This is a genomic window from Coprococcus sp. AF38-1 (genome assembly GCF_003603945.1).
Taxonomy (GTDB): domain Bacteria; phylum Bacillota; class Clostridia; order Lachnospirales; family Lachnospiraceae; genus Coprococcus; species Coprococcus aceti.
The window spans coordinates 230,396-288,066 of the sequence record NZ_QVGO01000002.1; the positions used below are offsets into that span (position 1 = coordinate 230,396).

Consider the following 57,671-nt stretch of genomic DNA (forward strand, 5'->3'; position numbering starts at 1 on the left):
GTTGAACCGGTCAAGATAATCTCCCGATATCATCTCACAGTGTACCCCATACTTGTCAAACCACGCCTTGAGCAAATCGCTGTAATATCTTCTCTCCCGCATTATTTTCTCATTCCGGGTCCCATCCTGGACAAAATCCGTTCCATCAAGATCAAGGAACAACACAAGATCCCACTTATTTGTTGCATTTATCGCGCCCGCCATATCTGTAAGCCTGCGTTTTTGTTCATCATCATCCATGAGCAGATCACAATAAAATCCCGTAGTCAGTGCATCGGTATCCACAAACAACAGTCTGTTGCTATGCCTGGCTGCCCTGCGTACCTCGTCCTTCTGTCTGATGAAGTTCTCCACCAGATCATCTTCAACCATGAAATTCTCGCCACCCGCGTACTCACAGGTGTCACGTCCTATCTCCCGTACAAAATTCGTGTTATATGCCAGCGCAAGATTCTCAACCAGTGTGGATTTTCCTGTGGATTCACCGCCGACAACCAGAATCTTTCTGACGTAGTGATCCCTGCACACCTCTGGAATATACTCCCAATGCGCCGTCGCCCACTCACGGATCTCTGTCGAGGATACCGGAACCTCCGCCCTGTCAAAGTACACGACCTCACTCTCCGGACAGTACAGGCTCTCAAACCTGCCGGTTCCAAGATAATCCGAACCACAGAACACTGCATCTATAGGCTTTCCTATCGTGTCCTTGATATCCTGTGCTCCCTTTTCCCAATAATAATCCGTATTATATTCTTCTTTTGAGACCGCCTTATCCTCTATCATGATTATCTTCACATTTGGCAGATGTCTTGTACTGTTAAGTATCCAGCGATATCTCAGTTCCTTTGAGGCAGACTCTCTGCCCTCACACCAGCTTATCATCACATACAGTTCCTCACACATCGCCGCAGCACGTATGATGTCGTGGATGTGTCCTATGTGAAGCGGATCAAACGAACCCCCATACATTCCTACCTTATATCTATACATAACTTGTCAGCCTCCCTTACTCTGTTGCCGTGCAGTCTTCGAAAACGTGTACTTCGTCCAGGCGATTTCTTCTGACCTCGCGTTCCCATCTGACACACATAATAACGGCATTTCCAAGGTATACTATCCACATGAGCAGCGTTGCTATGTTGTCATTGCCACTCACAAAGTTTTGTGCCCACATATATATTGTAAACACATCTACCGCAATCCATATCCACCACTGCTCCGCGAACATTCTTACAGATACAACCATCGCCACAACCGATGAAACCGTTGTAAACGCATCCACAAATGGCATGGCATCCCCGAGTCTCTTTAACAGCAGCCCATACAGAAATGTGCCAAGTGCCACCGCCAGCACCATGAATATCCTTCCCACCGCCTTCATGTGTTTCTTTCTGACCTCATGCGTCTCATCATTCATATGCCTTGACCACACATAGAATCCAACAAACTGCATAGGCACATAATATAGCGCATTGAGCATCGTCTCTCCGTACAGTGCAGCCTTATACGATATAACCGCGTAAAGCACAGTATTCACAAGACCGAATATGTACGCTGACAACTTCCCTTTTCCCGTGCACACTACACAGACCACGCCTGTGGTGGACGATATGATCCCCATAACCGTATCATCCCAATATATGGACAGCCCCACGATGACTGCACATGCGATAAGCAGCCAGGTGACCTCCAGCTTCTTCCAGCCCTCTATCTCATTTTTTATAAATTTCTTAAATGTCATCTATTCATTCCTCCCTTTTAAACATCAATCCACTACACTATAGTCTCTACTTCCTTGCATCATTCCTTCGCGTGAACAGTTTGGCAGGTCTGTATCTCTCACCGGACTGATATGCATCAGTCTCCTCAACATATTCCACAATCTTTCTTCTGAAGTTAGGTGTGGTAAGTTCCATGTCCCATATCTGTTCATATACATTCTGAAGCTCAGTGAGTGTAAATCTATCCGGCAGCAGGTCAAATGCCAGCTTCATATCTCTCCTGACATCCTCCCGCAGTCCTAGCACCGCCTCTGTTATGATTCTTGCGTGGTCAAATGCCAGTCCTTCACATTCCTCTATGTCGTAGCTGTCCGAGCTTCGTCCGCATGAGCTCATATCTGTTTTTCGCAGCACTGCCGTAAGTTTTATATCAGAGTCTGCATTCTTGAGAACCAGCCTGTATCTTTTCCCGTTTTGGACTTTATATGAAGCTTCAACTTCATTTTTCGCAATTTCTTCGCCTGTGCCTGACACCTCTGTCAGTTCAACCGTAAACCATCTTGCATCCTGTGCATCATCTCCTGCCTTAAGGCTACAGGCTCCGGCGTTCATAAGTGCCATATAAGTTGATGATATGACCCAGCCTCTCGGGTCTCTGCCCGGCTCGCCATACACTCCAACAAGCTTTACATATGCATCTCCTATACCAGTCTCTTCGCAAAGCTCTCTTCTGGCCGAATCTATGACATCCTCACCTTTTCTGCAGAACCCACCGGGCATAGCCCAGCTTCCTTTATATGGGAATCCACCTCTTCTTATCAGTAGTATCTTGAGCTTCTTCTCCTGAAGTCTTCTTACATCCTCGCACTCGTCATCCTTCATAACTGAAAATACAACCACATCCGCGGCAACAGATGGCCTGTCATATTTTGTCAGGTCATATCCGGCAAGGAATTCCTTCTCTTCGTCACTCATCTCATATGTCTTCATACGTATGCTTCATCCTCCTTTATATTTCCGCCGTTATCTGATTATGTCCACCTGACACATCGACATGGTGGCGAGCGCAGCCTCATGGCTCTCCGGCGTCACTCCTGCACAGCACCTCGCATCAACCTTGACATTTATCTCAGGGTACAGAGCCTTGATGATCAGAGCATTCGACACGACACATATATCCGTACAAAGACCTACCATCTCAACATCCTGAAGATCGAAGTCTCCCCATCCTGTATATCCAAAGCTGGTCTTGTTGATGTATATAGCGCCCGGGACTTCAAGACCTGCTGCGATCTCCCAGCCCTCAGTTTCCTCTATACAATGCGGAACCGGGAGATGACGACCTTCGTTTGTCTCCATGTAATCCTCATAATGCGTATCCCTTGTGAAGATAATCTCATCCCCGCGGTCAGCATACTCCTTTATCTTCTTTTTCACATTCTCCACGATGGCTGCAGCCTCCTTTGTTCCGAGAGCCCCATCAATGAAATCATTCTGCATGTCAACCACTATAAGCGTCTTTTTCCTGTTATCGTCCATAATTCTTCTCCTCCTGCATCTGCATGCGTTCCAACTTATTATCTTTTTGATAATATCTCCCGGTTATTTGTATGATATTATCATTTTGATAATATGTCAACCCATTATTTGAAACTTACTAAAAAACGGCAGTCCTGACATGCCATGTTCCAAGCCGAACCCGCATGCCAGCACTGCCGCGCTATTATATTTCAATTACATTTAATTATATGCAAATACTCTGTCAGTTCACACTCTGTCTCAATTTTCTTAGAAGTACAAATGCAAAGAACAGCACCGATATAACCGCGAACACCGCACCTACAAAACCGATATATGATATCGCGCTCTTGTCGCACACAATTCCGCCGATCCAGCTTCCACCTCCGATACCGAGGTTGAAAAGTCCTGAATATATGGCAGTCGCCACTGCGGAGCTCTTCTCATCAACACTTCTGATGACCTCCGACTGCGTGGTCACATTGAACGCCATGGCTGTTATTCCCCAGAATGCACATAGGAGTACCATGGTCGCCAACGTCTTTGACGCCGGAAGCAGAAGCAGCAGCCACACAAGAAGAGTTGCCATGACTGTACCGATAAATGCAAATCTGTGCTTGTCATAAAGCTTTGAGAACAGATAGCTTCCGAGAAGTCCCATCGCTCCAAATATCAGGAGCACTACAGTGATGACATTGTTCTGGAGCTTTGCAACCTGCTGCATGAACGGCTCTATATAACTGTACACCGTGTAGTATCCAAGCACGAACAGTATCGTCTGAATATACAGGCAGATGAGCACCGGATTCTTCAGAAGAGCAGGGAGATCCTTCACATGGAACTGCTCTCCGCTTGCGATCTTAGGGAATACAAATGCCATGTACACCAGAACCGCAAATGCTATGATTCCAACGATGAGGAATGTAACTCTCCATCCCATATACTGTCCAACAAGTCTTCCAAGCGGAAGTCCGGCTATAGTAGCTATGGACGTTCCAGTCACGACCATGCTCAGTGCAAATGATCTGTGTTCTTCATTTACAAGTCTTATGGCAACCGGTGAAGCTATCGACCAGAATATCGCATGGGTACACGCAACGCCTATACGCGATGCCATGAGCACTCCGTATGTCGGCGCGATCACGGACATGATCTGGCATATTCCAAACAGTGCGATCGTTCCCATGAACAGCTTCCTGAAATCTATCTTCGACACAAGAAGTATGAGCGGCAGGGACAACAGCATGACTATCCACGAATACACTGTGATAAGCATTCCCGCCTTCGACTCCGATATGCTGAACGACTTTGCAATGTCTGTCAGCAAGCCAATTGGCATAAATTCCGATGTGTTGAATATGAACGCCGAGACGGTCATTCCCACAAGCGGAAGCATTTCTTTTCTCGTCAATCTACTCTTCATATTTATTCCTCTTCCTAATAATATGTGGTATATATGATTATTTTTTTGTTCACCAGCCACATATTATAGGAAATGGAATTATGAGTCAATGCACTTTTGAATGGTTATACTGTCCAAATGTTAGATTGTACAAAAAAGAAGGCCGGAAACTCTCCGGCCTTCAGGGTTAAGGGAAAATTTTATGTGAAAAATTGTAGTACACTTACTTTACTGCGAGTCTCTCAAATGTCTCGCTCTCTTCAGGAATCGATCTGAGTCCTCCGCGCTTCTCGACACACAGGCTCGCAACCGCATTTCCGTATCTTGCACACTCTGCAAGCTCATCTATACTGAACTCCTCCAGTCTCTTATCCGCTCTGACAAGCTGTGATACAAATGCTCCCCAGAATGAATCTCCAGCCCCCGTCGTATCTACCACATGGCTGACGAAGCCGGGAACCTTCCGGCTTCCATCCCTGCTGCATATCAGCACACCCTCACTTCCCAGGGTGACCGCAACAAGTCTGACGCCGCTTCCCAGAAGATACTCTGCTGCCTCTTCCGGATTGGAAAATGGTGTGAGTAGCGCTGTTTCCTCGTCCGAAAGCTTCATTATATCTACAAATGGAAGAATACTCTTCATCCTCTCCATCGCATTTTCTCTGCTGTCCCACAGCGGTGCTCTGTAGTTCGGATCATACGATATCACCGCGCCGTATTTCTTTGCCTCCTTCACCGCCTGAAACGTGGTGGTTCTGGCCGGTTCATCCGTGAGAGACAGCGAACCTATATGGAACACCTTTGTGTCTCTTAACAGGTCGGCATCCACTTCCTTGTAACAGAGCATTGTATCCGCTCCCGGCTTTCTGGCAAATGAGAATTCACGCTCTCCGTTCTCATCCAGAGTGACAAATGCCAAAGTGGTAAATACCGTATTGTCAACCACTATACCTCTGGTATCTATCCCTGCCTGCTTTGCCGTCTCAACAAGGAAATTGCCGTGCATGTCATCTCCAACCTTACCAATGAAGGCAGTTTTAAGCCCGGCTTTACCGACTGCCGTGAGCATGTTCACCGGAGCCCCTCCGGGATTCTGCTCGAAGAGCTTCATCCCGGAATCAGTGCTTCCGGCAGGAGTAAAATCTATCAGGAACTCACCAAGAGCCACAACATCATATTTCTTTTCCATGTTGAATCCTCCTTGTGAATTTTACTTTCCTGTGATCTCTATGTCATAGAATTCTACTCTTGCATCCTGTGCCAGAAGTCCCGTCTCAAACTCAGGCTTCGCATATATTCTGTATGTAAACGCCACCTGTTCTCCGACAAATACCTCCACCATATCATGGTCAACGATGATCTTCACATCTATCTCGCTGCCCTCTGTTATGTCAAATGTCTTCTCGCACACTCTGACACCATCAGGGCCCGGCTCCGTTGCAGGAGGCACAGCCTGACAGGACTGAACCCAGAACGGGTCAACTCCCATAGGAAGATTTACCAGTGACACTCTCTGCATGGCCACATCGAACTCAAGGAGAAGGCATCCGCTTGCTTCCTTGTCTGACTTGAGCAGTATACCGAAATGGTCATACACCTCTCTAGGCATGATCTTGCACTTCAGCATGTAGCTCTCCTCGTTGTGTCCAAGGAATCCGTATGTACATGTGCTTACTGAATCCATCTCAACCAGTCTGTCTCCGTGAAGCTCTGCATTTCCAAGTACAGGGATGTAATCCCATGCCACAGGCTTCTCAAATACATGCTCATATTCCTTTGGAAGCTTTACGTCAAGTCCTCCATCCGCTGTGGCAACTACCTCATGCGGCACGCAGAAGGTTCCGCCCCAGTACCATTCACCTCTGTCGCTTCTGTCTGCTCTGTCGTGAGCCCAACCGAAGTAGAAGCGTCTGCCGTCATCATCCTGCATGGACTTGGCTGCGTAGAATCTTCTTCCGCCTATGCCATCCTTCTTTGGCTTTCTCCATGGGCCAAATGGTGACTTTGCAACTCTGTATATTGTATTTACATATTCTGAGAATCTTGAGTATGAGAGATACCAATTATCTCCCATCTTGTACATCTCAGGGCACTCAGGACAGTTGGTGTGTCCCGGCGAATATATCGGTCCGTAATATTCCCAGTTGACAAGATCCTTTGATCTGTAGAGAACTATACAGCCCCTTCTGGTTATCGGCATATCCAACCTTCTCGCTGATATGAGGATCCAGTAACATTTGTCCTCCTCATTGTAGAATACATATGGATCTCTCCAGTCAAGCTTCTCGTAAAGCTCTATCATAGGTGTGATGACCGGATTGGCTGCATCCTTCACCCACGTGATTCCATCGTCGCTTGTAGCGTGGCATATGGTCTGCTGATACTCTGCGGTGAGGCAGTAGCCTGTATAGAATGCATGGTATTTGCCCTCGCCATATATAACTGAGCCTGTCCACACTCCTGATGCATCCGGCTCGTCGCCCTCGCCCGGATAGAGCGCTGTAGGAAGCTCCTCCCAGTGCACCAGATCATCTGATACACTGTGGCTCCATGTTGTTCTGAGTCTTGCCGGGTACACTGTTGTTCCCGGAGGGGAAGTCAGTGAGAATATATGATATTTGCCCTCGTGGTAGAAAGGTATTGCATCTCCCGTGGAATCCGCGAAGGACATCTTTCTAAAAATCTCCATATTATCAGTCCTCTCTTTCTACTAGTTTGCTGCCAGTTTCTTCTTCTTGAGAAGCTCAAGCTTGCCCTTCTGTCCATCAAGGAGTACCGCACATGCGATGATAAGACCCTTGATGATGAGCTGCCAGTATGATGACACTCCGATAAGGTTAAGACCATTTGAGATGATTCCGATGACCATGGCACCAAATACGGTTCCACTGATCCTTCCTTTACCTCCTGTCATGGATGTTCCGCCAAGTACGCAGGCTGCGATGGCATCAAGTTCGTATCCGCTTCCTACTGAAGGCTGGCCTGAGTACATTCTTGAACAAAGTACAAGTCCTGCAAATGCTGAGAGAAGTCCAGATATTGTAAATACTATGATCTCTATCTTCTTGATAGGTACACCTGAGAGTCTTGCAGCCTCGCGGTTACCACCTATCGCATATATATATGTTCCAAACTTTGTCTTACTGAGGATGAAGCTGAACAGTATGATGAGCACTACCATGTACACTACAGGGAGTGGGATCACATTGAACAGGTATCCTGTTCCGATCTCGATGAAGAGCTTGTTGGTGATACGTGTTGACTGTCCACCTGTGTAGACATAAGCTATACCACTTGCTATGTTCATCATGGCCATTGTGATGATGAATGCAGGCACCTTGAAGTTAGCAACTATAAAACCACTTATAAAGCCCGCTGCTGTACCAACCAGAAGTCCTGCTACTATTGCAACGCCGAGAGGGAGTCCCTGGTTAACTATAAATCCTACGGTCAGGGTTCCCGACATGGCTACTATCGATCCAACTGACAAGTCAATGTGTCCAAGTATTATTATCAGTGTCATTCCAAGTGCTATGTATGTGTTGATCGATATCTGTCTAAGCACTGATATGATGTTGTTGGTCGTGAGGAACTTGTCCGTGGCAAGTGCTACCGCCACACACATGATTATCAGAACCACTATGATTCCTATGTTGCCCTTGACTATGGATGTCAGGGGATTGTTCTTTAATATAGAAGTTGCTTTTGAATTCTTCTTTGTCTCGCCCATATTATTCGATACCTCCTGCAGCGTATTTCATTATCTCTTCCTGTGAGAGCTCGTCCTTTGACAGCTTCTTCACGAGTCTTCCGGCTCTGACCACACATACGTTGTCGCACATGTTGATGATCTCAGGAAGCTCACTGGATACCATGATTATCGCTATGCCTTCCTTTGCCAGTTCATTGATTACTGTGTATATCTCAAATTTTGCATTTACATCCACGCCTCTGGTCGGCTCATCCAGAATAAGTACATCCGGCTTGGTCGCAAGCCATTTGCCCAGAACCACCTTCTGCTGGTTTCCACCTGACAGGCTGCCCGCCTCAATCTCTGGCGATGCCGCCTTTATCCTAAGTCTCTGTGAATAATGGTCTATTACCTCGCCGCGCTTCTTCTCGCTTATTGCGATTCCATTCATATAGAATCTGAGGGATGAGAGTGTGAGGTTGAATGCCACGCTGTTGCCGAGTACCAGTCCCTGTTTCTTTCTGTCCTCCGGAACCAGTGCTATGCCTGCCTTGATAGCCTGCATTGGATTCTTGAAGTGAACCGGCTTTCCTCCGAGTATCACCTCTCCCGATGTAAGCCGTGTCGCGCCAAATACCGCCTCCATGATCTCACTTCGTCCGGCACCGACCAGACCTGAGAAGCCCAGGATCTCGCCCTTGTGTACCGAAAAACTTATATCTTCAAAGACACCTGTCTGGGAAAGATTCTTTACCTCCAGAGCAACCTCTGCCTTGTCCATGTCGCAGTAATCTCTTGCATAGAAGCTCTCCAGATCTCTTCCTACCATCATCGCAACCAGCTCATTCGGGCTTGTCTCTGATGTCTTTTTTGTTCCTACGTATGCACCATCCCTGATGACGGTAACTCTGTCAGATATCCTGAAGAGCTCCTCCATTCTATGGGAGATGTAGATTATACTTACCTGTTTCTTTCTGAGATTCTCAATGATCTCAAATAACTGCTCCACCTCTTCATTTGAAAGTGATGAGGTAGGCTCATCCATAACTATGATCTTACCGTTGAATGAGACCGCCTTGACGATCTCCACCATCTGCTGCTGTGCGATGGTCAGATTTTCTACTATAGTGTCTGCTTTTATATTCACACCGAGGGATGATATCATCTCCTCTGCTCTTCTGTTCATCTCTGCAAAGTCCAGCGTTCCGAGCTTTGTCCTTATCTCTCTGCCGAGAAACAGATTCTGTGCCACCGAAAGATATGGAACAAGTACGATTTCCTGATGTATTATTCCTATACCATTTTCTCTGGCAGCCGGAACTCCGTTGATCTTGACCTCCTTGCCATTTACCTTGATGATTCCGCTGTCGGGCTGGTAAATTCCGCCGAGGACCTTGATCAGTGTGGACTTTCCTGCACCATTCTCACCGAGCAGTGCATGTACCTCTCCCAGCTCAAGGGAAAAGTCGATGCCACTTAAAGCATATATTCCGGAGAAGCTTTTCTTTATCCCTATCATTTCCAGAACTGTCTGTCCCATATTAAACCTCCAAGTTTCTAAAATAGATCTTTTGTTATCCTGCTTTTTCGGGATCTCGGCCGGAGATCTAAGATCCCCGGTCTCTCCCGTGTTATATACACCTACGTTGTGTCATGTATGTCCAGCCGGGGGCAGCCCCGTGCTGTTACTGCCGGCTTCGATCCGGCCTTACTGCCAATCGTTAACTGTCTGCTCAGCCTCATCCTTGAGTACGAGGTGTGAGTCAAGATATACCTTCTTCTCGTCGATGGTTGTATCTCCGCCCACATACTTCTGTGCTGCGTTGAATGCGTACTCAGCAATCTGTACAGGAACCTGACATGCAACTGCTGTGAACTCACCGTCAAGGAGTGCCTGCTTGCCATCTGGTGAAGCATCGATACTGTACACGCCGATCTTGCCAGTCTTATTTGCTGCCTTAACCGCTGCTGCAGCGCCAAGTGCTGAAGGATCATTGATACAGAAGAATGCCTGAAGATCTGTGTTTGCTGTGATGATATCCTCTGCAAGGCTCATTGATGCATCAAGTGCTGCCTCGCCATCCTGCTGTGCTACGATGTTGAACTTATCCTTGTTATCACCGAGTCCGTCAAGGAAACCATTTACACGGTCTACACAACTCTCATTTGATGGGAAGTCAAGGATCGCAATGTCTGCTCCGTCCGGATAATCCTTAGCCATCTGCTCACCGACAAGCTGTCCTGCCATGTAAGCATTTGTTCCAACGAACTGTGTTACGAAGTTCTCTATGTCATCCTCGATAACTGCTGTATCTACATTGAAGATTGGGATTCCTGCATCCTTGATCTCTGCAAGACCTGATGTGATACCTGCTGAATCAACCGGGATGATGAACACTGCGTCGTATCCACTATTTGCCACGTCTGATAACTGGCTGAGCTGTGTGTTCAGATCGTAATCAGGGTCAAGACAAGTGTATGAAATTCCATTTGCATCGCAGAGCTCCTTGAGCTTTGCATCGATCGAACTCTGGAATGTGTTGTTGAGTGTGTTTGTACAGAATGCAAATGACAGGTCAGATGACTTTGTGCTCTCCTGTTTTGTACCTGATTCAGATGAACCGTTGCCCGAAGCGTTCCCTGAACCTGATCCACAACCTGCCAGTAAACTGAGTGACATGCACAGGCATGCTCCAACTGCTAATAACTTTTTAAATTTTCTCATAATTTTTACCTCCAATATCATGCGTTTTATTTTGCTAACTCGTTGTCGAAAAACTGTTTACAACCGGTTTAATTTACGTAAATTTTAAACTGTTTTTCGTCCCTTGCATGTTTTGATGATATAGCCTTTGTCGGTTATTGTCAATATCAAGTGTTTTATTTATTGTTTATTCGTCATTATGTACAAATAACACCCGATTGCATTATAGGGTTCGCAGGTCTTTTATTATTTTTTACGTAAATATTTTACGATATGTCATATTTATGGGATTTGTAGTGTATGATTGACACCCGTTACTTGTCACCTTGTATCTTGTAATCTTGTCCTTTGTCTCCGGTACCACTTCCCCGGGAATTTTCTCTTTTGGGTGTGGTTACAGCAACTTGGACACAAAATTGTATCCTTTGGAACTTCTCAGGCGAAAAAGATACAATATTCCGAAGTCTTGTATCTAAACACAAAAAATCCGCCAGAGAGATATTTTTCTCTCTGACGGATGTCATATCACCTTAGTCTGTCCGGCATGGACTCATGAAAGATTTCCTTCCATGCAAGCCTGAGCTGTTTCGGCTCGACCTGATACGGCTGAACTCCCACATACTTTGGAAGCTGTTCTTCACTTACCAGGGACTTGGCAACGACTGCCGCGGCCGCCCTTCCCTGCTCGTATGGTCTCTGTGTGCTGAGTCCTTTGACTATTCCTTCCTCCATGCACCGGGCTATACCATGGTCAAGATCAGTTGTGAACACCGCCACATCCTCCCTGCCAAGCTCCTTGAGTGCCTTTATAGCCAGAAGTGCCGGGCGATCCCAGCTCACATACATTGCCTCAATTTCAGGATTGGCAGTTATCACGTCCTTGGCTACCTGATATGCATTGGATATCTCTCCAAAACTCCTGATCGTAACTATGTCAATATCAGGATAACTGTCCTTGATTATCCTCTCAGCGGCGGTATCCCTGACTCTTGTTCCGTAGAATGCCGCACCATGAATAATGAAGCCTGCCTTTTTTTTCTTATTCTCCTTGCAGTATTCCCCCAGCATTCTTCCAGTGTTCGTTCCGTTCTCCGACTCATTTACTGATACACAGGACACATAGCTGTTCTTGGACATGCCATCCGGAACATTGCTTATGAACACCAGCTTTGACACCTTGGAAAGCTCCTGAAACTTCTCTCTGGTACGACTGTCATCCGCCGGAATAGCTATAACTGCGTCCGGCTTCTGAAGCCTTATTCCATCGAGCTGTGCATTCTGAAGTTCAGAGTCAAAGTGTGCATCCATAACCGACACCACATCTATTCCGAACTGCTCCAGCTCCTCACGTATACCCTTCTCATGAAGCTCCGCCCAGGACGTACCGGTATAATGAAATGATATGGCCACTCTGAAATGTCCTGCCTTCAGCCTCTGTTTTTCCTCCTTCGTCAGCACCACGGAATCCGGGGCAGCTGCCTTATCTCCAAATGGTCCATTATCCAGCATCTTGGTGGATTTCCTGACAACCAGTTCCACATCGGCATAGCAGTCATGGGATATGGCCGCACCTGTGTTGATCTTCTCAAAAAGCATTCCAACTGCCTTGGCGCTTAAGCCCTTCACATCTCTTCTGATTATGGTAAGCGGAGGATATGTAAGTTCCGACCAGCTCTCATCACCAAACCCAACCACAGATATCTCTCCCGGACAGTCGATTCCCATATCTCTCAGCGTCTTCATGAGATAGAGCGTTATTCTGTTGCCTCCCGCAAGGACCGCGGTCGGCCTGTACCTGCGGAGCGCCTTCTGGATGACGAGCATACAGTCATCCTCGCCATTTTCCAGGGTCACATCCACTATATTTGCATCATTTGTATTGATGTTGTACTTCTCCAGCGCATTTAAAAAGCCCCTGGTCCTCTCGTCCTTCGTCGTGCTGTCCGTGCTCTCCCGGAAGAACAATACATTCTTGTGTCCGCTGGACAACAGATAATCCGCCCCTTTGAATATCGCCTCACGATCCCTGAACTCAACGGAATCTATTCCCTCACCGAGTATATTTCTCTCCACACAGACAAATGGAACACCCGACTGTATGAGCTTTGTATAGTTAGATGCCACATCGCTCACCGGCGCATGTATGATACCCGCAACCTTCTTGTTCACCAGAAGTCCGGCAAGCACCTGCGCCTCCTCCTTGAGATCATTATCTGTTATCGCCACAAGGAACTGATATCCTTGTACACTGACAAGCTGCTTCACATAAGCTACCACATCTCTGTATATCGTACTTTCAATGTTTGGAATGACTGCAACTATCGTGGACTCCCGGCCAACCAGCAGTTTTCTCTCCTTATCTGCTATCTTATTCTGATATCCGGTCTCTACTATGATCTTCTCTATCTTATCCACAAGCTCAGGTCTTACATACCTTGTCCTGTTTATAACATGTGATACAGTGGCTATGGACACCCCGGCCATATCCGCTATTTCTTTTATCGTAACCTTGCTTTTACTCATACAGCATCCTTTCTCCCTTGTAAGCCATATACATCAGTTCTGCCAATTGATATTCTCCCCCTGGATAAGCGGATATCTGGCAAGCGAACTGCTATCCAGATCCTCTCTGTTCATATCCACTGCATTTATCTGATGACCCTCGTAGGTATTGTAATAGTATATTCCCTTGTCAGCATTGCAGCAGGACGTGTATATGGTGATCTCATATTTGTCCGCTGCCACCTCGCAGCAGCCCCTCTGCTGATCCACAGAGCCAAGTATGTGGAAGAACTGGCTTACACTCTCAGCCTCTGAATCTGCGGACATACTGTTCTGTTTTACAAATGCCACCCGGGCAAATCTCGACGTGGATGACAGGTCTCCCGGAAGTCCTATGGCCCCCATGCCACGGCTGTAAGTGACAAGTCCCACCTCTGGTGCAAACGTGTTCACCGGCTGCTTTGGTGACAGCCCCATATACTGATTGAGCAGGAACATCTGCTGAGGAAATGGCGGGTTGTTCGTGAGAACCCCAACCGGATTCTCATACACATGCAGCCCATCTGCCATACACTCCACTGTTATTGCACCATTTCTGTCTGCAATGATCCAGTGGAGCTGCGCTGTAGGAAGCTGCTCAGAAAATGGTGTGCCGGTCAGGTTCATCCTGTCCAGAGCTACCCTTGCCTCACCCACGCTGGCGCAGCTTCCGAGTATCCACGGGATGAACTCGTACTGGGCTACATTGTCCCTCTCACCACTCTCATCCGCTTCCTGATACACTGCATTTCCGACAAAATTCAGGCCTGCCATTCCAAGCCCCTTCTCATTTATAGCATCGTAGTAGAGAGGATATCCCCCCGCCACATGCGCCATGCCTATCATTGCATAGTGACTGTTTTTCCTTCCCATATATCTGAATTCAAACGGATAATTTCTCGGAGTCACGGTAATCTCATCGCCGTACGAGAATTCATAATCCAGCGTTCTTCCAAAATAGAAATCCTTTGTCTTATATGTCGCTGCTGTACACATATTTTGTCTCCTTTCAAATCTCTGCAGATAATCATATCGTCAGTTCAAAGCCATAACAGCTCTTTTCAAATCCATAGTGTTCATAGAAGCCATGTGCCCCTGTCCGCGGAAGACCGGAATCAAGGGTGATGGCCTTACAGCCCCTCTGCTTTGCAAGCTCCTTTGCATGATCCAGGAGTGCCACACCATATCCCTTGCCGCGGTCCTCCTCTCTTGTTATGAGGCTTGACACATAGCATGTGAGTCCCGACATCCAGAATGTATTGAAATAGTCTCCATGGCACATGCCCCTGCAAATGCCTTCATCCCATAATAAAAACGCAAAGCTGCGTTCGTCATCTATAACGTCCATATATACTTTGCGTATTTCTTCCCTGTCATATGTATTATATGTCCATAATTTTTCTATAAAATCAAATACAATATCAAAATCCTCTGCTGCCGCTTTTCTGATCTCTATAATGACATTCTCCTTTCCATTGAACACCAGCCATGCAAAATTTGCCTTCGGCAAATGGCTGGCGCTACATGTCAAGTTTTCATAGAAAACTTGACACATCCATTGAACACCAGCCATGCAAAATTTGCCTTCGGCAAATGGCTGGCTTAAACTGACTTTGCACCGTCAACTAAATTACAGCCAATGCTTACATTATAGAATATCAAAGTGATTATTAACAGACCACCACTCATAAATTTATTATAAAATATCCCGGTAAAAAGTGAGGAGGCAGATACGCACAACACTGTATCTGCCTCCTCACTTTTATATCTTTGTCTCCACATCCGGGAATTCAAGTACTATCTCGAATCCATTCTGCCACTTTGAATTTGCCGTCACTGTGATACCCAGATCATGCGCCATCTCACTGACAAGATACAGTCCCATGCCCGTTGCATGCTTCCTGTTCTCACCCGAATCACCCGTGACACCCTTCTCGAATATGTATGGCATGTCACAGCTCTTTACACCTATGCCATTGTCACTCACGGACAGCAGCTTTTTGTTGCCCGCCGTCCAGAAGTCAAATGATATCTCCGGCTGTTCATTTGTGTATTTCATGGAATTGCTCACAAGCTGACCGAGTATAAACTGCAATCCCCTGCGGTCACTGTACACTGCTCCGTTCTCAAGACATTTTCTGACCCGTATGCCCCTCTCCTCAAGCAGTGATCTGTAGTCAGCTATCACCTCATCCACGCATTCTTCCACATCTATGCTCTCCATGAAATAATCCTTGGAATCGCTTTTCAGTCTGGCGTAGTAGAGCATCTGATCCACATAGTTCTGCATCTGGCTGGTCACATTGTCCATCTTCGTCACAACATTATGAGGCAGCTCATCTCTCCTGTTGTCCACCACAAATGTCAGCAGAGAGATGGGGGTCTTGATCTCATGTGCCCAGTTCTCCACATACTCCTGATAGTCCCTGAGCTGTCTGCCACTCTGCATCACTGAATCTCTCAGATCGTGAAGCTCCTCCGACAGCACGCTCACATATTCCTGTTCAGAAGCCCCGCACAGGCTCCTCATTTCTATCTCGCCCTGTTCATCCGGGGCAGCGACAAATCTCCTGAACGCCTCAATTTTCTTCCTGTCCTTTATACACAGCACCGAGCACACCGCCGCGAACAGTATCACAGTGAACACGCCAACCAGCACCCCTATTCTGACAAATGCCTCTGGTGCCACAAGCCACATGAAGAAGCAGAACGCCACGTCTGTCAGAAGCAGCAGACCAAGCCAGACAATATTCTGTTTTATAACAAGTCCAAATCTTTTCATATTCTCTCAATTACTCAAGCTTGTATCCAACGCCTCTTACAGCTATGATCTTTGCCTTTATATCCAGTCCCGCCATTGTCTTTTTGAGTCTTGTAAGATTCACCTGCAGGGCATTTTCATCTATATACTCCGATGTGCCCCACACTGCCTCACAAAGCTTCTCCTTAGACACGACATCTCCTCCGTTTGTCATAAGTGTTTCAAATATACGTCCCTGATTCTGTGGAAGCACCGCAGATCTCCCATCTATATACAGAGTGTATGTCTGAGTGTCCAGAAGAAACCCTTCTCCTTCGATCAGGTTCTGTCTGCCCTCGTACCTCTTGAGCACATTTGCCACCCGGGCCAGAAGCCGCTCACGGCGACATGGCTTCGTGAGGAATTCATCAGCGCCCAGCTCCAGCGCATGGAGCTCGTCCTTTAGCTGGTCCCTCGATGTGAGAACCAGCACAGGGACAGAGCTCCGCCTCTTGATCTCCCGGCATATGTCAAAGCCGCTCCTGCCAGGAAGATTGATATCCAGCAGAAGAATATCCGGAGCCATGTCCAGTATCTGTTCTATTATGTTGTCAAATCCATCTGGCTTAACTGCCCTGTATCCTGCCTTTGTCAGCATATCCAGAAGTTCATCGCACATGAGGACATCGTCCTCAACCACCATCACACACTTCACCGTTTACTCAACCCTTTCCGGTGTCATCATCGCCATGAGATATCTGTTGCTTGAGCGTTTCACCGCTGTCATATAGATATATTCTACCACACACAACAGGATTATCATAACCGCAGCTATGATAAGTATCTGTTTCACTCTGCCGCGCATGAATTCTGACAGGATTCCCGTGAGCAGAGCACGCACACCGAATATACTGCTGACCGCCGCCACGGCAACCGGGATTCCAAAATACCAGCCCACCTGTCTGTTTGCTGAGCTGCAGAGCATTTCGTATGTCGCGCCAAGCTTCACAAGGGTTCTGTACCTTCTGCCGGACTTTCTCTGTCCCATCAGGAACTGAACACCGATTATGGTATTTGCAATTATGAGGAACACCACCGCCAGATAAAGCGTTATATATCCTGCAGCCACCGTGTAGAACATATTTCTTCCTATGTTCTGCAGATAACTCTCGCAATCAGCGTTTATGCTCTCAAAATCTATGCCGTCAAGCTTCTCATTTTCATCCATTATGGCTTTCATGAGGCCCTTACCGTCCACGATATCCTTTTTGAGAATGGCATTTACATATAACTCGTAATTGTCATTTGTCAATCTGGCAAATGTATCATCGTCCACGATAAGTCCGAACGACAGGGTTATCGATGAATCTGTCACGATCTTCGTGGTCTGGACCTCTCCGATCAGATGATACTCATCTCCTCTTACATCCACCTCCGGACTCTCTGCCAATACCTCATTCAGTAAACCCCTGCGGTAATCAGTAAAGAAATCCGTATAGAGTGCCAGTTCATTTTCTCCGAGCTCCAAAGGCTCCTTTCCCGCAGCCTCAAGCACCTTGTTGTACGCACTCTCCTGGATCAGGTAAGGGTATGTCATGTAAGACATGTTATTTATAAGCACATCCCTGTCCTCTGAAACTTTGAGTTTTTCAAGCTCAGATATGACATTCCCCACGTTCACAGCATCATCATGGGACTCATTTTCACCCATCTTTATATAACCAAGCTTCATATCGAATACGTCCGAGAAATCCTCCAACACGCCGGCTTCCTCCAGCTTCGCGCGGATATTCCTGCTGTCCGCCTCAGCGTCATCCCCATATGAGGCAAATGTATAATCGAGCACATGATACGTATTCTGTCTGGATATACATATGCCAACGCCCGAACCGCAGCAGCACAGAGCGCCGAGTATGAGTATCGAGCTTATTGCAAGCGTTCCAGATTTTGTTACCACATTTTCGTGTATCTGCCTGAAACCGAACACAGCAAGTGGTTTTGAGCCATTTGCACGTCTGGCCAGTGCATCAACAAAGAGCCTGAGACCGAAAAACAGCAGGAACATGCCAACAAATCCCAGTGTTATGGTGACCGCCATATATTTTACGCTGATCCACGAATAGCCGCCTATTCCCTGACAGTATGCAATGACCAGCGCAACAAGACCGAAGACTGCACTCACACCATACACAGGAGCCGGAAGCTGTTTCTTCTCTGTCTCCGGTGTATCTACAAGGAGATCGCCTATCTGCTTTCTTGCAAGCTTACCGCTCAGTATGAGAAATGCTGCAAGCTTTATCGCTACAAATCCAACAGTTGTCAGTATGACTGCCTGCAGTGAAAATGATACGTGATGACCTATAACGCCAAGACCTACCAGTCTGGCTGTGAGAAGGCTGACCACCTCAGACACCAGGATCGCTATAGGAAGTCCGATGAGCAGAGCCACTACGCTGCTGCCCAGATCCTCCGCCATCAGCAGGGCAAAAAGCTTTGATCTTCTCATCCCCATCATTATATACATTCCAAGTTCGTGCCTCCGTCGTTCGAGCTGGTATTTGCTTGCATAGTATATAAGAAAGAACAACATGACCAGTGAAAATACATAGAACACCGCCGCTATCTGAAGAAGACTGTTCACCGCATCGCTTTCAAGACTTCTCAGGAATATCATCACATCCTGATGGGACAGCGCCAATATGATATAAAATGCCACTATGGACACAACCAGCGAAGCGAAGAACAGACCATTCTCTTTCCTGCTTCTCCTGCTGTTCCTCATTGCGAGTTTAAAGAACATTTGCGCTGCCTCCTCCCATCTGCGCCATCAGCTTGAGTATCCTCTCATAAAACTCCTGCTGCGACTCTCTCTCCATATCTCTTCTGAGCTCATGGAATATCCTGCCATCCTGTATGAAGAGTATCCTCTTGCAGAAGCTGGCCGCATTTGAGTCGTGGGTCACCATAAGTATGGTAGTGTTGTCATCCCTGTTCAGTCCCAACAGCTTCTCCATGAGTGACTTTGCATTTCTTGAGTCGAGTGCTCCGGTCGGCTCGTCCGCAAGAATGATCCCCGGATTAAGTATGAGCGCTCTGGCGGCCGCAACCCTCTGTCTCTGACCACCAGACATCTGCGACGGGAATTTGTCAAGCACGTTATCTATCTCCAGATATGATGAAAGCTTTTCCAGTCTGCTTCTGCTCTCATCCTCGGATACACCGTGTATTGACAACGGAACCATAATGTTCTCTCTGCCTGTTAGATTGTCCAGAAGTTCAAAGTTCTGGAACAGATAACCTATCTCCCTGCCTCTGTACTGCGCAAGCTTCGCACCTTTAAGCACCTGTATCTCTTTGCCCTGGAGCTCTATGGTTCCGCTGTCAGGCTTTATGACCGTTGCGATACAGTTCAGCAGTGTGGACTTTCCCGATCCACTGCTACCCATGATGCCAAGGAACTCCCCCGGCATGATCTGAAATGATATGCCGTCCAGAGCCTTAGTCTGGTTTGGCTTTTTGCCATAGTATTTCTTCAGTGATTCTATCTTTAATAAACTATCCATATTGTTCACCTTTCTTATTTTCATGGGGTCGGAGTGCTATCACGGACTTTTGCTCGTTGCCCACGTTAATACAAAAGCAGCGCCGCTCTGATATCATAATATCAGAACGACGCTGTGATTAACACTTACACCTCTTGTAAGTTTTCCTCTCGGATAATCTGTATGTTTTATTGGACCTACTCTGCATCCTCAGTCTTTGGGGTCTCGTGGACATCCATGTTCTTAGGAAGCACAAGATTCAGAATGATGGCAACTATGAATACAACAGCCACACAGTTCTCAGCAAATACCGTCTGCACAATCTTAGGGAAGATCTGGATAAGGGAGCCTATTCCTGCAATTATCATCGCGCTCCGAATTTGCTGTTTTAGCTTGTTCTTTACTCATTTTCTTTCCTGTATTTTTTTGTCCATTTCAACAGAAATGATTATACCATAGTTCGTGCAATATAGACATGTTTTTTTGTCGCTTTTTCCTAATTTTTTTAGTATAATGTAAATGCTAATTTTAAAAAATGGAGGGATAACTATGGCATGGTATGATGAGGCAGTATTTTATCACATTTATCCATTGGGACTTGCAGGAGCCCCTAAACAGAACGACTACGGTGAGCCTGTTCACCGCTTAAACACCCTGCTTCCATGGGTGGATCATATAAAGGAGATCGGCGGTTCAGCACTGTACATCGGACCACTCTTTGAGTCAGTCGGACACGGCTACGAGACTACAGATTACAAGAAGCTCGACTCCCGTCTCGGAACAAATGAGGACCTGACAGCATTTGTGGCTTACTGCCATGAACAGGGAATAAAGGTCATCTTCGACGGAGTGTTCAACCACACAGGCCGTGACTTCTTCGCATTCAAGGACATCCAGGCAAACAGAGAGAATTCACAGTACAAAGACTGGTACTGCAACGTGAATTTCTGGGGCAACAACGAGTACAACGACGGTTTCTCTTACGACAACTGGGGAGGCTATAACCTTCTCGTCAAGCTGAATCAGAAGAATCCGGCTGTCGTTGACTATATATGCGATGTGATTCGTTTCTGGGTGAGTGAGTTCGATGTGGACGGAATCAGACTTGACGCTGCGGACGTCCTTGATTTTGATTTCATGAAGGCACTGCGCCGCACAGCAAATGAAGTGAAGCCGGATTTCTGGCTCATGGGTGAGGTCATCCACGGCGACTACAGCCGCTGGGTAAACGGCGAGACTCTTCACAGTGTCACCAACTACACACTTCACAAGGCTCTGTACAGCGGCCACAATGACCACAACTATTTTGAAATCGCGCACACTGTAAGACGTCTCCAGAACATGGGAACATTAAAGCTCTACAACTTCGTAGACAACCATGATGTGGAGCGTATCTATACAAAGCTTACCAATAAGGCTCATTTTGCACCTGTACATGTATTGCTCTACACTCTTCCGGGTGTGCCTAGCATATACTACGGTTCAGAATTTGGTATTGAGGGACGCAAGGAATATGGCTCGGACGATTCCTTAAGACCAGCTCTCAATATAGAAGATTACAAAGATTCAGTAAAAACTAACCCTTGCACGGCACTCATTGCCGCACTCGGCAAGGTACGTCAGGCTGTTCCTGCACTGTCATATGGCAGCTACGATGAGCTGATGCTCACCAACAGACAGTTCGCATACGCAAGAGATCTTGACGGAACACGTGTCATCGTGTCAGTGAACAATGACGATGCACCGGCCGGAATGCACCTTGCAGCAGGGAACTGCACAGCATACATCGGCGCCCTGTCAGGCGAAAAGGTATCTGTACAGGATGGTCATATCAACATAACCCAGCCTGCAAACAGTGGTGAGATCTGGGTGCCTGAGGTAACAGACCTGGATGTAAAGCCGGTTAAGGTTGTGACGAAGACTGATAGCGAAGCTAAGACCAACACAGAAGATAAAGCAGCATCTGAAACAGCTACCGATGCAAAAGGCAATAAGGAAGCTGAACCAAAGATAGAATCCAAAGAATCCAAAGACATTGTGACTGCTACAGAATCTGCAGATGCTAAGAAAAACACTACTGATATTGAGAAGAATACTACTGCCGCCAACGAGGTAAAAGATTCAGCCAAGGACGCTTCTGCCCAAGCTGCCGCCGACACCCCGGTTGATCCAGAAACCATCACAGTTGACTGGAGCAAGTCTCCGGAATCCATGACAGTTCCAGAGCTTCAGGCTGCAGTCCTTGCAAAGCTTGCCGGAAACGGACCTGTTGACGCACAGATGAAAAAGACAGTCGTAGATAATATCTGGCACGACTCTCTCGTCAATTGGCTGAAGAGTTTCAGATAAAATTACGTAGAAACAGCCAGGTACATATTCTCCAAATTGGAGAACATACACCTGGCTATTTTTTCACCTAAAAATCAACAAATTGCAGCCTGCGGCCATCAAACCTGATATAACCATCAAAAAAACTGCTGACCATATCGCCTGACTGCTGAATATACCACTGTTTTCCAGATAAAATTCGTACGGATTTTCTGGATTGATATAAAGATATACCACATCGCCTTTACTTATATTCAGTCCATATACATATGTCTGCTCATACACTTTATACTGCTTATCCCTGTATGTAAATTCAAATACTCCCGCCTCCGGATATCTTCTGCCGGCTCTCATATCCTGTCTCATATCTGCACGTACATCATGGCATACAGCTTTCACAGTAAATGAACATCTTCGCTCAAGCGCTTTTCTCTTACATATCACAGAGAGCAGTGTTATTGCACTGACCACAAAGAATGCACAGACAAATATCTCTGCATAAAATGCTCCAACATTGCAATTTTCTCTCCCCAATATCCGTTCCGGGAGCAATACTATCTTATCCGCGAAAGAGCCATCTTTCACAGCACACGCCGCCCATATCAGCGCCGATGCAGCACCGGCAAACACAGATATGAACACTATACCGATGATGCTCCCCCGCTTTCGCTTCTTAATCATCGGAATAAGAGTCTTTAGAATTATGACAAGAACTATCCCGGCAAAAAACTGCCCCACAACAAGCATAACAGCATCCGTTCCGATCTCACTTGCAACAAATCCGGCTATAATACTGGCAACAAACCATATGCCAAATATTACGCCTCCAATTTTCTCAGGCATAGAAACATTTTTTTCTTCTAAATTGTTATTTCCCATATACCCCACCTCTCAGCAAATATCCCACAGCGATCCTACTGCTCCCTGAACTTTATCTCGCCCGTAGCAGCGTCCATGCTGTCCACTATCGCAAGCGACTCAAGATGATATCCGAGATTCCTGATGACCTGACCACCTGTCTGGAAGCCCTTCTCAACTGCGATTCCGATTCCCTCTACGCTGGCGCCTGCTGACTTGACTATGGAGATGAGTCCCTGAAGCGCACATCCATTTGCAAGGAAATCATCTATGATAAGAATCTTGTCCTCCGGATTTATAAATTTTTTGGATACGATAACCTGATTCTTACACTTGTGTGTAAATGACTCAACCTCTGCCACATACACATCGCCCTCTATATTAATGCTCTTTGACTTCTTCGCAAATACAACAGGCACGTCAAAATGTCTGGCAACAACACAGGCAATGCCTATTCCGGATGCCTCTATAGTAAGGATCTTGTTGATCTCTGTTCCCTCAAATCTCTTCTTGAACTCCTCACCGATCTGATCAAACAGACGTATATCCATCTGGTGGTTCAGGAAACTATCCACCTTGAGAACATTGCCCTCCTTTACTATTCCATCCTTAGTTATTCTCTCTTCCAAAAAATTCACGTCGTAATTCCTCCTTGAATACCTGTCAAATACGAATCCGTCCGTACTCGCTCATTCTCTAAGTTCCAAACGCCATCTTCACCAACACTTTTATGCCATACGGAAATTATCCTCATCTCAATCTGACGTTACTGATTCGTATGTAATCATAATTATAGACATAATACAACAACAATCTAAGTTTTTCCACCCTAATTATATACATTCATATACAACTTTTACATGCGGTGTATTCAAGTAAATCACCACCGAACACAAATCTCACAATCACTAGATAAGTCCCCTGTTAGATGCCTCCCTGACCGCCCCGGCCTTATCAGTCACCCCGAGTTTCCTGTACACCTGGTTCAGATGATACTTTACATTCGCCTCCGACATGTTGAGTCTGTCCGCTATCTTCTGTCTGGACAAGCCCTCTGCCTGCAATTTAAGTATGGCTGTAGCCGTCTCACTGAGTTGAACATCATCCACTCCCGCTTTCATATATCCGGGGTAGTATCTCGTCATACTCTCAGTCTCCTTCTGCAGTTGTCTGAAATATGCCCTTCTTGCGGCTATCTCCTTATCGTCAGCACCATCTTTCTCGACTTTCCATCCACAGGTATTTATAAGAGTATTCACCGCCGCACCTTCTCTGGATATAATCCTTGTGAAGCTATATTCCATCGCAGTATCCATAGCATGGCACATTGCCTTTTTCCAGTCATCATTTTTCAATCGCTGCAAAGCTACAGCCATCAGCACACTACATTCTATCCCTATATACGTACGGGACATCATCTCAGCATAATATCTCAGCTTTGTCAGCAGCGAATATGCCTGTTCATTCCGTCCGCTTTGAAGGTATACTCTCACTTTGGTTAGATAGATAAACCTGTCATATATCCTGAATTCAACATTTTCATCCGGAGCATTTTCCATCCAACCTGTAACACAGGCTCTATCTCCTCTGTACAGGCTGCATCTGGTCTCAAATGCATATATATTGGGAAGGAGATTTTGTCCTTCCTCTTTTTCAGCCTTTCCCTCTATTCCATTCAAAACCTCAAGAGCCTCCTGTGGCTTTCCGTTCTGCAAATGCAGCCACGCCAATATACCATCAGCAACAAAGCACTGCTCGATTTTTCCTCCTGCTTCCGCCTGCATTCTGCCCTTTGCCGCAAGCGTTGCCACCTCGTAATTATCTCCGCTCTTTTCAAGAAAACTCTCCGCCAAAGCAAGATTTACAAGACCTTTTCCGTATTTTCCAAGCACAAACTCCACTATCCTGCCAACCTTCGATGCCAGCTCTCTGTCTCTCTTGCTCCACTCACAGAAATCTTTTCCACCGTTCATCATTGAAGGCAGATTGGATGTAACCGACCATTCCTGTATTCTTACCTCCTTATTAAAGACCATTGTGTATGCTGACTTCAAAAGCTTTAATACATCAACACTTCCTCTGTGCGGCAGACCAATATCCAGATACAGCAAAAGCCCCTTTGCATTTTTCCTGGCACTTCCCTGGTTTTCATCTGCATATAATTTTAGTCTGTCGTACCATCTTTCACTCTCATCAGGATTTAGAAGGAGTGACTGCAGCATGCTCATACCACACATAAGCTCAGGACTTTTCTCGATGACATGATCCGGAAGTTCCAGGTAATATTTTTTCAGATCATAGTAATAACCACTGTTCGCCGCATGTCTGGCATTATCGACAAGTATTGAAACTATTCGCTCTGTAACTCCTGCATTTTCATACATCTCTAGAGCTTTCCTTATATCTCCGTTAAGTCTGTAAAACAGTCCGGCATTCTCATACAGGCCTCTTATACGCTCTTTCTCGTACTTCCGCTTAAGACGTCTGCGCATAGAGACCCTCATGTGAAACTGCAGTTGATATTGTGTATTGCCATCCTTATCCATCCGGCTGGTCATAAAGTTTCCAAGCCACTTTGCCCTCTCGATCAAAAGCTCACTGTCACTTCTTCCGGTTATCATCTCAGCCTGTTTTGTTGTAAACTCATCCACCACGGATATTTCCATGAGAAATTCCTGCATTTCCACATCCCAGTTATCATACACATGATACTCAAGGTAATTACACATCTCATCCACAACGCGTCTCGAAAAATCACAATACATATCATCTGTCATCTTGCTTGTATATGCCATTTCCATGTATTTGATGTGGCACATCTCCACAGCCAGCGGAAGTCCTGTAGTCTCATAGTACATTCTCTGCACTTGTGCCTCATTGATACTAAATCCAGCGTATTCAGCATACTTCTTTATATCCTCCAGACTGAACATAAGCAGCTTGCTGTCCACCACATAAAATCCTTCTTGAAATCTTACAGCAGAAAGCCATGGGGGAACCGGACACCGGCCAACGAGTATAACCCATACGTCTTCTCTTCTAATGAGTTCTATGATCTGCTCCCTCACTGTGTCCACATCCCCCCATGAGAGCTCGTGCAGATTATCTATGACAATTATTTTTCTTGCGTTGCTGCTTTCTACCACAAGGTCATCCGGTCTGATACCGCCGGCATCCACCACCATGTACTTACGTGTTCCAAGATATCTGCTGACAAGAGTCGTCTTTCCCGAACCACTGACCCCATAGATATACGATGTTACATTCTCATCATCCGCCGTTCTGAGAAGTCTCCATGCTTTTTTCGGTTTTATAAAACAGCCTTTATTACCCGAAGCCGTATTCCCCATATGTACAAATCTCCTTTTCTCACTTTTTAATCCCGGTATAGATAATCAACACCCTGTATATATCAGCAAAGGTGCCTGTATCCAGCCCCAACGGGCCGGATATCAAGCACCTCATGCAGCTACTATTTTTATTTTACTATAATCTGCACAGCCTGTGTAGTGCCATTTACAGCAATTACATAGACCGTACACTTTCCTGCGGCCTTTGCCTTTATTCTTCCTTTGGCATCAACTGTGGCAACATTTTTATTTGTACATGCATACAAATACCTTGCACCATGTGTGCCATCAAGCACCATCTTGCTGGCGTCCGCCTTGGTAAATCCAGGTTTAAGCTGAATCGTCTGCTTAACTCCCAACACATAGCTCTTCCGTGGAAGCAGAACCTTCTTGATGTTGGTATATTTGCCGCTATTGGTAACTATATGAAGCATGACACTATTGTCTATATACTTCTTCTTACCATTTACCAGCTTATATGCCTTTACTCTCAGCTTGATCATATCTAACTTAGCAAGTGATTTGCCATTAATGCCGGATATTGTAACTCGGGTTGCCGATGCGCCCTTTACCGATTTAATAAGACTTTTCGAGTCAAAGTTTACATAGCACTTCTGTGCATATATATCATATCCGTCAGCCCTGTTAACCTTACCCCACACAACTGTCACTTTGTTTCCAGATACTACTGCATGGATATTCTTATTGATACCAGCTGTATTTTGTGCCGGTATTTTTGCTACAAACCTGGCATTGATTTTCATATTCTTATTTGCAGCAACCTTTACCGAAGTTTTTGTACTCTTGAAGCTTCCTGTCCAGCTTCCAAGTTTACAGTTTTTTGCCGCCTTTGCTGTGCAGATAAGAACCGTTCCCTCGATCACTGATGCACCATTCTTAACTGTTTTGCCTTCCGCAGTCTTGATTGTGATCGATCCGTTTTCAGTCTTTCCAATAGCTACCTTCACATACCTGAACTTGAATGCCGCGCTTATATTCATGTTCTTTGTCACCGTAAGTTTCACTGTAGTACCAGTCTTGCCTTTGGCATCTCCGCCCCAGGCTGACAGATCACAATGCTTTGCAGGAATTGCCTTGCAGATGATATCTGTGCCTTCCTGAACCAGCTGTCCGTTAGATATCTTCTTACCGTCAGCTGTTGTGACAGTTACCGTACCATTCTTCACTGTGGCAATACTTACCTTTGCATATCTTGCCTTGAAGGCTGCTCCCACTGTGATACTTCCGTCAAGGGCTTTTTCAAATGTGCTCTCAGCCTGATCTGCCGCATCCTCTGTCCATGCGTCAAAGTCATAGTACATATCCGGTGTTGCTGTGTATGTAAGAACAGTTTTCTCGTCAATCATTTCACCGTTCTCCACCTCTGTGCCATCTGGCTTTGTCACCTTTATGTTTCCATGCTCCGTATCTGCTATTGTTACAGAGTAAAGCTTAACTGCATCAACCTTAAACTCCATATTCTTTGTGACGTTTACATCACTTACAAGATATGCTCCTGTCTCAGTTCCATCCTCTGCAAGCACTGGCTGGACTGACATGATATTCTCTGACTCCTCTGAATTTTCAGCGTTCTCTGGTTCATCAATGATTATATCTCTGATTCTCCAGCCCTCAGCAGGTGTAATAACAACACTCGCATCTCCGTTCTCTCTTACCATATTATCAAGAACTACGCCATTGTCATTCTTGAATACCACATTGTCTGGTATCTTTGTAAGGTCTGTTATAGTGTAGGCTGTCTCCGGTGTGCTTTCACCACCTGCAGTCTCTATCAGATTATTATCTCTGTCATAATTTCCCTCTACAGGAATGGCATATCCAACTCTGTCAACAAGCTCTGCACTTACCTCTATGCTGTTTGTAACATCATTTAAAAGTATCTCGTTGGTAAATCCAAAGTCAGCGCCAGACTCTTCCTTGACAACCTTTCCGCCTCTGATGTACTTGACTGTCCATGCCTGGATCATATAATCATCAGAAGGTGTTATGGCAAATCTTACATCCTTGCCAGAACCTATTCTCACTAAGTTATTCTCAGCATTTATTGGCTTAAGTCCGCTTATATCTCCATCCTCGCCGGCATAACCTGTACTGATGTCTATATTGTCATATTTCTTAACTTCATCCTCATTCTTGAATATTACATTTACAAGAAGTGATGGTGCGATATATGCATATATCTCTGCATCCTTTGTTATGTCTGTCAGCTTGTATGTGAGTTCATCTGAATCAACATCTACTCCGTCAACTGTCCAGTGCTCAACTGTGTTGTATTCATCCTTAGGGGTAACTGTGATCGTCAGGTCCTTATGTCTCTTGAGCTTAACCTCTCCTGATACGATCTCAAGTTCCTCGCCGTCAGAAGATGCTGTGATCTTCGCCGATCCGGTTCCTGTTGTACCTACCTTAACTGTATACTCTGGAATCTCCACAAACTTAACATATACTGCCACATCTGTGTAGATAGTCTTCACCTCATAGGTAGTCTGCTCCAGTTCAGTGCCTTCTATAGCCTGTGTACACTCAGGATCAAGATACCAGCCCTCGATCATCTGGCCATCTGCAGGAGCTGCCGTAAATACTGCATCTCCGCCGGATACCTGGCTATCGCCACTTGTGATCTCAGCCTTCTCGTCCAGTCCATATACCGCTGTCACAGTTCCAAGAGCAGCATCATTTGCCTCAAAGGTTATAACTGACTTCAGCTCCTGCTTAGCAAAGTGAGCAACAACATCTATGTCAGATGCCACCTTGTCAACCACAAATACGTTGCTGCCAAGCTCCTCTGCTGTGTAATCCTTTGTTCCCTCTGCTGTCTTTACTGTGTATCCCGTACACTCCATATACTGATCCGGAATAGCCGTAAACTTAAGCATTCTGTCGCCTCTGATATCCGCAGACTCTCCATCAAGTGTTTCTCCTGATGTCACGTTCTCTGCCTCTATCTGTCCGGCTCCGTCCGCCGACCATGTTATCTTATACACAGGTCTGTCAAACACCGCCCTCACATCAACTCTCGTATCCTTTGGCACTTTGTATGCAAATATCTTCTCTGCCACACCCTGGCTGATTCCATTTACAAGCCAGTCTGCAACTTCATATCCTTCTGCAGCCGTCGCTGTGAATTCCACATATGAAGCAGCACCTATCATATCTCCTGATTCGAGCACCAGCTTTGTAGATGTGATCATGGCGCTCACCTCACCTGTTCCCTCTGTCTCAGGACCAAATGTGAGTACATCACCAACCAGCTCAAGACCAGCCATAACTGTCACATCAGATGAATCTCCGTCAACCGTGATCTTAAGGGTATCATTTACTTTCTTGTCTGAATATAACTTTATATTCTCTGTCTCGCTTGTCAGCTTATGTCCATTTATAATCCATTCTTTTACATTGTATCCATCATCAGGCACAACCTTGAATGTGATGACAGAATCTCTGTATATGTCTGTGATCTGCGCAGATTTGCTCTCCGTCGCATCACTTATGGTATCTCCTATCTGTATGTATGAAGGGAGATTTTTTCTTGACACATCTGCACTTATAGAGCCGTGTGTCTTTCCTGACGCTTCTCCAGCAGAAGCCTTCTCTATCACTTTCAGAGAATACTCAGCCTTCACGGATGGTGTGATCTTTCTGTATGTGACATTTACTGTCACATCACCTGTAAATCCATCTGCCGGAGCACTCCACGTAAATGTGTATCTCTCTGTTCCGGACTCAGCATCCGCAGTCTCAGCCAGCTTTCCTTCTCCGCTGTTCTCCGCAAGACTGAATACATCCTCTCCTGCGTAATTTACCTTTATGTCAGCTATCTCATAATTTCTCTTCACCGCAAATGTGAATTTCAGATCATCCTTACTTGCATATGCGATACATCCGCCATTTGCCAGATCAGAATCTCCTGACTTTGCAGTCATCTCTGTGTCATTTCCTGATGTCCACGACACAACCGGCTGTTTGTAGAAGTATACGACAACCTTTGTATCCTTGCCGAGATATTCTAGTTCATACCTCTGGGCATCAGCACCTTCTGCCTCAGCATCAACCTTCTCGCCATTTACCTCCCAGTATGCTATCTCATAGCCTTCATTTGGAGTTGCTGTAAATACTATGTCACTTCCCTGAAGCTGCTTGTCACCGGATACAAGTGCGTCTGCACTTCCTGCAGCCACAGCATCTACCACACCAGCTGCATCATCATCCGCACCATATGTCACCTTGTATCTGTTCGGCGCAGTGTACTTAACTGTATAATCGAGGTCTGAAGCTATATCATACACTGTCATCGTCCTGAGATCCGCTGATACAGTTCCAAGTTCCTGTCCATCTGCTGCTGACCATCCGTCGAGAAGAAGTCCTGACGGAACTGTAACCTGAATGGTTACGTTGTCGCCTCGGCTGACTTCATATATACCGTCTTCACCGCTCTCTATAATCACTGTGCCGTCAACTCGCTGAGCCTTGACTGTGACATCCACACCTGTTGTCACTGTAGTCTTTCCATCGCTTCCAACAGTTACAGGTGCGACTGATATTTTGAAATTCTGTGCCTCTGCAAAATATGCCGTGATAAGTGTATCCTCGCTGATCTCCTCTGCATCATATGTGAGAGATGTGTTATTTGTCACTCCATCTTCCGCGAGAACGGTCTCTGGAACTCCATCTTCTCCCGTAACAGTCCAATGATCCAGAACATATCCTGCTGCCGGAACCGCAGTGAGTCTCACCTTCTGTTCTATATGAATGTTTGCACCTGAACCGAACGATTTTCCAATTGTTCCATCCGTCACATAGTTTGCCTTGAGTGTTCCATGAGCCTCATTGTCAGGCTTGTATGTCAGCTTGTGATATACAGGCTCAAAGTTTACTGCTACATTCATGTTTGCTTTCAACTTATCCATCTGGATCTGGTCATCGCTGCACGCCTTGCCACCAGATGTTCCACACTGTGGATCCGTAACTGTCTTTCCATTTAACGACCAGCTCTTAACCTTATATCCCTTATGAGGAGTAGCAGCTAAAGTGATCGTTGAGTTCTCAGGGAGTCTTGTTCCACTGTCAACTGTGAGTCCGTCACTGTTTTCATTTCCAGGCTGCTGGTACTTGATTGAAACTGTACCATGTGTATTTGCCGGTCTGGCAGTAACGGTGTACACGTTTCCTGTCAGTGTGTATGATGCTTTAACCAGGTTTATTATATAGTTCTTCTCAAGTTCATTCATAACCTGTGAATGCTGATCGCCCACCTTGACGTATGCAACATCTATATCATATATACCCGGCAACAGCCCACTTACTCCATCTGATCCGAGCTCGTAATCCCTGTCTCTCTGAGGCATTATGTCGGTATCCCATGCCTTGAGACCTGTTATCACCGCATCCTCGCACTCTCTTACAGAATCATTTACACTTTTCTCTGTATCCTGGGCAGCTATCTCAAGCTGTGCCCTTCCAACATTTATATTCTTCTGGGTCTTGTCTCCGCCATTTGATGCCGTTATCTGGAACATTCCAATAGACTTCGGTATAAACACACCGTTTGCAAGTTCGTATTTGTCTGTGTCCTCAAATTTTCCTGTCTTATTATTCTTTATCTTAACTGTGTATTCTGAATCGTCCGTGATATCCTGAAGCTTTCCTGTATTGTCGTATGACACTCTCTCCAGAGACATCTTCACTGAATCTCCATATCTTACATTATCCTGCATGGTCAGATTCATGTTCGTCTTTCCCTCAAATGAGGTATATATAGCCATCGAGTCAGATATACTGTCGTTGTACTGTTTGTTTCCTGCAAAGTATACATATACGTTGTATATTCCCTGTCCGGATGGCTCCCACTGTGCAGTATAGCAGCCATTTGCTCTGTCGTACTTACCAGCTATGCGCCTGCTCTCAGGCCCTGTGATGACAAATTCCACATCTCCCTGTACATTCTCACCTGACAGTGATTTTGGCTGACAGCTGAGTGTGATCTTGTCTCCTGTATATGTGACCTCTGCTCCTGTGGTCTCAGATCTCACCGTCTTGGTCTGATATACTGATTTGAGATCAGTCTGGACCACCTTGACAGTATCTGACACATTCAGAGTCTTCTTTGAAGTCATCGTAAAACTTCCGCTTTCACTATCTGCCACATAATAGTACACCGTACTGTCTTCACTTCCCGATGTGTTTCCGAGGAGATAGAAGTTCTTGCTGCCATCCTCTGATACCCATTTTGCGAGTATCCTGTCATATGTAACATCATCAGATGCATATGACACCTTTTCACCTGCATAGTCATCTGCATTTACGCTGGTCAGCTTATAAGTATTGCCATCAATATCTGCGATGAAATCTGATTCACTCACACCATATGCCGCGCCGCCCACATCAGATGCTTTAAATGTCTGTGATTCATCCACGTAACCATCGCTGTCCTTTTTGACGCTTACGCTGCATGGATAGTAATTCTCGTCACTATCTTTCCACATATAGTTTGTTCCGTCGCTGACAAGAATATATTCCCTGACTCCGGATGTTACTGTTATAAGATTTCTCTCCTTAGTCACGTTCTCCACCTTTGTAGTCTCTGAGCCCGATGCCCTGACTACGCTGCCATCCGACAGATCTTTATTCTCGGTATCGTTGTGCGCCAGAAGCATGACCTTGCTGTCTGCCTTATTTACAGTGAGTGTCGCAGTCTTGGTGTAGAGTGTGATGTCGTTGTAATAAACTCTGCATCGATATTCGTTTCCATCCATTTCATCACTTACATCAGTAAGTCTGAGCGTAGGATTGCTGCCTCCTGTCGATACGCTTCTCCATCCATTATCTGTATTAACCTGCCAGTTGTATCCAACGCTCTGGTTTACTCCATCCCCATCATAATAAACCGCATTTGCCGCAAATTCTGCATTTCCACCCGCAAACGTATTTGTATCATCAGGGTTCTTTGTTATATGGAAATTAGAACTGTCCTGAAGTGTCGTCGCGGTTGCCGGACGGCTGAACAGACTCTTTGAACCATTTGCCTGAAGAGCCCTCACTGCAAATGTGTAAGTCCTGTTGGAATATAGTCCCTTCACTTCATAGTCAGTAACTGTATATGGCACAACTGCCTTGCTGTTGTAATTACCCCCTGCATCAACGATACAGACCTCATAGTAATCTGCATCATTGGACGGTGACCACTCAAGACTGACACTTTTTCTCGTTGTGTCGACAACAGAAAGTCCCATCGGCATACGCGCCGGACGAACAACATTCTTAACATCATAGCCAATGACGAACACTGAATCACTGTCGCTGTTCAGCTTTGCAGTGTTCACTCGCAGCTGCCAGTCAAATGAGAAGCCTGTGCAGTCTGCCGGAACATTGTCCACCGTTCCACTGTATGTAACACCATTCGAGCTTACACGGGTGTGACCAAGACCCGCATGCTGGCTTGATGTTACACCGACGATGACCTTATTACCGAGTCCTCCGCCTCCAGCACCAAGCTTTTCGTTCGCCTCAAGGAACACTTCAGTTGAATACTCATTCTCATCAGTCACAGATATCGTCTGAGTCTGATCTGCACCAGAGCTGGCATTTACAGAAGAATAATTGTTATTTCCACCTGACTGATAGGCGTACTTTAATTTACCTCCAAGAGTCTGGTATGTAGCAGGGTCTCCCGCTGTGTTATTCAGAATATTATTATATATCTCGTTGAGCCCCTTGCTCCTTCTTGCAACCTTGTCGTAATCTGCCACATCTATGATTGAAGTTGAAGGTCCGAGACATACCGGCATAACCACCGGCTCCCATTTTCTCGCAATCGGATCATATATGGAGTATTCGTAATACATATATTTCAAACAGTACAGAACAACCTGATCAGAACCTCCACCTGCGGCATTATATGTTATCTCATATTCCGTTGTCTGTGTATTTGCATATTCAAAGCTTGCTCCATACGAAAGTTCAACCTCTACCTCACCTGCTCCGATGAGCTGGATCTCCGACGACACATACGCGCCAACTGATATTGACAAGTTAGCTGATACCGTGTTCGATGAACCTTTGCTTGTTGAATATGATGTTCCACCGTTATTTACATATTCATATACTTCCTGAACATCATCAAAATACGGACTTGCCTGAAGGATTGCATAGACCTCTGGATTTGTGTATACCGGATACTCTCCCTCGTACTTTAACCGCACACTGTCATTATCAATATCCGGAAGACACAGTGAAACAAATGTTCCATACATATCCTGTCTGCTGTTCGACTGGCATACTACACCCTCCTGACTGCTGTATGGGCTGCCGCCATCCATAGAAAATGTCGCTATGTCCAGCCAGTAATAATCATCTTTATCATTGAGTTTCTTCTCTCTGTGCACTCCCACAACGCATACAAAACTCTGTCTGTAATTGTTCCCCTTGGCATCCTTATCGACACAGCCAACCCTGACATCGCCGATCCACACCTGATCTTTTTTCTTCTTGTCGTTGCCCTGATTGCGCTGGTCGGTACATATACTCATGCTTCCTATCTCCGAACCTGTTATTCCGCCATCTTCCAGTGAGAAAGCATATACCTCTGCGCCAAAAAGCACACTGTCATTTTCATTATTGCCGTTCATACCCTTAAGGTCTGCACACGCAAGCGCCATAGGTGCATTCACAGGTCTGTAATATTCATTATCTTTAACCTTGTGATATTTCACGATTTCTTTACTCTTAGTCCCCAGGCTTCTCGTATGATAATCTGACAACACATAATTATCCGTCAGACTATCGTAGTATACGTATCTGTATGCAGCCTGCGTGGCTTCATATTCCATCTGCGAATATTGAGAATTGCTCGAATAATATCCTCCAACTATAAGTCCTGTGACCATGGCTCCTGATCCAGGATACTTAAACCGGCCAAATGCACAGTTTGCAGCATACATTCCGTAGTTCTGTTTTTTGTCATCTGTGTCTCCAAGTGACACTTCATTCAGACCTTCTATAGGGACAAGTCTGCCGTCTTTATATGTATAGACGGTCATATGACCTGCCTTTGCCATGTTGTAATTCAGAACTGATCCAGATACGGCAACCGCGGCCTCATCCCGGCCGTCCTGCTCCAGATCACCGCCGGCCAGAGTTACCACAGGAGCTCTTCCTATTCCATAATCACACCACGATCCATCCGTTCCACTTTCATAATTAGATGCAAGCCCGCCCGGTATGCTTATATTATTTCCCTTTGTGAACCTGCCGTTTCCCTTGCCATAATATACATCGACTATGGCATAGCGTATGTTCTGATCGTTTATATTTCTATCCTCGTAAGTTCCACAGTATACGAGAAGATCTTCAAAGCCATCTCCATTCAGATCGGCCTTTTCGATCTCAAACATCGCATCCAGCTCCTGCTGGTATCTTCTGATAAAATACAAAAGTCCATCGCTATATGTAGAATTCTTGTTTAAAGTAGGGGTAAGCGTAGCAATTGAATATCTTGTACCATCAGCTGCTATCTTGAAAATATTCACATCTATCTTTCCGCGGTACTCCTTGCCGTCTATGACAGTTTTAATACTTTTCCATCCAGCTGGACCGAATACTTTATCTCCATGTACTCTTAGCTCCGCAACGTAGTTGGTTTTTCCGTCGCCTCCATCAAATGCAACGCTTGTCGCATACAGGCCGTCAAAACCATTACTGTCCTTTTTTAGAACATTTCCCATGTTGCTGCTTATGTTACTGTCTCCCGATCCGCCGTGTTCCACTTTCACATTATCTTCGCCAAGATCATAGAAACCATACGCTCCGTACAGATTGCCAAGGCTGCTGTTTACCTTTGTAGTCCTGTCCTTGAAATCTCCAATCCTGTCAAATCCGTCTCGCACAGTGTACTTGTTTCTGTAATTGCCGTTTGCCGCAACGTATACCTCATTCACCTCTGCAAATGTAGATATATTATCCTTGTCATACGGCACCGCAGCTTTGCTTTTGTCTATATCGGTGCTGAGACCCAGAGCTTTGTATGTACTCTCGTCAATCTCTGTCTCGACCACCGTCTTGCCTGTTTTCTTCGAGCTGTCCGCCGCGTATGCTTTTTGTCCGGGAATAAATCCGGACAGCATAGATAGCACCATACTGGCCGTCAGCGCCCAGCTTATCGCCCTCTTTCTCATAATTTCTTCCTCCCTTTCACTTAAAAAACTAACCATGAGCACCAGCCGTTTTAAGCTGCCACATTCTGATATCAATAATATATTTACAATTATAATTGCTGTGTTTTTCAATGTACACTAACCAAAAGGCTAGTAACAGGCGGTGAAAACAACTTTTTTATAAAAAAATCCACAGAACGTACCGTCTATACTGTACGCCCTGTGGATCGTAATAAGCATCTTGGCTATTCTGATACATGCCATATATAAAAGGATCACTCCACCGACTTAAGCGACTCCGCCATATTTATCTTATCAAGCTTGACTGACATGACTCTGTTGACAAGGAAATTGAACACAAATGTCAGAACGATACTGTACACATAGCTCATCGGCGCTATATACGTATCAAATGCAACCATATCCACCTTGATCTGGCCTATGACAAATGCATGTAAAAAAACTCCAAGCACAAGTCCCACAGCGATTCCGAATGTCGTCAGGACTCTGTTCTCCCTGAACACATAAGCTGAAGTCTCGTTTTTGAAAAATCCCAGAACCTTTATGGTTGCAATCTCCCTGAGGCGCTCTGTGATATTGATATTTGTCAGGTTGTAGAGAACGATAAATGCAAGTGCACCAGCCGAGAGTATGACTACAATTACTATATAATTCAGACTCTCCATCATCTTAGATATTCTGTTCTTCATATCCTTGTTGATAGTCACTGACGCTGTTGCTGCATCACCCATAAGATCGGCAGATATCTCATGCGAATCTGCGCCTTCCTCAAGATTGAAGTACACCGATTTGTACTGAGGTGCTTCCCCCATCTGATCCTCATATGTTTCAGGTGATATATACACATAGTTGTATACATGATTCCTGAATATGCCTGATACGGAAACTCTTATCTCTTTCATCTCGCTGTCTCTGACCGTTATTACATCGCCTGTTTTGATGTCGTACTGTTCTGCCAGCGCAGTATTGATCACAGCTTCCCCTTTGCCCGGATATTCTATCTTCGCACCATCTTTATCAGCAAACTTCATATACCTGTCAACGTGCTCAGGTTCTTCCATGATGACCATGTTCACGGACTTTACGCCACCATCATGAACCAGATCCCAGGTAGATTCACTGACGAGATCATAGCAGGAGGTATCCTCCTCCAGCCGGTCTTTCAGACTACTGAAGCGCTCATCTTCTCTATCACCCGCAATCGATGTATTCAGCGTTATCACTCCATCTCCAACCTGTATCTCCCCATATTGATTGTCCGCAAATCCGCTTATGGAATCGTTTATTCCAAAGCCTGTGAGCAGCAGCGCAGTACAGCCGCTTATTCCTATTATCATCATAAAAAAACGCTTTTTATATCTGAATACATTTCTGACACTTACCTTTCTCAGAAATTTCAGTCTCTTCCATATAAATGGGATATGCTCAAGGAACACCCTCTTGCCCGGCTTCGGAGCCTTAGGTCTCATAAGACTTGCCGCAGTCTCAGAAAGCTCGTATCTACAGGAAAACCAGGTTGTACCTACAGTGCACAAAAGGGATGCTGCCAGCACGCCAATAACCAGCGTCCAGTCTGTGGTTCTCTCAAGTGGCAGATGTATATACATCATATGATATGCATACCAGATAACCTCCGGAAATACATATGTACCTATAAGATATCCACCTGCACATCCTACTACAGCCGCAGTTCCCGAATAGATCATATATTTTCCCATGATCGCCGCCTTGCCATAGCCTAGAGCCTTCAGCATACCTATCATAGAGCGCTGCTCCTCAACCATCCTGTTCATGGTAGTCATACACACGAGCACGGCAACCAATATAAAGAATACCGGAAATACCTTTGCAACTCCATTCACTATGTCTGAATCGCTCTCAAAGCAGACATATCCGATATTCGTCTCCCTGCCGAGTATGTAATAGTTCACACCATCTGCATCATCCAGCGTTATGTCCTTCACCATATCCTCCGTCATACCCTTTGCCATGAGGATATCCTTATATCTGTCCAGTACACTGGTCTTACATATTGACTCCCATTCGTCCTTCCTGTCGTCTATATAGTCTTCATACTCATCGGCATACAGATCAAACTTTCTGTCAAATTTCACATATACATCGGTGTAGCATTCGCTGTCAAATGCTTCAGGGCTGACATATACAAAGCCCGCGATCTTACCATTTCCAAGGGTTGTGGTGCCTCTTTCAAAATTAATATAAAGAGGGGAGTTGACAGTTCCGACAACGGTGAATTTCTTCACCTTAAGGATATCCTGTGCACTGCTGTCCTCACCTTCTGCTGCATCGTCATCTGCCACCTCTATGACATCACCTATCTTTATACTGTCCATCTTGGCATCTACAACACATTCATCTTCCTTTTCCGGCATGCGTCCGTCCACAAGACTCAGTTTATTGATGTTTTCCGGAACTGACATAGTCTTCAACACCCTGTCATTTTCACCCTGGTTCTTGTATAGGACGTCCAGACTATAACCGCCCTCAGCGTACAGCACATCCTTCTCCCCGGCAAATGAATTCACGTCATCATCCGTATATCCAAGAGTTGACAGAAGATGCAGATCATAGAAATTTCCCTTGTCAAGGAAATTCGATATGGTATTCATCATGTCCGGCTTCGTCATCTTGAGACCCGAGAAGAATCCCACGCCCAGGGCTATGATCGCCATGATGGCTGCAAATCTTCCAAATGTATTTTTTATCTCACGAAATGTCGTGCGTCTCATCATTGATTTCATAGGCCACCTACCATTCCAGATCTTCAACGTTCCTGATGTTATCATTCATAACCACTTTCTCCACAGTTCCGCTCTTAACCGTGATGACTCTGTCCGCCATGGCTGTGAGTGCCTGGTTGTGCGTTATGACTATAACTGTCGTTCCCGTATTTCTGCATGTATCCTGAAGGAGCTTCAACACAGCCTTGCCTGTGTTGTAATCCAGAGCTCCGGTCGGCTCATCACAGAGCAGAAGCTTTGGATTCTTTGCAAGCGCCCTTGCTATGGCAACTCTCTGCTGCTCACCACCTGAGAGCTGTGCCGGGAAGTTCGCCATACGATCCTCAAGTCCCACCTGCTTCAGAACCGTTGCAGCATCCAGCGGTTCCTTACAGATCTGTGCCGCCAGCTCCACGTTCTCAAGTGCTGTAAGGTTCTGTACCAGATTGTAGAACTGGAACACGAATCCCACATCATACCTTCTGTATGCCGTGAGCTGTCTCTTATTCAGAGTTGATATCTCTCTGCCATCCAGCTTCACGCTGCCGCTTGTCAGAGTATCCATACCGCCAAGTATATTCAAGATAGTAGTCTTGCCCGCACCGGAGGCTCCGACTATGACGCAGAACTCTCCCTTTTCTATCTCAAAATCCACATCGCGCAGAGCATTGATCTCCACCTCTCCTGTCTTGTATACCTTCTTAACATCTTTAAATTCTACGTAGCTCATCCTGCACCATCCTTTCACTGTTCTTTCTTACAATCTCATCCAGACTCCACAGCCTTGCCTCGGTCACCCTGTCAAATTTGATCTCTATCCACTCTTCCGTTCCAGGCTTATATATTCCCGCAAAATCATCATTTTGTATTATCTCACAGTCCATCTCCAAAATAAACTTCTCTTCATCATCAGAGAGAACGACAACTGTAAAATCCAGATTTTCTTCCCCCGGCAAAATGTACCGATTTATCAAATGCCCCTCCAGAAGTCCGGGATCGTCAACAAACAAAACTATATGCCTATATCCGCCTACATTCTCGCTATTCACAAAATAATCCAGAGTACCATTTCTTTTCTGAAGCTCATTTGCCAGCATGTCTAACAAGCCCTTCACATCAGCTTCTCCTGCGGCAAAAGAGATTTCTCCATTCTTACGGTCCGCCAGATAAAGCTCATCATATCCTACCCATTCACCATCACCCGGATCACAGGCAAATGCTAGCTGAATCCTGTCATTTGTCTCATTTATCTCAAGCTGGCCTATGATATTTCTCGCTATATCAAATGCACTCTTTTTATTTCCATCACTTACTATTCCTATAACCCCGGTACGGCTGAGATCCAGCACCACCGGCAAGTCGTGGATAACTGCCGTTTTTATCTTCACCTCATTTGCAACGTCTGTGAGCTGTACCTCTCTCTCCCGCTTTCCGCCAGCCTCCTGAACCACCACATGATCAGATATATCCACACTGCCAAGCCCCAGTCTGACCATAAGATGATTGCAGGCCCTCGATCTATTCAGACATTCAGCCTGTGCCTCCGAAAAAAGGATTTGGACTACAGGATTGAATCTATCTCTCATATTATCCAAAATTTCCGTCTTATCGATCTCGATCAATCTGCACAAATGCTTTGCATAATTATTTCTCCTGATAGATTCAAGCTCCCCACGTTTCTCTTTCCCCGGTCTTGTCGAAAAATCCGCTATAGTACCCGGGATTACCCGCATCACTCCGAGGCCAATACACATAAGTATGAGCATAATGAAACCATACAGGTCTATGCCGGCGAATCCTATTGGATGCCAGCGCCCTCTATAGTAATACCCTTTCATGTCAGGATTCCTGCCCTTACCATTTACTGCCATAACTATCACGATCACTGCGATCACTGCCACAATGAGAATTTCCACCAGAAGTATCTTCATATTAAGCTTGTTCTGATTTTGGGGCGTAGAGGCCTTAGGCAGTACAAGCTTGTCCGGCGGCAAAAGCTTCTCATCCAGCTTACCCGTTTTTCTGACCTTATCTGTTGTTTCCGTTCCTTCCGCATTCTCCATATTTTTCATATTCCCCATGTGTCCCAAATCTATTATCCCATCAACACTCAATATATTTTAGTTCGAAAATATATCAGTCTGTCAAGTCCGACAATATATCCCATAAATATTTGTTATATATATTATACATCAGTAACCCCATATTCAGAAATCAAATTTATATATTGCTGTTCCCACGACAAAAAAAGTCCCTCATACCTGCCTCGTGCAGATACAGGGGACTTTCGTCTCATATCACTACTTATGCTTTTTTGACTTTGGTGTAGCTGGTTCTTCAGCTGCTGCAGCGTTATGATTTGCTGTCGCATATACCTTCTGAACTACTTTCTTTTTCTTCAATGGATGCTTTGGGTTCTTATCCATTTTGAACACTTCCTTTCTGTTTTCCTAAAATGTTATATAACAGAAATCTGCAGTGCATATACCGAACGGTCATGTGCACCACCGGTTGTGCTATCCTTTTCTTATCTTTGACTATGTTATAGTCCTCTATGCTAGCAATGTCAAGAGGTGAGTGCTAATTATTTTGTGAAGATTTTGTGAAGATTAGGTACTCGCATATTAACCGGGAAAGCGTACTGCCCCTCGGCAAAGATATGGTTCAGATACCCCCAATTCCCCCGCAGTTCATTGACACCATTTTCTCAATTGGATATATTGTGGGTGTTATTAGCAAAAAGGAGCTGACAGCCATGCCGAGTCATCCCTTAAAAACAGGGACATAAAGACCCCGATGCAAATCGGATTATAGAGGCAAATATAGTCTACAATGTAAAAACCGGCGAACAGCTTACCAGGAGCAGACAAAATGTCAAAGGCTTTGAAGAGCTTCTTGACTGTGCCGGTGTCCTGTTCCTTGAAAATAACCAGACAGGAAATCTGATCATCAATCCCCCGCTTTCATCCACCGATGACCTGATGAAATATATGCAGATAGATTTTCTGCAGCCGATATACACACTCACATTCAGCAACGGGCCTTGATGCCGGTTCGTCAGCCGCAGTCTCCATCATCGGCGGTGCGGACGGACCTATGGTTTTATTTGCATCACTCAAGCTGGCACCGGAGCTGTTTGTCCCTATATCTATAGTGGCTTATCTCTACCTCAGCCTTACATACGGCGGCTACCCGTACCTCATCAAGCTGCTCATACCGAAAAGCATGAGGGGCAATGCCATCGTCAGGGAACAGAGAAAAAGCAAGATCACATCCAAACAAAAGCTGGTTCCTGAATGAACAGGTGCTCAAGCTCCTGATCCTTGGAATGCTCGCGCTGCTCCTCTCAGGTATCGGCGGAATCGTCGGAGGCTACATCGTATACCTGTTCAAACGTGGAAACTTCAACCCTACTGTCGGTATTGCCGGAGTGTCATGCGTACCTTCAACCGCAAAGGTCGCCCAGAAGGCGGCATCAAAGGCTGACCCCTCAGCATTTATTCTCGACTACGCCCTAGGCGCGAACATCTGCGGAGTTATAACGACTGCGATACTTACGGGAATTTATATAACGCTTTTGAGTTAAAATTACATGGTTTTATATACACAAAATGCCACAGCAGTTTTATGCTGCTGTGGCATTTGCTTTACCCTATTGCTTTGTGTATAGATTTAACTGATTGTCTGTGTCACGTCCTGCATACATTACTCTAAGAATGGTTACAACCTTTTTATCGCTATCAGGAATATAAAATACCACATAATTATCTACTAGTAATACACGAAGTCCACGGCTTTTCCACGGCTTTTCCACGGTTCTTTCTCGTATCTTCGATAACGCTCCGGCATCGTATCCAGACTTAATATCTGCTCTTCCAGACGGTCAAGCTGTCCGCTTGCGTTTTGAGGAGATTGTAATTCAAAGGCAATATATTCAAAAATTCCTCTCAGATCATTGTCAGCCTGCTCGGATATCTCTAATTCATATATCATATTCCATAATCCTTACGAATGTCAGTAAAGGCCTTTTTAGCATTTTTCGTCCGTCCAGCCTGCATATCCGCATATCCTTTCTCCAATTCTTCATCGAACTCTGCATCTGATAATGTGCTGATGTCAACAGGTCTGTCATATGGTATTTTTACCTCAAATGGAAGTCCTCTCTGTAAGATAATCTGTTTATAAAACATATTTATAGCACTAGAAGCAGGGATACCCAGTGTAGCCAAGATACTTTCTGCTTTTTCTTTGACATCTGGTTCAATCCTTGCATATAAATTTGCAGATTTTGTAGCCATATAAAGCATCTCCTTTCATAAGTAGTGTTTCCATGCTTCCCACTCTTTAATGTTAATTGCGCTACGGATTGTTTTATATCATTTTTCCCTCAAAATCCTGTAATTCATGAAATATATTATCTACTATAATACGTTCTCCTTCTATTCGATATAACATAAAATATCTATGTCTTTCAAAATTAATTCTTCTATATCCCAGCTTTCTCAAGCGCAGATTATCACATAGTTTCAAACTTGAAGCAATTTTTTCCAAATTTCTTTTCGTATTCTCAAAGTCCTGAAGAACATTTGCTGCAGCCTGTTTACTATGTTTTTCAAATAAGAGATATTGAATAAAATTATCCAAATCATTCTCTGCATCTTTTGTCAAAACCACCTCATAAGTCATACTTCTTCCTCATATCATCTATCACAACATCAGCATCACGACATTCACCTTTTTCAGCATGTTGTCTTGACTTCGTCAGTTTGTCTATCATCTGTTCCTCTGTCATTGCCACATATGGATCTGTAACAACCCTTTTTATCTCAAATGGAAATCCATTATTTGCAACTGCCTGGGTAAGAAAAATTCTTATAGCTGTCGTAGTATCTGTTCCAAGATCATGAAATAATTTATCTGATTTTGACTTAAGATCATTGTCTACCCTTACCTGTATTGTGCTTGCCATTCTCATGCACCTCCTAGTATTAATAATATGCAACTTCACCGCTTCTTTATAAATTATAATACTTAATTTATGCCAATTCAATACAAATGTATTGTTTTAGTAGTGATATTCCATATGCAAACACTATGACATCAGCATCCTTCACATCTTCATATATTTCTATCATGTCATCCTGAATGAGATCATAGTTTCATTTTCACTCTATATATGATAATATGATTACGGTTAGATATATCTAACCGTATGAGTGGAATTAGAAATTACAACACAATTATTGAACGGAGAAAATACAATGAAGATAACAAAATGGGATGAACAGGCAGCCGAGGATATCGGCCATGCGTTTGGATATTACGACTACGGGCAAGAAACAGGTATGGGCGTGTTCTACAGCAGCAAAGAGGCAGTGGCAAATTACATAGCCGGCTACGTTCGTATGGCATTTGAGGGACAAATGCTCTACGCGACCAGCGAGCGGGGCGAGGGGTATATCGCCTACACCCTGCCGGGACAGAAAATGAATTTCAAAGCTGGCATGGCTATCCTCAAAGCTCTGTTTCACAACATGAGCCTTAAAGAGATGATCCGCATGGGAAAAGCTCTGTCCAAGGGAGGAAAATCCCTTCAGGATCGAATGAAGAAAGAGAAGAAAGATTTTATATTCGTCGGCATGGTCTGCGTCCGCGAACAATACCAGGGACAGGGATACATGAGAAAAGTTCTGGACATGGCTTTCTCTGAGGGAAACAGGTTGCACGTTCCAGTCATCCTTGAGACGGATGCCAAGTCAAAGTGCGACAAATACATGCATCTCGGCATGGAGCTTGAGGGTGTGCGCGATATGGGTGCTTATGGTAAGATGTACGATCTGATCAAATATCCTGATTAGAAAACTAAAAATGTCAGCTAGATATGAGTCCCAAACCATTGCTCATATTTATCTGGCATTTTTAATTTTATCTTTTTGACTTAATCTTGCTCTTCTGTGCATAAAATTTTCGCTTATTTGTTATAAACCTCCAAAAAGATACAAACTTTCGATTTTCTGTATCCTTTGCGCATTTTTCGTCAGAAAAAAGAAAGTTTTTTATCTTTTTAGGATAAGTCGAATTTTTCTACCCCAATATCACCATTCCCCTTAATAATCTTCTTGACATCTCAGCCTCAAAAGATAAAAATAGCAAGTGACTGACTAAAATTCAGCAAAAGATTCTATAGATACGAGGTTAGACAAATGTACCAGATAATGACAGCCGACGAGGCAATGGAGCTTATAAATGACGGAGATGTGATCGCGCTCAACTCATTTCTCGGCATAGATATTCCAATCGAGCTTCACGAGGCATTATATAAAAGATACCAGAGGACAGGTTCGCCGAAGCACCTCACAGCTATATCAAGCGCGGGCTTTGGTGCGTGGGATGAGAACAAGGCGGCAGAGGGATACATAAGAGACGGCGCAGTTGACAAAATCATCTGTGGACATTTCGGAGCCATGTACAGCACCAAGAAGCTTGTCCTTGAGGACAGATTTGAGGCATACAATCTCCCACTCGGCTGTATCTCACACGCAATTCGTGCGCAGGCCGGCGGACTTCCGGGAGCGCTCTCCAAGGTCGGGCTGGATATATTTGTCGATCCGAGACTTGAGGGACCGGGAATCAACAACATATCAAAGGATGACTCACTTGTAAAATACGTAGAGCTGGACGGTGAGGAATTCCTCTACTACAAGCTGCCGCTTATCAACGTGGCTATCATCAAGGGAACTGCTGCCGACCGCAAGGGCAACATCTCATTTGAGGATCTGTTTACCGCAGGAGATGCGCTGTCCATCTGTCAGGCTGTAAAGGCAAATGGCGGAAAGGTCATCGTGCAGGTTGACAGACTTGTGGCAAGGCCATCAAGACCTCACAATACCATCATTCCGGGATGTCTGGTTGACGCTATCGTTGAGATACCGCCGGAGCCAAGACACGCATCATACGAATCCCTGACAGGAAGTTTTGAGATTCCATATTCACAGTGGCAGGACTGGGCTGAGATGCTTTCCGGTCGTACCAAGACAAAGAATGTCGTCAATACAAGCGCAGAGATCATTGGAAGAAGGGCTGCTCTGGAATTGAAACCGGACGATATAGTCAACATAGGTGTTGGAATTCCGGAGACTGTATCCAAGTATGCCAGAGAGAACGGTATTCTGGACAAGATAACCCTGACCGTAGAATCCGGAGGTGTAGGAGGATTTCCTGCATCGGGCAAGGTGTTCGGCGCTGTTATCGGCGCAGACTCCATATATGACATGGCAAACCAGTTTGATCTCTACAACAATGGCGGTCTTGATATCTGTTTCATGGGCGGAATCGAGGTTGACAGGTTCGGGAATGTAAATGCCCACAAGGGTCCTGGCGCATTTGCCGGTGTAGGCGGATTTGCAAATATCACTGCCAAGACAGCAACCGTTGTGTTCTGTCTCACATTTGACACGAAGGGGCTTGCCGTGGAGGACAATGACGGCATCGTGACCATCAAAAACGAGGGAAGCATTCCTAAGTTCGTAAACGATGTCAGAAGCATCAGTTTCTCAGGAAAACGTGCGCTGGCAAACAGGCAGAGAGTTATATACGTCACAGAACGATGCGTATTTGAGCTCACTGAAAAGGGACTTAAGCTCATTGAGGTGTACCCGGGAATTGATCTTGAACATGACATTCTGAACAAGCTTCCTTTCAAGGTTGAGGTGGATGAAAGGCTGCGATAGCTAGAAGTCTGAAAAAAATAAATCCTAATATAAAAAGGTCGTGAGAAGATCCCTACTCAAAATCTTCCCACGATCTTTTATGTACATCATTTTCTTATCTACATTAACTTTCTCACAATAACTAATGTTTCCCCACCAGCTCCACGCACACAATCTCTGGATAGTTAAACAGCCTCACCGGAATCACACTGTTGCCAAGGCCGCGGCTGACTATCATCTCGGTGCCATTCATATAATATTCACCTGCTGTATATTCTGGAAGAAATCCCTGATCCGGCGCCACTATCCCGCCGACAAATGGAAGTCTGAACTGTCCACCGTGGGCATGTCCGGAAAGCACGAGATCAACACCGATGCCGGCATACCTGGCAAGGTATTGTGGCTCATGTGCAAGAACGACCGTGAACTCCTTTTCATCACTAAGCAACGCCTCCAGTGTCCCATCCGCAAGACTTTTATCGTCCAGCCCAACCAGCCTGAACTTTGCATCACCCCTGGATATCTCCACAACCTGATCATCCAGAATAACCGCCCCTGCACGGGTAAGTCCAGACATGAGCTCATCATACTCAGAAGCCTCCAGCCAATACTCATGGTTGCCTGTGACATAGTATACCGGACATATTTTCACGATCTCATCCACAAATTGGACTGCGCGGTCTACATTTGTGTGATTTGAGTCCACAAGATCTCCGGTCAGGACGATCATATCAGGTTCACATTCTCTTATCCTGTCCACCAGTTTCTGGTTATTCTTGCCAAACTTTGCATTGTGCAGATCCGATATTTGAACTATCCGATAGCCATCAAGATCCACACCAAGTTTCTCTGCCGCATATGTATAATGTGTGGTTTCAAGGTGTTTGTTCTGAAAATTGCAGAACAATATTATGACAATCAATATACTCAGAGCAATTGCCAATTTTATATATTTCTGCTTTTTCGTATTTCTACTTTTTTGTTTTTTAGATTTTCCTTTCATTCGCAGCCCCACTTTTAAATTCCCCATTTCCCCTGTTTCTGAGTATCAGCCCACATAAAATTTTACACATAATCAGATGCGTCTATAGTTTCATCTGTTTCTTCACCATTTGAAGAACACGCAGCTCCCTCTTTATCATAACCTCATCGAAATAATTCTCACTGTGATACTCGTCATTTGCACATATCGCCTCATCGATTGGCAAGACTCTTAGCACAAATCCCGCCTCTCGCTCATATTCATCAAGTTCCTGTCCTATATTCGCAGCTTCAACATCACATATATAATAAAAGTTTTCCTGTTCAAATATCGTATTCTCCGATTTATCACTCTTCTGTCTTCGAAGTACACTTCCAAATTCTCTTATGCTATCAGGGATGACCACAAGCCCGGTCTCCTCGCGGACCTCACGGACAAGAGCTGCCTTTTTGTCCTCTCCGCCTTGAATACCGCCACCTGGAAATTTGTAATAGTGCTCCCGCCCACTGTAGACAAGGGCTATCTTGTCTCCCTGCAGGATGATTCCACGTGCCGATGGTCTGCAGTATACCTTGTAGCCCGCTTCGTAGTCCTTTATATCTATGTCAAATAATCTTTTCATCTCTTATTCGACCTCCGCCAAATCTTTCTCTCCCGGGCCTCCTTTATCAGCATATCGCGAAAATCCGGATGAGCTATGGAGATGAGCGCCTCAGCTCTCTCCCATGTGGAGCGTCCCTCAAGGTTGATGACTCCGTACTCTGTCGCAAGGAAATACACCTGACTTCTAGGGGAGGTGATGATATCTCCGTTGAACTGTGGCTTAACCCTGGAGTGTTTCACTCCGTTCCTGTCGGTGTGGGTGGAGCTCATGCATATAAACGCCTTGCCGCCATGGGAGCCAGATGCTCCGATCAGGAAATCAAGCTGTCCGCCGGTTCCGCTGATCTGGCGTGAACCGCTGCTCTCCGCCGCCACCTGTCCGTACAGATCCACAGCCACGCAACTGTTTATTGATACCATATTATCTATCTGCGATATGACATACGGTCTGTTCACATATTCAAGTGGGTACGCCGCTATCCCAGGATTGTCGTCCAGCCACTCATACAGCTCATTTGAACCGATGGCGCAGCCAAATACGCCTTTTCCACGGTCTATGTTCTTGTATTTATTTGTCAGCTTGCCCGCCTTGTACAGGGCCAGATATGCGTCCGAACAGAGCTCCGTGTGCATGGCAAGATCCTTGAGATCTGACTGGGCCAGCATCTCACCCACCGCATTTGGCATTCCTCCGATACCGAGCTGCAGTGTTGAACCGTCCACAATATACGGAATAAGCAGCTCCGCTATCTTCCGGTCAACCTCCCGCGGTGCCTGTGTTTTCACATCAGCAAATGGTTCATGCTCTCCCTCTACGATCATATCCACATCCGATATGTGAATACATTCGTCATATCCGCCGCGTATCTTAGGCATGTGCTCATTCACCTCAACTATCACTATGTCAGCCTTCCTGGCAATAGGGGCAGCCACACCGGTATTCACCGAGAAGTTAAAATAACCATGCTTGTCCATAGGTCCCACCGACACCATGACCACATTCACATGAAGGAAATACTCATAATAAGCCGCATTGTTGTGGAACACCATCGGTATATAATAGCATTTTCCCTCATCGCACAGCTTTCTCTCGTACTGCGAACAGTGCCAGCTGTGATAAACAAAATGCTCCTGACTGTCATCGCACTCTGCAACCTCTATAGGCCCAGCCATCAGATTACCCCTGATCTTCACATCGTGCAGCTCATCTCTCCGCTTTGCCAGTGCCCTGTCAAGTAGTACAGGTTTTCCAAGGGACGATGTGTAATCGACCCAGTCTCCATCCTTGACACACTCCACCGCAGCCTCCGGTGTACGCAGCTTTTCTCTATACATTTGCTGAAAATCGAACATATAAATCCCCCTTTATTGAATAACATTTCACCGCTTGTCCTCCCTCAACAGTCTCAACCACTATTATCAAATAAATCAAATACCATTTCAATATTTTTAGAGATATTCCACACAAAAATATTCATAATATTTTTTCGCCTTCACTGGCACAATGCTCATTTACATCTAATAGCAGAACGCAAAAGAGCCCCCCGCATACCTGCACCTTGCAGATACACGGAGGGCTCTACGAATATTAGTCATCTGTTATTAAGTAATCTCGCATTTCTTACATTATTCGATTGCGATGTAATTACTCTTCTCTACTTTCTTCTGCTCTTCCTTCTTAGGAATCGACAGTTTCAGTACGCCATGTTCATACTTTGCATGAATGTCTTCCTGGGTAACTCCCTCACCGACATAGAAACTTCTGCTCATGCTGCCGGCATAACGCTCACGCCTGATATACTTGCCGCTCTTCTTGTCCTTCTCATCCTTATCCAGACCCTTTGCAGCCTCAATTGTCAGGTAACCATCAGCAAGCTGAACCTTTACTTCATCTTTATTGAATCCTGGGAGATCCATATCTACTTCATATGAATCGTCTGTCTCACGGACATCGGTCTTCATCATGTTCTTTGCATGCTTACCATACAGCGCACGCTCGGTAGGTGCTAACGCTTTACTGAACTCCTTGTCAAAATCCTTTCCAAATGGGAAATAGTCATTCATCCAATCATCAAATAAATCTTCTCCAAAAATACTAGGTAACATAAGTCATTTCTCCTTTCAATCTCAAACAAGTGTCGGAAATTGCGGCTTCTTATGAAGTCCCAAGGCACTTAGACTTTTGTTTACTGTTACTTTCAAAATAATTGTCAAGATAAGCTTTCGGGATTCTTTCTCTTCTTTCTAATCCCTTTCCTTATCTTTGACTATGTTATACACCTGATTGTTAGCACTGTCAAGAGGTGAGTGCTAATTCTTTTGTGAAGATTGTGTGAACGCAAATGGCTCTATCCCTTATAGATACTCTCATTCTTAATTCATTGTAAATGACATTCTCCATAGAATGTGTCACTTCCAGCTGCCTGTAATGAATTCTTGAATTTCTAAGTCCCATATCCATAAAATAGTACTTCATTGGCGTACCGATATAGGACTTTCCCTTAATATCATATCTGTTCGCCTCTTCAATTAAAAAAGCATCCTCCAAATATTCAATATATTTCGTAATCGTTGTTGCTGTAATCTTCGAATTGTTTACGCTTTTAAATGTTTTCTGAAGTTTGTTAGGATTCGTCAACGCACCAATTGCGGATGCCAAAACATCAAGCAATGATTCCATTTCTCCAACGTTTCTGATTTTGTTTCGTTTCACAATATCACTGATATATGTTTCCTGAAACAGATTATCCAATAGATTCACTTTTTGCTCATCCGTTTCGGCTAATACCACCAACGGAATACCGCCATAAGTAATATATTCGTTCCATCCATCATATTTATTTCCATCATAGCAACTCATAAATTCCGAAAAGCTCAAAGGGTACATATGAACCTCATCCCCTCTGCCTCCAAATTCAGTAGCTATATCTCTGGATAAAAACTTTGCATTACTTCCCGTTACAAACACATCGCAATTCTTCTTATCCGCTAAACCGTTAAGCACACTCACAAACTCATCCAGCAACTGCACTTCATCTAAAAGAAAGTAGTATAAATCAAACGCCATTTCAATGATGTGTTTTTCATCCACTCCATTTTCAAGCAAATGATTTTTAAACAGCGTTCGCAATAAATATGATTTTCCACATCTTCTTATTCCTGTTACAATTTTAATCAGACCATTTCCTTCACGATTTATAAGTTGTTCTAAATAGTAATCTTTTTTAATTTCTTTTAATGATTTTGAAAAGCTGTTTAGATACATAAAAGATAATCAGATTATTTTTAACACATATTTTAAACTTGGCTTTGATGATAACTATAAAATAGTTCAGTTTGATCATAAGCTGGCAGAGCAGCATTTTGGAAATAAATACATAGAATATCATTGTGAATTTTTCAGGGCTGCCATTACAAGTATTATAAAAATGTGGTTAAAAAATGGATATAAGGAAAGTCCTGCGGAAATTGCTGACATTATAAGGCAGGAGTATAGAGGAAGGATTGAAATCGACCGACTGAAGTTAACGTTTCGAAGCTCAATCACTATTCAACCCTGCTTTCTTGCTGTCTACGCTTGTCAAATGCCGTTACCGACATCATCCCAAGACTCGCTATTATCTGATTGGCTAGACCTTGGATAAACCGGCTTCCCACCGGCTTGACTACACACCCTTAGCGGGGCGCACAACTGGAAGTTGTCACAACACAACTTCTTTTTATTTGCTGCAACTCCTTACTTTGCTAAATTCATAATACGTTCTGCCATGTTTTCTGGATATAATGTCGCCATACTGGCGTGTCCCATATTTTTCATTTCTATAAACTTTACATGTAGAAAATGTTCTTTTACATATGCTAAATCTTTTGCTCTTTCTTTACGTTCTTTATCACCGTACCAATATTCTAATTTACCCGAATATTCTATAGTACCTTCCGGCATCCTGTAGTTGTTGCATGATTCAAAAGTTCTCCAGATGGTCTTATAACTGATAAAGCGGAAAACTTTCGCCATATATTCTAAATCTTCCTTGCTATATTCATCTGTTGCAAACACCTTTTCCAGAAGGCTAAACCCGCCTGTTTTTCCCATAGAGATCAGCAGAAAATCCTTAACAGCAATGAATCGAGTAAGTAACCATGGTATCTGATATGGTGTGATTCCGCCATCGCATATTGTGTTATTTACGGTAATTTTCTTATCTGCAAGCATTCTTAAAACAATACTACCTCCCATAGAACAGCCATATAGAACATCAATGGTGGTAATCTTATTTTTTACTAACCACTCTGCCAATTCCCCGGCGATATTTTCCACGCTGGTAAAATTTTGCTGTGAATCATTTTCATCATATCCCGGTAATGCCGGAATAATTACATGACAATCCTTTTCCAATAAAGGAATTAGATATTCAAAAAAATCCCACATCACTACAGATGGATGTACCAGAACCACTGTCTTTGCATTACTTTTTCCATATTCATGAATTGTCATTCCTTATCTCCTGTATACTTCCCAATCAATTTGATAACTTCCGATTTGTTACTTTCTATTATACATTATATCGGCAGAATCGAATATCCATTCGATGCCATATTTCTGTAATATAAAAGCCGGATGCGTCAAACCTCAGTGGTTACTGACGAATCCAACCTTTTGTAGTCCGGCAAGCACCTTGTACCACGAACATTATACCGCAATCCACTCATGCAGCACCGCCGAATGTCTTTTGTCTACGTCCTTTCTTGTAGCCTCACACTCATGCGGATGTTGCTGCAAACGCTGATCCATCCGGCGGACATATTTGCCAGCCTCCCAGAAGCTATCATCATCTGCGCCAATCAAAATTAACTTTTCCTTGATATTTTCAACCTTTATCATTTCTTCTTCCGTATGTTCCCGATCTTTTTCGGAATCTATGAACAGGCATGTGGAACGCTCAATATCACCTGAGCCTTTCGTTTCCTCTTCAACCTTTTTCCAATACGTTGGATGTTCGTAAACAAATGGCATATAAGCAAGCGGCTTCCCACGATAGGAAAGTCCTTTCATCAAATTCCAGTTTGAAGCTGAAAATGCTCAGCCTTTTATTCTTGCGTCTTTACCTCCCAGACAGCCACATCACCAAAAGCCCTACCGGCAAAGCAATCACCGCCTGGCTGAACATTCCTATCACCGCATATTTAATATGATGCCAATAATCATGGTAAGCATCCACCAAATCCTCAGTTCCCGGAATTATCATCTTCTTACTATGGCAAAACCACAGACAATCCACCACCAATGCATCAAACCACATCTCAACTACCCACATGATATATCCGTGAAACCATCCTTCAGAGAAAGTACGTGCACCGCCGATATAGTACGCTAATACAGTCTGCAAAAATATGTATCCGATAAATAATCCCAGTTTTCCTATCGTTGCTTTCTTCTTAAGTTTCCCGGAGCTTTCCTGAATCAATCCAAGCTCTCTGCATCGATCCTGTATCGCCTTGGGGTATTCCTGTATCATGCCAAGCTTTCCCTTCTTTGCTATATTGATACCGCAAATTGTGTAAATGATAACATTAAAAATAACTATTTCTAATAGATAATTCATTTTGCCTCCTCATCGAACACCAGCCATGCAAAATCGCCTCGATCTATCTGACAGACGCTGCACTGATCGAAACATCGAGATTGAGTTAGTCGCCACTAACCTAATATTAGCATATTTTCCTGAGAATGTAAATGAGTATAACAGCCTACTATATTTGCAAATGGCTGGATGAAGAATTTGTGTCCTATTACTGTAAAAGCCAATCCGCTATTCCTGCACAGTTCCCAGACCTGTTTTATTATCATAATAAGATTCAACCAGAGCGCAGTCCATGATCAAAACGTAGAATACATTTCCATAATAACGGTTTTCTACAATTCTTCCGTGATCAAGAACAGGAAGATATGATCCATCTTTTTTTGCAAAATGGAACCTTACATAGTCATTATTTCCATTGGTCTTTGCATCAATCTGTTCCCAGATGCTGGTCTCAACAGAATCCCGTTCGTCTGGATGGATCAGGTTTCTGAATCTACGGTCTGTGTAATCCAGAAAATCATCAAAATCCCTGCATCCAGCCAATTCTATCAGTTCACGATTTGCAAATAAAATATCATCATTTTCAGGATCAGCTATATATATAAGGAAAGCTCCCGGGAGATTCTTTGATACATCCTGGAGTGCAAACCCAAGCTGTCTTCTGTGCTGTATCTTATAATCACCTCGATAACGACTGCAATTATGCTTTCCATGAAGTTTTACCGCATAAAGTGCCATATCCGCACATCTGATAAGCTTCAAAACATCTTCACAATCTTTTGGATATTCTGCATACCCGAGAGAAATGTAAAATGGATGCTCCTCACCATTATACGTTATATGTCGTGGCTGAAGAGTAAAGTGTTCTATTTTCTTTCTTGCCTCTTCCTCTGTTGTGTCAACCAGAATGACAGAAAACTCATCACCGCCATTTCTGCAAAGAATAGAATTATCATTGAAATAGCTCTGCATGTCCTGTGCAAGACTTTTCAGTGCGGCATCTCCAACCACATGACCATACATATCATTTATAAATTTAAAATCATCAATATCCATCTGTATACCCACACAATGAATATGAAGATCGCCCTGCATAACCTTTTTGAGCTGTTCGTCAAAGCCCTTACGATTCAAGAGTCCGGTCAGTGGATCTGTTATCGCTATTTTTTTTAATATATCTCTATGTCTCTCAATCACAAGGATGACAACCGTTAATCCAGTTAAGAGCAAAATAACACATATTCCCAAAAACAGCTGTGGAAATACATTCCACCCATGACTCCAGCCATCAGCAGGCATTACCTCAAAATCAAATAGACAGCCGCCAAATTCAAACTCAAATGTAATCGGATTCTTCATAATATTGCCGGATGATGATACTATCTCTGTATCATCAGACAAAGGGGAAACTGTCTTTGTCAGGGAGTAATCATAACCGAATTTTGTGAGTGCCTGAATTGATTCTGTAAATATCTCCGGAACACGTATAATTACTATGGTAAATCCCCAAAATACTGGAGAGCCATCTGCGCCCTCCAGATATACAGGATTTCTAATCGCAATGCCCTGCCCCCCCTGTTTTAAATCAAAAGGACCCTGCATCGTGACTATATTTTTATCTCTTCCATAGCGGCATATCTCTCCACGACTTTCATCATGCATCAAATCTATCTTTCCAGCTTCATTCCCTGCCTCCGGATATATATCTGTGACAACACCGTCAGGCGCAATCTGTATGCTCTGAATAAAATCTGCCATCAGATCCCGAGCAACTTTTTGAAAATTGTCAATTTTCCCATTTTCGCTGATTGCTATCTCTTCAAGTGTATCTGTAATTGCAACTCCACGGTTCATGTCATTCTGTAGTCGTTCTGCATATGTTGTGGCATTAAGCGCTGTGACATTCCGTACCTGTTTATAATTTGATCTATATGAATGATATAAAACTACTGTCAAAACCAGACAGCCAACCAGAAAAATGAGAACCGGCAACATAAGCTTTTTGTTATGGTTTTTACGCGAATTCATAGTATGTCATCTCTCCTTATTTTGGATGCTATTTACAAGTTCTCTACAAATTGCACATATTTTATCGCATTCTTTTATTTTTGACAAGTCAGCATTCAGGGATGTTTTTTTAGAGGAACAGTATTATAATACAGAAACGAAAAGAGGTAATCGCTATGCAGATAAGTATAATTTTGCTCGGAAAGCTTATTAACTTTTTTATTATGATCCTGGACACACTGCAGCACAATGCTCTCCGAAAAGCCACATCTGGAATGGAAAAAGATAATATATAACAAAGATGCTACATACTCCAGTCTTTTAAATGTATTTACTACTTTGTTCTGTATCATAACCATGCCTTTGGCTGTCATATTATTTTCATGGCTGATACTTTAATGGGGACGTTTCTTTTGTCATGAGGATTGTCCCTGGAACAGACAAGCAAAAGAGCCCCCCGCATACCTGCACCTTGCAGATACACGGAGGGCTCTACGAATATTAGTCATCTGTTATTAAGTAATCTCGCATTTCTTACATTATTCGATTGCGATGTAATTACTCTTCTCTACATTCTTCTGCTCTTCCTTCTTAGGAATCGACAGTTTCAGTACGCCATGTTCATACTTTGCATGAATGTCTTCCTGAGTAACTCCTTCACCGACATAGAAACTTCTGCTCATGCTGCCGGCATAACGCTCACGCCTGATGTACTTGCCGCTCTTCTTGTCCTTCTCATCCTTATCCAGACCCTTTGCAGCCTCAATTGTCAGGTAACCATCAGCAAGCTGAACCTTTACTTCATCTTTCTTGAATCCTGGGAGATCCATATCTACTTCATATGAATCGTCTGTCTCACGGACATCGGTCTTCATCATGTTCTTTGCATGCTTGCCATACAGAGCATGCTCGGTAGGTGCTAACGCTTTACTAAACTCCTTGTCAAAATCCCTTCCAAATGGGAAATAGTCATTCATCCAATCATCAAATAAATCTTCTCCAAAAATACTAGGTAACATAAGTCATTTCTCCTTTCAATCTCAAACAAGTGTCGGAAATTGTGGTTTCTTATGAAACCCCAAGGCACTTAGACTTTTTGTTTACTGTTACTTTCAAAATAATTATCAAGATAAACTTTCGGGATTCTTTCTCTTCTTTCTAATCCCTTTCCTTATCTTTGACTATGTTATACACCTAGTTGTTAGCACTGTCAAGAGGCGAGTGCTAATTATTTTGTGAAGAATTTGTGTCCACTCCCAGCCTCAAAGTGGTATTTGGCAATTCCAAGTTCCTGACATCCAAGCACCAGCTTTTCACCGTAGTAGCCGGCCTTTTCCTGGTCGTTCTTCGCGCCAACTATCGCTATATAATTAGAAATATTTGTGAATTTGCCGTAATGCGCCATAAACGAATCAAAACAGTTCGGCTCATCGTAGACCGCCTGCATACTCAGTCCGCT

Annotated in this window: 47 protein-coding genes and 1 pseudogene (2 of these 48 running past the window's edge); 6 read left to right on the top strand and 42 right to left on the bottom strand. The window is 44.5% G+C overall.

All coding sequences use genetic code 11. The features are described from left to right. The 18 genes from DW025_RS03660 to DW025_RS03745 form a co-directional block, all read right to left on the bottom strand. Nucleotides 1-993, bottom strand: the 5' portion of a protein-coding gene (locus tag DW025_RS03660) for an AAA family ATPase (protein ID WP_119998747.1). It extends 51 nt beyond the left edge of the window; only the first 993 of its 1,044 coding nucleotides appear in the window; the start codon lies at nucleotides 991-993; the stop codon falls past the left edge of the window. Nucleotides 994-1,009: 16 nt separating this feature from the next. Further along, the gene (gene pnuC / locus DW025_RS03665) at nucleotides 1,010-1,744 is read right to left on the bottom strand and encodes a nicotinamide riboside transporter PnuC (RefSeq protein ID WP_118758148.1); all 735 of its coding nucleotides are present in this window, start codon (nucleotides 1,742-1,744) and stop codon (nucleotides 1,010-1,012) included. Between the two features lie 46 nt (nucleotides 1,745-1,790). Continuing rightward, entirely contained in the window at nucleotides 1,791-2,714 is a 924-nt protein-coding gene (locus tag DW025_RS03670; protein WP_055145723.1) for an NUDIX hydrolase, read from the bottom strand. A 33-nt stretch (nucleotides 2,715-2,747) separates the two neighbouring features. Further along, nucleotides 2,748-3,263 carry a cysteine hydrolase family protein gene (locus DW025_RS03675; protein WP_118758146.1) on the bottom strand — a complete coding sequence of 172 codons (516 nt, stop codon included), beginning with the start codon at nucleotides 3,261-3,263 and terminating at the stop codon, nucleotides 2,748-2,750. A 223-nt stretch (nucleotides 3,264-3,486) separates the two neighbouring features. Further along, complete coding sequence (locus tag DW025_RS03680; RefSeq protein ID WP_117551119.1) at nucleotides 3,487-4,665, bottom strand: sugar transporter; 1,179 nt, start codon at nucleotides 4,663-4,665, stop codon at nucleotides 3,487-3,489. Between the two features lie 202 nt (nucleotides 4,666-4,867). Further along, nucleotides 4,868-5,833: a carbohydrate kinase family protein gene (locus DW025_RS03685; protein WP_119998749.1), complete on the bottom strand. Its 966-nt coding sequence runs from the start codon at nucleotides 5,831-5,833 to the stop codon at nucleotides 4,868-4,870. A 21-nt stretch (nucleotides 5,834-5,854) separates the two neighbouring features. Further along, on the bottom strand, nucleotides 5,855-7,333 hold the full coding sequence (locus DW025_RS03690; RefSeq protein WP_008402272.1) for a glycoside hydrolase family 32 protein: 1,479 nt from the start codon (nucleotides 7,331-7,333) through the stop codon (nucleotides 5,855-5,857). Between the two features lie 21 nt (nucleotides 7,334-7,354). Beyond that, a complete protein-coding gene (locus tag DW025_RS03695; protein ID WP_004849902.1) occupies nucleotides 7,355-8,374 on the bottom strand; it encodes an ABC transporter permease in 1,020 nt (339 codons plus the stop codon). A gap of 1 nt (nucleotide 8,375) precedes the next feature. Then, nucleotides 8,376-9,875 carry a sugar ABC transporter ATP-binding protein gene (locus DW025_RS03700; protein WP_119998751.1) on the bottom strand — a complete coding sequence of 500 codons (1,500 nt, stop codon included), beginning with the start codon at nucleotides 9,873-9,875 and terminating at the stop codon, nucleotides 8,376-8,378. A 168-nt stretch (nucleotides 9,876-10,043) separates the two neighbouring features. Next, nucleotides 10,044-11,060: a sugar ABC transporter substrate-binding protein gene (locus DW025_RS03705; RefSeq protein ID WP_118758142.1), complete on the bottom strand. Its 1,017-nt coding sequence runs from the start codon at nucleotides 11,058-11,060 to the stop codon at nucleotides 10,044-10,046. 504 nt (nucleotides 11,061-11,564) lie between these two features. Next, the gene (locus DW025_RS03710; protein WP_119998753.1) at nucleotides 11,565-13,562 is read right to left on the bottom strand and encodes a LacI family DNA-binding transcriptional regulator; all 1,998 of its coding nucleotides are present in this window, start codon (nucleotides 13,560-13,562) and stop codon (nucleotides 11,565-11,567) included. A gap of 33 nt (nucleotides 13,563-13,595) precedes the next feature. Further along, nucleotides 13,596-14,576 carry a choloylglycine hydrolase gene (bsh, locus tag DW025_RS03715; RefSeq protein ID WP_119998755.1) on the bottom strand — a complete coding sequence of 327 codons (981 nt, stop codon included), beginning with the start codon at nucleotides 14,574-14,576 and terminating at the stop codon, nucleotides 13,596-13,598. Between the two features lie 31 nt (nucleotides 14,577-14,607). Further along, entirely contained in the window at nucleotides 14,608-15,090 is a 483-nt protein-coding gene (locus DW025_RS03720) for a GNAT family N-acetyltransferase (RefSeq protein ID WP_243104880.1), read from the bottom strand. A 252-nt stretch (nucleotides 15,091-15,342) separates the two neighbouring features. Then, nucleotides 15,343-16,362 carry a sensor histidine kinase gene (locus tag DW025_RS03725; protein ID WP_119998757.1) on the bottom strand — a complete coding sequence of 340 codons (1,020 nt, stop codon included), beginning with the start codon at nucleotides 16,360-16,362 and terminating at the stop codon, nucleotides 15,343-15,345. Nucleotides 16,363-16,372: 10 nt separating this feature from the next. After that, nucleotides 16,373-17,023 (bottom strand): response regulator transcription factor, encoded by a 651-nt coding sequence (locus DW025_RS03730; RefSeq protein ID WP_117874886.1) that lies wholly within the window; start codon nucleotides 17,021-17,023, stop codon nucleotides 16,373-16,375. 15 nt (nucleotides 17,024-17,038) lie between these two features. Next, on the bottom strand, nucleotides 17,039-19,120 hold the full coding sequence (locus DW025_RS03735) for an FtsX-like permease family protein (protein ID WP_119998759.1): 2,082 nt from the start codon (nucleotides 19,118-19,120) through the stop codon (nucleotides 17,039-17,041). Further along, nucleotides 19,110-19,883 carry an ABC transporter ATP-binding protein gene (locus tag DW025_RS03740; RefSeq protein WP_117874890.1) on the bottom strand — a complete coding sequence of 258 codons (774 nt, stop codon included), beginning with the start codon at nucleotides 19,881-19,883 and terminating at the stop codon, nucleotides 19,110-19,112. Before DW025_RS03740 ends, DW025_RS03735 begins: the two co-directional genes overlap by 11 nt. A 176-nt stretch (nucleotides 19,884-20,059) precedes the next feature. Then, nucleotides 20,060-20,230, bottom strand: a complete 171-nt coding sequence (locus DW025_RS03745) for a hypothetical protein (RefSeq protein WP_158564597.1) — start codon at nucleotides 20,228-20,230, stop codon at nucleotides 20,060-20,062. Nucleotides 20,231-20,411: 181 nt separating this feature from the next. Here DW025_RS03745 and DW025_RS03750 point away from each other — a divergent pair, with 181 nt between their 5' ends. Then, a complete protein-coding gene (locus tag DW025_RS03750) occupies nucleotides 20,412-22,211 on the top strand; it encodes an alpha-amylase family glycosyl hydrolase (RefSeq protein WP_119998761.1) in 1,800 nt (599 codons plus the stop codon). Nucleotides 22,212-22,274: 63 nt separating this feature from the next. On the opposite strand, the gene DW025_RS03755 is transcribed toward DW025_RS03750, so the two are convergent. The 8 genes from DW025_RS03755 to DW025_RS15275 form a co-directional block, all read right to left on the bottom strand. Then, nucleotides 22,275-23,069 carry a hypothetical protein gene (locus tag DW025_RS03755; protein ID WP_119998763.1) on the bottom strand — a complete coding sequence of 265 codons (795 nt, stop codon included), beginning with the start codon at nucleotides 23,067-23,069 and terminating at the stop codon, nucleotides 22,275-22,277. 35 nt (nucleotides 23,070-23,104) lie between these two features. After that, entirely contained in the window at nucleotides 23,105-23,686 is a 582-nt protein-coding gene (locus DW025_RS03760; RefSeq protein WP_004849872.1) for a xanthine phosphoribosyltransferase, read from the bottom strand. Between the two features lie 270 nt (nucleotides 23,687-23,956). Continuing rightward, nucleotides 23,957-26,398 carry a LuxR C-terminal-related transcriptional regulator gene (locus DW025_RS03765; protein WP_119998765.1) on the bottom strand — a complete coding sequence of 814 codons (2,442 nt, stop codon included), beginning with the start codon at nucleotides 26,396-26,398 and terminating at the stop codon, nucleotides 23,957-23,959. Between the two features lie 128 nt (nucleotides 26,399-26,526). Then, the gene (locus DW025_RS03770) at nucleotides 26,527-36,588 is read right to left on the bottom strand and encodes an InlB B-repeat-containing protein (RefSeq protein ID WP_165854739.1); all 10,062 of its coding nucleotides are present in this window, start codon (nucleotides 36,586-36,588) and stop codon (nucleotides 26,527-26,529) included. A gap of 254 nt (nucleotides 36,589-36,842) precedes the next feature. Then, nucleotides 36,843-39,350 carry an ABC transporter permease gene (locus DW025_RS03775; RefSeq protein WP_243104881.1) on the bottom strand — a complete coding sequence of 836 codons (2,508 nt, stop codon included), beginning with the start codon at nucleotides 39,348-39,350 and terminating at the stop codon, nucleotides 36,843-36,845. Between the two features lie 7 nt (nucleotides 39,351-39,357). Next, on the bottom strand, nucleotides 39,358-40,059 hold the full coding sequence (locus DW025_RS03780; RefSeq protein ID WP_015534070.1) for an ABC transporter ATP-binding protein: 702 nt from the start codon (nucleotides 40,057-40,059) through the stop codon (nucleotides 39,358-39,360). Further along, nucleotides 40,040-41,392 carry a hypothetical protein gene (locus tag DW025_RS03785; RefSeq protein ID WP_119998769.1) on the bottom strand — a complete coding sequence of 451 codons (1,353 nt, stop codon included), beginning with the start codon at nucleotides 41,390-41,392 and terminating at the stop codon, nucleotides 40,040-40,042. Before DW025_RS03785 ends, DW025_RS03780 begins: the two co-directional genes overlap by 20 nt. Nucleotides 41,393-41,629: 237 nt before the next feature. Next, on the bottom strand, nucleotides 41,630-41,755 hold the full coding sequence (locus tag DW025_RS15275; RefSeq protein WP_015534073.1) for a hypothetical protein: 126 nt from the start codon (nucleotides 41,753-41,755) through the stop codon (nucleotides 41,630-41,632). 649 nt (nucleotides 41,756-42,404) lie between these two features. Here DW025_RS15275 and DW025_RS14930 point away from each other — a divergent pair. Together DW025_RS14930 and DW025_RS14935 are read left to right on the top strand one after the other, a co-directional pair. Further along, nucleotides 42,405-42,629 (top strand): sodium ion-translocating decarboxylase subunit beta, encoded by a 225-nt coding sequence (locus DW025_RS14930; protein ID WP_243104889.1) that lies wholly within the window; start codon nucleotides 42,405-42,407, stop codon nucleotides 42,627-42,629. Then, a complete protein-coding gene (locus DW025_RS14935; protein ID WP_207666796.1) occupies nucleotides 42,565-42,915 on the top strand; it encodes a sodium ion-translocating decarboxylase subunit beta in 351 nt (116 codons plus the stop codon). Before DW025_RS14930 ends, DW025_RS14935 begins: the two co-directional genes overlap by 65 nt. Before the next feature lie 66 nt (nucleotides 42,916-42,981). On the opposite strand, the gene DW025_RS15545 is transcribed toward DW025_RS14935, so the two are convergent. From DW025_RS15545 to DW025_RS03810, 5 genes are all read right to left on the bottom strand, one after another. Next, nucleotides 42,982-43,143, bottom strand: coding sequence for a type II toxin-antitoxin system RelE/ParE family toxin (locus DW025_RS15545; protein WP_442872059.1), 162 nt, complete (start codon nucleotides 43,141-43,143; stop codon nucleotides 42,982-42,984). Then, nucleotides 43,101-43,322, bottom strand: a complete 222-nt coding sequence (locus tag DW025_RS03795; protein ID WP_330521884.1) for a type II toxin-antitoxin system RelE/ParE family toxin — start codon at nucleotides 43,320-43,322, stop codon at nucleotides 43,101-43,103. The genes DW025_RS15545 and DW025_RS03795 overlap by 43 nt, the downstream gene beginning before the upstream one ends. Beyond that, the gene (locus DW025_RS03800; RefSeq protein ID WP_118017854.1) at nucleotides 43,319-43,627 is read right to left on the bottom strand and encodes a type II toxin-antitoxin system RelB/DinJ family antitoxin; all 309 of its coding nucleotides are present in this window, start codon (nucleotides 43,625-43,627) and stop codon (nucleotides 43,319-43,321) included. Before DW025_RS03800 ends, DW025_RS03795 begins: the two co-directional genes overlap by 4 nt. A gap of 73 nt (nucleotides 43,628-43,700) precedes the next feature. Then, nucleotides 43,701-44,015, bottom strand: a complete 315-nt coding sequence (locus tag DW025_RS03805; RefSeq protein ID WP_117551080.1) for a type II toxin-antitoxin system RelE/ParE family toxin — start codon at nucleotides 44,013-44,015, stop codon at nucleotides 43,701-43,703. Then, nucleotides 44,005-44,298: a type II toxin-antitoxin system RelB/DinJ family antitoxin gene (locus DW025_RS03810; protein ID WP_117551079.1), complete on the bottom strand. Its 294-nt coding sequence runs from the start codon at nucleotides 44,296-44,298 to the stop codon at nucleotides 44,005-44,007. Before DW025_RS03810 ends, DW025_RS03805 begins: the two co-directional genes overlap by 11 nt. A 292-nt stretch (nucleotides 44,299-44,590) precedes the next feature. On the opposite strand from DW025_RS03810, the gene DW025_RS03815 reads away from it, so the two are divergent. Continuing rightward, nucleotides 44,591-45,187, top strand: a complete 597-nt coding sequence (locus tag DW025_RS03815) for an N-acetyltransferase (RefSeq protein ID WP_119998771.1) — start codon at nucleotides 44,591-44,593, stop codon at nucleotides 45,185-45,187. A gap of 345 nt (nucleotides 45,188-45,532) precedes the next feature. Further along, a complete protein-coding gene (locus tag DW025_RS03820) occupies nucleotides 45,533-47,059 on the top strand; it encodes a CoA-transferase (protein ID WP_117551076.1) in 1,527 nt (508 codons plus the stop codon). A 121-nt stretch (nucleotides 47,060-47,180) separates the two neighbouring features. Here DW025_RS03820 and DW025_RS03825 read toward each other — a convergent pair whose 3' ends face one another. The 5 genes and pseudogenes from DW025_RS03825 to DW025_RS03845 form a co-directional block, all read right to left on the bottom strand. Then, on the bottom strand, nucleotides 47,181-48,041 hold the full coding sequence (locus DW025_RS03825; protein WP_119998773.1) for a metallophosphoesterase: 861 nt from the start codon (nucleotides 48,039-48,041) through the stop codon (nucleotides 47,181-47,183). A gap of 82 nt (nucleotides 48,042-48,123) precedes the next feature. Next, entirely contained in the window at nucleotides 48,124-48,642 is a 519-nt protein-coding gene (locus tag DW025_RS03830; protein ID WP_118758127.1) for an NUDIX domain-containing protein, read from the bottom strand. Continuing rightward, nucleotides 48,639-49,976 carry an acetyl-CoA hydrolase/transferase family protein gene (locus tag DW025_RS03835; RefSeq protein WP_119998774.1) on the bottom strand — a complete coding sequence of 446 codons (1,338 nt, stop codon included), beginning with the start codon at nucleotides 49,974-49,976 and terminating at the stop codon, nucleotides 48,639-48,641. The genes DW025_RS03830 and DW025_RS03835 overlap by 4 nt, the downstream gene beginning before the upstream one ends. Before the next feature lie 273 nt (nucleotides 49,977-50,249). Next, nucleotides 50,250-50,729, bottom strand: a complete 480-nt coding sequence (locus tag DW025_RS03840; RefSeq protein ID WP_118017860.1) for an Hsp20/alpha crystallin family protein — start codon at nucleotides 50,727-50,729, stop codon at nucleotides 50,250-50,252. Nucleotides 50,730-50,988: 259 nt separating this feature from the next. Then, nucleotides 50,989-51,888, bottom strand: a pseudogene (locus tag DW025_RS03845) (ATP-binding protein); the annotation flags it as partial. Between the two features lie 16 nt (nucleotides 51,889-51,904). Here DW025_RS03845 and DW025_RS15435 point away from each other — a divergent pair. Then, nucleotides 51,905-52,267: a TetR-like C-terminal domain-containing protein gene (locus tag DW025_RS15435; protein WP_243104890.1), complete on the top strand. Its 363-nt coding sequence runs from the start codon at nucleotides 51,905-51,907 to the stop codon at nucleotides 52,265-52,267. Nucleotides 52,268-52,359: 92 nt separating this feature from the next. On the opposite strand, the gene DW025_RS03850 is transcribed toward DW025_RS15435, so the two are convergent. The 6 genes from DW025_RS03850 to DW025_RS03880 all read right to left on the bottom strand — a co-directional run. Then, nucleotides 52,360-53,118 (bottom strand): alpha/beta fold hydrolase, encoded by a 759-nt coding sequence (locus DW025_RS03850; protein WP_119998778.1) that lies wholly within the window; start codon nucleotides 53,116-53,118, stop codon nucleotides 52,360-52,362. Between the two features lie 195 nt (nucleotides 53,119-53,313). Then, nucleotides 53,314-53,676, bottom strand: a complete 363-nt coding sequence (locus DW025_RS03855) for an acyl-CoA thioester hydrolase/BAAT C-terminal domain-containing protein (RefSeq protein WP_243104882.1) — start codon at nucleotides 53,674-53,676, stop codon at nucleotides 53,314-53,316. A 49-nt stretch (nucleotides 53,677-53,725) separates the two neighbouring features. Next, nucleotides 53,726-54,226: a hypothetical protein gene (locus tag DW025_RS03860; RefSeq protein WP_117551388.1), complete on the bottom strand. Its 501-nt coding sequence runs from the start codon at nucleotides 54,224-54,226 to the stop codon at nucleotides 53,726-53,728. Nucleotides 54,227-54,433: 207 nt separating this feature from the next. Beyond that, nucleotides 54,434-56,233 (bottom strand): diguanylate cyclase domain-containing protein, encoded by a 1,800-nt coding sequence (locus DW025_RS03865; RefSeq protein WP_119998779.1) that lies wholly within the window; start codon nucleotides 56,231-56,233, stop codon nucleotides 54,434-54,436. 518 nt (nucleotides 56,234-56,751) lie between these two features. Then, entirely contained in the window at nucleotides 56,752-57,231 is a 480-nt protein-coding gene (locus DW025_RS03875; protein WP_119998781.1) for an Hsp20/alpha crystallin family protein, read from the bottom strand. A 209-nt stretch (nucleotides 57,232-57,440) separates the two neighbouring features. Continuing rightward, on the bottom strand, nucleotides 57,441-57,671 hold the 3' portion of the coding sequence (locus DW025_RS03880) for a nitroreductase family protein (RefSeq protein WP_330521900.1). 165 nt of this gene lie beyond the right edge of the window; the window shows 231 of its 396 coding nt (coding positions 166-396); its start codon lies off the right edge, out of view; the stop codon is at nucleotides 57,441-57,443.

Excerpts from the sequence above, each read along its gene's own strand:
- DW025_RS03805 (WP_117551080.1), bottom strand. The coding sequence starts at position 44,015 with ATGACTTATGAGGTGGTTTTGACAAAAGATGCAGAGAATGATTTGGAT.
- DW025_RS03840 (WP_118017860.1), bottom strand. The coding sequence starts at position 50,729 with ATGTTACCTAGTATTTTTGGAGAAGATTTATTTGATGATTGGATGAAT.
- DW025_RS03875 (WP_119998781.1), bottom strand. The coding sequence starts at position 57,231 with ATGTTACCTAGTATTTTTGGAGAAGATTTATTTGATGATTGGATGAAT.
- DW025_RS03830 (WP_118758127.1), bottom strand. The coding sequence starts at position 48,642 with ATGAAAAGATTATTTGACATAGATATAAAGGACTACGAAGCGGGCTAC.
- DW025_RS03800 (WP_118017854.1), bottom strand. The coding sequence starts at position 43,627 with ATGGCTACAAAATCTGCAAATTTATATGCAAGGATTGAACCAGATGTC.
- DW025_RS03780 (WP_015534070.1), bottom strand. The coding sequence starts at position 40,059 with ATGAGCTACGTAGAATTTAAAGATGTTAAGAAGGTATACAAGACAGGA.
- DW025_RS03695 (WP_004849902.1), bottom strand. The coding sequence starts at position 8,374 with ATGGGCGAGACAAAGAAGAATTCAAAAGCAACTTCTATATTAAAGAAC.
- DW025_RS03835 (WP_119998774.1), bottom strand. The coding sequence starts at position 49,976 with ATGTTCGATTTTCAGCAAATGTATAGAGAAAAGCTGCGTACACCGGAG.
- DW025_RS03700 (WP_119998751.1), bottom strand. The coding sequence starts at position 9,875 with ATGGGACAGACAGTTCTGGAAATGATAGGGATAAAGAAAAGCTTCTCC.
- DW025_RS03860 (WP_117551388.1), bottom strand. The coding sequence starts at position 54,226 with ATGAATTATCTATTAGAAATAGTTATTTTTAATGTTATCATTTACACA.
- DW025_RS03825 (WP_119998773.1), bottom strand. The coding sequence starts at position 48,041 with ATGAAAGGAAAATCTAAAAAACAAAAAAGTAGAAATACGAAAAAGCAG.
- DW025_RS03710 (WP_119998753.1), bottom strand. The coding sequence starts at position 13,562 with ATGAGTAAAAGCAAGGTTACGATAAAAGAAATAGCGGATATGGCCGGG.
- DW025_RS03745 (WP_158564597.1), bottom strand. The coding sequence starts at position 20,230 with ATGATAATTGCAGGAATAGGCTCCCTTATCCAGATCTTCCCTAAGATT.
- DW025_RS03765 (WP_119998765.1), bottom strand. The coding sequence starts at position 26,398 with ATGGGGAATACGGCTTCGGGTAATAAAGGCTGTTTTATAAAACCGAAA.
- DW025_RS03820 (WP_117551076.1), top strand. The coding sequence starts at position 45,533 with ATGTACCAGATAATGACAGCCGACGAGGCAATGGAGCTTATAAATGAC.
- DW025_RS03810 (WP_117551079.1), bottom strand. The coding sequence starts at position 44,298 with ATGGCAAGCACAATACAGGTAAGGGTAGACAATGATCTTAAGTCAAAA.
- DW025_RS03675 (WP_118758146.1), bottom strand. The coding sequence starts at position 3,263 with ATGGACGATAACAGGAAAAAGACGCTTATAGTGGTTGACATGCAGAAT.
- DW025_RS03705 (WP_118758142.1), bottom strand. The coding sequence starts at position 11,060 with ATGAGAAAATTTAAAAAGTTATTAGCAGTTGGAGCATGCCTGTGCATG.
- DW025_RS03850 (WP_119998778.1), bottom strand. The coding sequence starts at position 53,118 with ATGACAATTCATGAATATGGAAAAAGTAATGCAAAGACAGTGGTTCTG.
- DW025_RS03815 (WP_119998771.1), top strand. The coding sequence starts at position 44,591 with ATGAAGATAACAAAATGGGATGAACAGGCAGCCGAGGATATCGGCCAT.
- DW025_RS03670 (WP_055145723.1), bottom strand. The coding sequence starts at position 2,714 with ATGAAGACATATGAGATGAGTGACGAAGAGAAGGAATTCCTTGCCGGA.
- DW025_RS03735 (WP_119998759.1), bottom strand. The coding sequence starts at position 19,120 with ATGTTCTTTAAACTCGCAATGAGGAACAGCAGGAGAAGCAGGAAAGAG.
- DW025_RS03755 (WP_119998763.1), bottom strand. The coding sequence starts at position 23,069 with ATGGGAAATAACAATTTAGAAGAAAAAAATGTTTCTATGCCTGAGAAA.
- bsh (WP_119998755.1), bottom strand. The coding sequence starts at position 14,576 with ATGTGTACAGCAGCGACATATAAGACAAAGGATTTCTATTTTGGAAGA.
- DW025_RS15275 (WP_015534073.1), bottom strand. The coding sequence starts at position 41,755 with ATGGATAAGAACCCAAAGCATCCATTGAAGAAAAAGAAAGTAGTTCAG.
- DW025_RS03865 (WP_119998779.1), bottom strand. The coding sequence starts at position 56,233 with ATGAATTCGCGTAAAAACCATAACAAAAAGCTTATGTTGCCGGTTCTC.
- DW025_RS03690 (WP_008402272.1), bottom strand. The coding sequence starts at position 7,333 with ATGGAGATTTTTAGAAAGATGTCCTTCGCGGATTCCACGGGAGATGCA.
- DW025_RS03795 (WP_330521884.1), bottom strand. The coding sequence starts at position 43,322 with ATGATATATGAATTAGAGATATCCGAGCAGGCTGACAATGATCTGAGA.
- DW025_RS03750 (WP_119998761.1), top strand. The coding sequence starts at position 20,412 with ATGGCATGGTATGATGAGGCAGTATTTTATCACATTTATCCATTGGGA.
- DW025_RS03730 (WP_117874886.1), bottom strand. The coding sequence starts at position 17,023 with ATGGTGGTTGAGGACGATGTCCTCATGTGCGATGAACTTCTGGATATG.
- DW025_RS03680 (WP_117551119.1), bottom strand. The coding sequence starts at position 4,665 with ATGAAGAGTAGATTGACGAGAAAAGAAATGCTTCCGCTTGTGGGAATG.
- DW025_RS03775 (WP_243104881.1), bottom strand. The coding sequence starts at position 39,350 with ATGAAATCAATGATGAGACGCACGACATTTCGTGAGATAAAAAATACA.
- DW025_RS03725 (WP_119998757.1), bottom strand. The coding sequence starts at position 16,362 with ATGAAAAGATTTGGACTTGTTATAAAACAGAATATTGTCTGGCTTGGT.
- DW025_RS03685 (WP_119998749.1), bottom strand. The coding sequence starts at position 5,833 with ATGGAAAAGAAATATGATGTTGTGGCTCTTGGTGAGTTCCTGATAGAT.
- DW025_RS03770 (WP_165854739.1), bottom strand. The coding sequence starts at position 36,588 with ATGAGAAAGAGGGCGATAAGCTGGGCGCTGACGGCCAGTATGGTGCTA.
- DW025_RS03785 (WP_119998769.1), bottom strand. The coding sequence starts at position 41,392 with ATGGAGAATGCGGAAGGAACGGAAACAACAGATAAGGTCAGAAAAACG.
- DW025_RS03740 (WP_117874890.1), bottom strand. The coding sequence starts at position 19,883 with ATGGATAGTTTATTAAAGATAGAATCACTGAAGAAATACTATGGCAAA.
- DW025_RS03855 (WP_243104882.1), bottom strand. The coding sequence starts at position 53,676 with ATGAAAGGACTTTCCTATCGTGGGAAGCCGCTTGCTTATATGCCATTT.
- DW025_RS14935 (WP_207666796.1), top strand. The coding sequence starts at position 42,565 with ATGCCATCGTCAGGGAACAGAGAAAAAGCAAGATCACATCCAAACAAA.
- pnuC (WP_118758148.1), bottom strand. The coding sequence starts at position 1,744 with ATGACATTTAAGAAATTTATAAAAAATGAGATAGAGGGCTGGAAGAAG.